The sequence below is a fragment of the Buttiauxella sp. A111 genome (genome assembly GCF_014189855.1).
GTDB classification, from domain to species: domain Bacteria; phylum Pseudomonadota; class Gammaproteobacteria; order Enterobacterales; family Enterobacteriaceae; genus Buttiauxella; species Buttiauxella selenatireducens.
This window is the reverse complement of the sequence record NZ_BJFN01000003.1, coordinates 1-57671: the sequence shown is the minus strand read 5'-3', so window position 1 is coordinate 57671 and position 57671 is coordinate 1. Positions and strand designations below refer to the sequence as shown.

General features: G+C 50.8%; 50 protein-coding genes and 1 pseudogene (1 of these 51 running past the window's edge). 28 read left to right on the top strand and 23 right to left on the bottom strand.

From position 1 onward, the window contains the following. From nfsA to rlmC, 12 genes are all read left to right on the top strand, one after another. On the top strand, positions 1-287 hold the end of the coding sequence (gene nfsA, locus BSPA111_RS09535) for an oxygen-insensitive NADPH nitroreductase (RefSeq protein WP_183270925.1). 436 nt of this gene lie to the left of the window's left edge; only the last 287 of its 723 coding nucleotides appear in the window; the start codon falls outside the window, past its left edge; the stop codon is at positions 285-287. Positions 288-442: 155 nt separating this feature from the next. Beyond that, positions 443-1276 (top strand): xanthosine phosphorylase, encoded by an 834-nt coding sequence (xapA, locus tag BSPA111_RS09530; protein WP_183270924.1) that lies wholly within the window; start codon positions 443-445, stop codon positions 1274-1276. A gap of 43 nt (positions 1277-1319) precedes the next feature. After that, on the top strand, positions 1320-2576 hold the full coding sequence (locus BSPA111_RS09525) for a nucleoside permease (protein WP_183271427.1): 1257 nt from the start codon (positions 1320-1322) through the stop codon (positions 2574-2576). 68 nt (positions 2577-2644) lie between these two features. Beyond that, on the top strand, positions 2645-3562 hold the full coding sequence (locus BSPA111_RS09520; RefSeq protein ID WP_183270923.1) for a LysR family transcriptional regulator: 918 nt from the start codon (positions 2645-2647) through the stop codon (positions 3560-3562). A 64-nt stretch (positions 3563-3626) separates the two neighbouring features. Beyond that, on the top strand, positions 3627-4529 hold the full coding sequence (rimK, locus tag BSPA111_RS09515) for a 30S ribosomal protein S6--L-glutamate ligase (RefSeq protein ID WP_183270922.1): 903 nt from the start codon (positions 3627-3629) through the stop codon (positions 4527-4529). 117 nt (positions 4530-4646) lie between these two features. Next, the gene (locus BSPA111_RS09510) at positions 4647-5129 is read left to right on the top strand and encodes a YbjN domain-containing protein (RefSeq protein ID WP_183270920.1); all 483 of its coding nucleotides are present in this window, start codon (positions 4647-4649) and stop codon (positions 5127-5129) included. A 391-nt stretch (positions 5130-5520) separates the two neighbouring features. Then, entirely contained in the window at positions 5521-6633 is a 1113-nt protein-coding gene (potF, locus tag BSPA111_RS09505) for a spermidine/putrescine ABC transporter substrate-binding protein PotF (RefSeq protein ID WP_183270919.1), read from the top strand. Between the two features lie 172 nt (positions 6634-6805). Next, complete coding sequence (gene potG / locus BSPA111_RS09500) at positions 6806-7939, top strand: putrescine ABC transporter ATP-binding subunit PotG (protein ID WP_183270918.1); 1134 nt, start codon at positions 6806-6808, stop codon at positions 7937-7939. Positions 7940-7948: 9 nt separating this feature from the next. Further along, positions 7949-8902, top strand: a complete 954-nt coding sequence (potH, locus tag BSPA111_RS09495) for a putrescine ABC transporter permease PotH (protein WP_183270917.1) — start codon at positions 7949-7951, stop codon at positions 8900-8902. Then, a complete protein-coding gene (gene potI, locus BSPA111_RS09490) occupies positions 8899-9744 on the top strand; it encodes a putrescine ABC transporter permease PotI (RefSeq protein ID WP_183270916.1) in 846 nt (281 codons plus the stop codon). Before potH ends, potI begins: the two co-directional genes overlap by 4 nt. 111 nt (positions 9745-9855) lie before the next feature. Next, positions 9856-10290, top strand: a complete 435-nt coding sequence (locus tag BSPA111_RS09485; protein WP_255459255.1) for a YbjO family protein — start codon at positions 9856-9858, stop codon at positions 10288-10290. Between the two features lie 45 nt (positions 10291-10335). Beyond that, positions 10336-11463 (top strand): 23S rRNA (uracil(747)-C(5))-methyltransferase RlmC, encoded by a 1128-nt coding sequence (gene rlmC, locus BSPA111_RS09480; protein WP_183270915.1) that lies wholly within the window; start codon positions 10336-10338, stop codon positions 11461-11463. 240 nt (positions 11464-11703) lie between these two features. Here rlmC and artJ (BSPA111_RS09475) read toward each other — a convergent pair whose 3' ends face one another. The 6 genes from artJ (BSPA111_RS09475) to BSPA111_RS09450 all read right to left on the bottom strand — a co-directional run bounded on the left by artJ (BSPA111_RS09475) (position 11704) and on the right by BSPA111_RS09450 (position 16207). Further along, positions 11704-12435 carry an arginine ABC transporter substrate-binding protein ArtJ gene (artJ, locus tag BSPA111_RS09475; protein ID WP_183270914.1) on the bottom strand — a complete coding sequence of 244 codons (732 nt, stop codon included), beginning with the start codon at positions 12433-12435 and terminating at the stop codon, positions 11704-11706. A 162-nt stretch (positions 12436-12597) separates the two neighbouring features. Then, a complete protein-coding gene (artM, locus tag BSPA111_RS09470; RefSeq protein WP_183270913.1) occupies positions 12598-13266 on the bottom strand; it encodes an arginine ABC transporter permease ArtM in 669 nt (222 codons plus the stop codon). Beyond that, positions 13266-13982 carry an arginine ABC transporter permease ArtQ gene (artQ, locus tag BSPA111_RS09465; RefSeq protein WP_183270912.1) on the bottom strand — a complete coding sequence of 239 codons (717 nt, stop codon included), beginning with the start codon at positions 13980-13982 and terminating at the stop codon, positions 13266-13268. The genes artM and artQ overlap by 1 nt, the downstream gene beginning before the upstream one ends. A gap of 5 nt (positions 13983-13987) precedes the next feature. After that, the gene (gene artJ, locus BSPA111_RS09460; protein ID WP_064557457.1) at positions 13988-14719 is read right to left on the bottom strand and encodes an arginine ABC transporter substrate-binding protein; all 732 of its coding nucleotides are present in this window, start codon (positions 14717-14719) and stop codon (positions 13988-13990) included. 19 nt (positions 14720-14738) lie between these two features. Then, complete coding sequence (gene artP / locus BSPA111_RS09455; protein WP_064557670.1) at positions 14739-15467, bottom strand: arginine ABC transporter ATP-binding protein ArtP; 729 nt, start codon at positions 15465-15467, stop codon at positions 14739-14741. 212 nt (positions 15468-15679) lie between these two features. Beyond that, positions 15680-16207: a lipoprotein gene (locus BSPA111_RS09450; RefSeq protein WP_183270911.1), complete on the bottom strand. Its 528-nt coding sequence runs from the start codon at positions 16205-16207 to the stop codon at positions 15680-15682. A 107-nt stretch (positions 16208-16314) separates the two neighbouring features. On the opposite strand from BSPA111_RS09450, the gene BSPA111_RS09445 reads away from it, so the two are divergent. Further along, complete coding sequence (locus tag BSPA111_RS09445; protein ID WP_183270910.1) at positions 16315-16638, top strand: heavy metal-binding domain-containing protein; 324 nt, start codon at positions 16315-16317, stop codon at positions 16636-16638. Further along, the gene (locus BSPA111_RS09440) at positions 16635-17480 is read left to right on the top strand and encodes an N-acetylmuramoyl-L-alanine amidase (protein WP_183270909.1); all 846 of its coding nucleotides are present in this window, start codon (positions 16635-16637) and stop codon (positions 17478-17480) included. The genes BSPA111_RS09445 and BSPA111_RS09440 overlap by 4 nt, the downstream gene beginning before the upstream one ends. A 66-nt stretch (positions 17481-17546) precedes the next feature. Here the strand turns inward: BSPA111_RS09440 and BSPA111_RS09435 are convergent, their stop codons facing one another. The 8 genes from BSPA111_RS09435 to aqpZ all read right to left on the bottom strand — a co-directional run bounded on the left by BSPA111_RS09435 (position 17547) and on the right by aqpZ (position 27587). After that, entirely contained in the window at positions 17547-18557 is a 1011-nt protein-coding gene (locus BSPA111_RS09435; protein WP_183270908.1) for an NAD(P)-dependent oxidoreductase, read from the bottom strand. Between the two features lie 92 nt (positions 18558-18649). Beyond that, positions 18650-20098: an SDR family oxidoreductase gene (locus tag BSPA111_RS09430; RefSeq protein WP_183270907.1), complete on the bottom strand. Its 1449-nt coding sequence runs from the start codon at positions 20096-20098 to the stop codon at positions 18650-18652. A 17-nt stretch (positions 20099-20115) separates the two neighbouring features. Further along, positions 20116-21117 carry a low-specificity L-threonine aldolase gene (gene ltaE, locus BSPA111_RS09425; RefSeq protein WP_183270906.1) on the bottom strand — a complete coding sequence of 334 codons (1002 nt, stop codon included), beginning with the start codon at positions 21115-21117 and terminating at the stop codon, positions 20116-20118. 117 nt (positions 21118-21234) lie between these two features. Then, positions 21235-22956: a ubiquinone-dependent pyruvate dehydrogenase gene (gene poxB, locus BSPA111_RS09420; protein WP_183270905.1), complete on the bottom strand. Its 1722-nt coding sequence runs from the start codon at positions 22954-22956 to the stop codon at positions 21235-21237. A 102-nt stretch (positions 22957-23058) separates the two neighbouring features. Further along, positions 23059-24027 carry an NADH oxidoreductase gene (gene hcr / locus BSPA111_RS09415; protein ID WP_183270904.1) on the bottom strand — a complete coding sequence of 323 codons (969 nt, stop codon included), beginning with the start codon at positions 24025-24027 and terminating at the stop codon, positions 23059-23061. A 9-nt stretch (positions 24028-24036) separates the two neighbouring features. Continuing rightward, complete coding sequence (hcp, locus tag BSPA111_RS09410; protein ID WP_183270903.1) at positions 24037-25689, bottom strand: hydroxylamine reductase; 1653 nt, start codon at positions 25687-25689, stop codon at positions 24037-24039. A 143-nt stretch (positions 25690-25832) separates the two neighbouring features. Beyond that, entirely contained in the window at positions 25833-26732 is a 900-nt protein-coding gene (locus BSPA111_RS09405) for a lysine exporter LysO family protein (RefSeq protein WP_183270902.1), read from the bottom strand. Positions 26733-26891: 159 nt separating this feature from the next. Continuing rightward, entirely contained in the window at positions 26892-27587 is a 696-nt protein-coding gene (gene aqpZ / locus BSPA111_RS09400) for an aquaporin Z (protein ID WP_183270901.1), read from the bottom strand. A gap of 669 nt (positions 27588-28256) precedes the next feature. Here aqpZ and BSPA111_RS09395 point away from each other — a divergent pair. After that, positions 28257-29912: an ATP-dependent endonuclease gene (locus BSPA111_RS09395; RefSeq protein WP_183270900.1), complete on the top strand. Its 1656-nt coding sequence runs from the start codon at positions 28257-28259 to the stop codon at positions 29910-29912. 13 nt (positions 29913-29925) lie between these two features. Here BSPA111_RS09395 and BSPA111_RS09390 read toward each other — a convergent pair whose 3' ends face one another. Continuing rightward, positions 29926-30873 (bottom strand): VirK/YbjX family protein, encoded by a 948-nt coding sequence (locus BSPA111_RS09390; protein ID WP_183270899.1) that lies wholly within the window; start codon positions 30871-30873, stop codon positions 29926-29928. A gap of 140 nt (positions 30874-31013) precedes the next feature. Here BSPA111_RS09390 and macA point away from each other — a divergent pair, with 140 nt between their 5' ends. Both macA and macB read left to right on the top strand, forming a co-directional pair. Beyond that, positions 31014-32129 (top strand): macrolide transporter subunit MacA, encoded by a 1116-nt coding sequence (gene macA / locus BSPA111_RS09385; RefSeq protein ID WP_183270898.1) that lies wholly within the window; start codon positions 31014-31016, stop codon positions 32127-32129. Then, a complete protein-coding gene (gene macB / locus BSPA111_RS09380; protein ID WP_183270897.1) occupies positions 32126-34072 on the top strand; it encodes a macrolide ABC transporter ATP-binding protein/permease MacB in 1947 nt (648 codons plus the stop codon). The genes macA and macB overlap by 4 nt, the downstream gene beginning before the upstream one ends. A 90-nt stretch (positions 34073-34162) precedes the next feature. Here the strand turns inward: macB and cspD are convergent, their stop codons facing one another. Further along, positions 34163-34390 carry a cold shock-like protein CspD gene (cspD, locus tag BSPA111_RS09375; RefSeq protein WP_183270896.1) on the bottom strand — a complete coding sequence of 76 codons (228 nt, stop codon included), beginning with the start codon at positions 34388-34390 and terminating at the stop codon, positions 34163-34165. 324 nt (positions 34391-34714) lie between these two features. On the opposite strand from cspD, the gene clpS reads away from it, so the two are divergent. Both clpS and clpA read left to right on the top strand, forming a co-directional pair. Beyond that, positions 34715-35035, top strand: coding sequence for an ATP-dependent Clp protease adapter ClpS (clpS, locus tag BSPA111_RS09370; protein WP_034456405.1), 321 nt, complete (start codon positions 34715-34717; stop codon positions 35033-35035). 27 nt (positions 35036-35062) lie between these two features. Continuing rightward, complete coding sequence (gene clpA, locus BSPA111_RS09365; RefSeq protein ID WP_183270895.1) at positions 35063-37336, top strand: ATP-dependent Clp protease ATP-binding subunit ClpA; 2274 nt, start codon at positions 35063-35065, stop codon at positions 37334-37336. Between the two features lie 99 nt (positions 37337-37435). Here clpA and infA read toward each other — a convergent pair whose 3' ends face one another. The 6 genes and pseudogenes from infA to trxB all read right to left on the bottom strand — a co-directional run bounded on the left by infA (position 37436) and on the right by trxB (position 43405). After that, entirely contained in the window at positions 37436-37654 is a 219-nt protein-coding gene (gene infA / locus BSPA111_RS09360; protein ID WP_002211347.1) for a translation initiation factor IF-1, read from the bottom strand. Then, a pseudogene (locus BSPA111_RS22655) lies at positions 37612-37705 on the bottom strand (hypothetical protein); the annotation flags it as partial. The pseudogene BSPA111_RS22655 and the gene infA, both read right to left, overlap by 43 nt. Positions 37706-37945: 240 nt before the next feature. Beyond that, on the bottom strand, positions 37946-38638 hold the full coding sequence (aat, locus tag BSPA111_RS09350) for a leucyl/phenylalanyl-tRNA--protein transferase (RefSeq protein ID WP_183270894.1): 693 nt from the start codon (positions 38636-38638) through the stop codon (positions 37946-37948). Between the two features lie 57 nt (positions 38639-38695). Continuing rightward, positions 38696-40417, bottom strand: coding sequence for a cysteine/glutathione ABC transporter ATP-binding protein/permease CydC (cydC, locus tag BSPA111_RS09345; protein ID WP_183270893.1), 1722 nt, complete (start codon positions 40415-40417; stop codon positions 38696-38698). Further along, positions 40417-42183 (bottom strand): cysteine/glutathione ABC transporter permease/ATP-binding protein CydD, encoded by a 1767-nt coding sequence (gene cydD / locus BSPA111_RS09340; RefSeq protein WP_183270892.1) that lies wholly within the window; start codon positions 42181-42183, stop codon positions 40417-40419. The genes cydC and cydD overlap by 1 nt, the downstream gene beginning before the upstream one ends. 253 nt (positions 42184-42436) lie before the next feature. Further along, positions 42437-43405, bottom strand: coding sequence for a thioredoxin-disulfide reductase (gene trxB, locus BSPA111_RS09335; protein ID WP_183270891.1), 969 nt, complete (start codon positions 43403-43405; stop codon positions 42437-42439). Positions 43406-43906: 501 nt separating this feature from the next. Between trxB and lrp the strand changes: the two genes are divergently transcribed. The 9 genes from lrp (at position 43907) to BSPA111_RS09290 (ending at position 57521) form a co-directional block, all read left to right on the top strand. Continuing rightward, positions 43907-44401 carry a leucine-responsive transcriptional regulator Lrp gene (gene lrp / locus BSPA111_RS09330; RefSeq protein ID WP_000228469.1) on the top strand — a complete coding sequence of 165 codons (495 nt, stop codon included), beginning with the start codon at positions 43907-43909 and terminating at the stop codon, positions 44399-44401. A gap of 121 nt (positions 44402-44522) precedes the next feature. After that, positions 44523-48278, top strand: a complete 3756-nt coding sequence (locus BSPA111_RS09325; RefSeq protein ID WP_183270890.1) for a DNA translocase FtsK 4TM domain-containing protein — start codon at positions 44523-44525, stop codon at positions 48276-48278. Between the two features lie 163 nt (positions 48279-48441). Then, positions 48442-49053, top strand: a complete 612-nt coding sequence (lolA, locus tag BSPA111_RS09320) for an outer membrane lipoprotein chaperone LolA (protein WP_183270889.1) — start codon at positions 48442-48444, stop codon at positions 49051-49053. An 8-nt stretch (positions 49054-49061) separates the two neighbouring features. Further along, a complete protein-coding gene (locus tag BSPA111_RS09315; RefSeq protein ID WP_183270888.1) occupies positions 49062-50405 on the top strand; it encodes a replication-associated recombination protein A in 1344 nt (447 codons plus the stop codon). A 92-nt stretch (positions 50406-50497) separates the two neighbouring features. Further along, positions 50498-51790: a serine--tRNA ligase gene (gene serS, locus BSPA111_RS09310; RefSeq protein ID WP_183270887.1), complete on the top strand. Its 1293-nt coding sequence runs from the start codon at positions 50498-50500 to the stop codon at positions 51788-51790. 356 nt (positions 51791-52146) lie between these two features. Further along, positions 52147-54591 carry a dimethylsulfoxide reductase subunit A gene (gene dmsA / locus BSPA111_RS09305; protein ID WP_183270886.1) on the top strand — a complete coding sequence of 815 codons (2445 nt, stop codon included), beginning with the start codon at positions 52147-52149 and terminating at the stop codon, positions 54589-54591. A 10-nt stretch (positions 54592-54601) separates the two neighbouring features. After that, the gene (locus BSPA111_RS09300; protein WP_034494312.1) at positions 54602-55219 is read left to right on the top strand and encodes a DMSO/selenate family reductase complex B subunit; all 618 of its coding nucleotides are present in this window, start codon (positions 54602-54604) and stop codon (positions 55217-55219) included. Position 55220: 1 nt separating this feature from the next. Then, entirely contained in the window at positions 55221-56081 is an 861-nt protein-coding gene (locus tag BSPA111_RS09295; RefSeq protein WP_183270885.1) for a dimethyl sulfoxide reductase anchor subunit family protein, read from the top strand. 291 nt (positions 56082-56372) lie between these two features. Next, the gene (locus BSPA111_RS09290; protein WP_183270884.1) at positions 56373-57521 is read left to right on the top strand and encodes an MFS transporter; all 1149 of its coding nucleotides are present in this window, start codon (positions 56373-56375) and stop codon (positions 57519-57521) included. 33 nt (positions 57522-57554) lie between these two features. Here the strand turns inward: BSPA111_RS09290 and BSPA111_RS22650 are convergent. Continuing rightward, a partial coding sequence (locus BSPA111_RS22650) for a hypothetical protein (protein ID WP_255459265.1) occupies positions 57555-57671 on the bottom strand: 117 nt, incomplete at its 5' end.

The following is a 57671-nucleotide window of genomic DNA, read 5'->3' as shown; positions in this document are numbered from 1 at the left end:
CAAAACACGTTCTGCCATTATTTGGTTTGTGCCTGGGTTGGCCAGATGAAGACCATGACATCAAACCACGCATGCCAGCGGCGATGGTGATGCATGAGAATAGCTATAAGCCCGTTGATGCAGATGTATTGGCACAGTATGACGAAGAGATGGCGCAGTATTATCTCTCTCGCCGCAGCAATGCTCGTCGTGACACATGGAGTGACCATATTCGTCGCACCATCATTAAAGAAAACCGTCCTTTCATTCTCGATTATTTGCATAAGCAAGGCTGGGCAACCCGCTAGCCTGGTGTGGCGGTGGCTGCTGTCATCGCCAATCAATACATTTTTACTATCAATCACCCGCCCAAACGGTATTGGTGGTGCACAGTCGCAAGTCGGTATAACAGAGTGAGCAACACTTCTTCTGATTATTTCGACACCAAGACAAGGAGCACCCGATGCCGATGACTACACTTGATAACTCCCCGTTTTACGCCGCAGATATTATCCGTTCACGCATTAATGGCCTGGTTCCGCGCGTGGCTTTCATTCTGGGTTCAGGGCTTGGCGAACTGGCTGAGAAAATCGAGCAGCCCGTCGTTTTCCCCTATGATGAGTTGCCTGGATTCCCGGTTAGCACGGTTCATGGTCATGCAGGCGAGCTGGTGGTTGGGACTCTCGCCGGTGTTCCCGTCGCGTGTATGAAAGGGCGAGGCCATTTTTATGAAGGACGCGGCATGTCTGTTATGACTAATGCCATTCGCACCTTCAAATTACTGGGATGCGAAATCCTGTTCTCGACTAACGCGGCGGGTTCACTGCGTCCTGAAGTTGGCCCTGGGAGCCTCGTTGCGCTTAACGATCACATTAATACGATGCCGGGTACGCCGACCGTTGGCCCTAACGATGAGCGTTTCGGTGAGCGTTTCTTCTCTCTGGCGAATGCTTATGATGCCGACTACCGTGGCATTTTGCAGAATGTAGCGAAAGAGCAAGGCTTCCCGCTCACGGAAGGTGTGTTTGTCTCCTATCCAGGGCCAAACTTTGAAACCGCAGCAGAAATTCGCATGATGCAAATCATTGGTGGCGATGTTGTGGGTATGTCTGTGGTGCCTGAAGTGATCAGCGCTCGCCATTGCGGTCTTAAAGTGGTTGCTGTTTCTGCGATTACAAACCTGGCCGAAGGCCTGGGCAGCGTGCAGCTTTCCCACGCACAAACCCTGGCGGCTGCGGCACTTTCGCGTCAGAACTTTATCAATCTGATCTGCGGTTTCCTGGGCAAGCTCGCCTGAGACACTACCAACACACCGGGTAAAACACATGGCGATTAACTCCATAGCGATTAAATCACGCTTGAAAATCATGTTGTTTTTGCAGTATTTCATTTGGGGGGCCTGGCTGGTCACGCTGGGCTCATACATGATTAATACCCTCGGGTTCCGAGGGGCTGACGTGGGCATGGTCTATAGCACCAAAGGCATTGCTGCGTTATTAATGCCGGGGATCGTCGGTATTATTGCCGACAAATGGCTGCCTGCGAATCGTGTTTATGCGCTGTGTCACCTGGTGTGTGCGGCAATGCTTACCTGGGCTGCGAGCATCAACCAGCCGGGGTTGATGTTTTGGGTCATGCTGGGTAATGCGATGGCGTTTATGCCAACGATTGCGCTGTCGAATACCATCTCTTATGCCAGTCTCGAAAAAGCGGGTCTGGATACCGTCAGCCATTTTCCTCCGATCCGCGTGTTTGGCACCATCGGTTTTATTGCCGCGATGTGGACTGTCAGCCTGATGCGTTTCGAACTCAGTAATCTTCAATTGTACATTGCGGCGGGGGCTTCTCTGGGATTGGCGCTCTATTCACTCACCTTGCCGACTATTGCGGTGATTAAAGGTGGTGTGTCCCGTAGCTGGGTGAGTCGCCTGGGATTGGATGCATTTGTATTGTTCAAAAATCCTCGCATGGCAATTTTCTTCTTATTCGCCATGTTGCTGGGTGCGGTCTTGCAGATAACCAATACGTTCGGTAACCCGTTCCTGCATGATTTTGCACGTAATCCTGAGTTTGCAGACAGCTTCGTGGTGCAATATCCCTCAATTTTGCTGTCGGTTTCTCAAATGTCCGAAGTGGCGTTTATCCTCACCATCCCATTCTTTTTGCGCCGCTTTGGCATCAAACAAGTGATGTTGATGAGTATGGTGGCGTGGGTGTTGCGCTTTGCTTTGTTTGCCTGGGGTGACCCATCAGCATTTGGCTTTGTGTTACTGCTGCTTTCTATGGTGGTCTACGGCTGTGCCTTTGATTTCTTTAATATTTCCGGTTCAGTCTTTGTAGAACAAGAAGTCGACTCGCGTATTCGGGCCAGTGCTCAAGGGCTATTCATGACCATGGTTAATGGGATTGGTGCGTATGTTGGTGCAATCCTTAGCGGCTATGTTGTGGATTACTTCAGTGTTGACGGCGTAAAAGACTGGACGACCATTTGGTTAGTCTTCGCTGGATATGCGTTGGTGTTGGCGATTATTTTCCACTTCAGTTTCCAGTATCGTCACACGCCATCACTTAAAGCTTCGGCACCGGTCGCACATTAATCGTCGCCTGGATTACAGCGAGCGACAGGAGTGATAACTTATGGGGCTGCCAGAGCATAGGGAGCCTCATGAGTCATTCACAGCGAACTTACCGTACCGATTTAAAACTACTGCGCTATTTTCAAGCCGTAGCGGAAGAGCTGCATTTTGGTAAAGCCGCAGCGCGGCTCAACATGTCGCAACCGCCGCTGAGCTTCCACATCAAAGAGTTAGAATCCCAGCTCGGCACGGTGCTGTTTATTCGTCATTCCCGTAGCGTCGCCCTGACTTATGCGGGTGAAGTCTTACTGGAAGAAACCCGCCTGCTGCTGGATAGCGCGAACCAGGCATTGGCGCGCGTTGAGCAAATAGGGCGCGGGGAAGGTGGGCGAATTCATCTGGGAATTGTCGGTACGGCAATTTGGGGTGGGTTGCGTCTGGGGTTGCAGCGGTTTATCGCGGATAACCCTGCCATTGATATCTTGTTCCGTGAGAAATCTCCGGGTGATCAGCTTGCTTTACTTGATCGTCACGACATTGATGCCGGAATCTGGCGCATGGAAACCAATCCACCGCCGGGCTTGCGTAGTGAAAAACTTCATGATGCTACATTTTTAGTCGCGTTGCCGGAAAAGCACCCGCTAACAAAACAAACCGCCATCAATATTGAACAGTTACGTCATGAAGCCTTTGTCACGATGACCGCCGTGCATTCTGACTGGACTTTTTTGCAAGGTGTTTGCCGGGAAGCTGGGTTTTCGCCGCGAGTGGTAAGAGAGGCGGTTGAGCCGCAGACTGTACTGGCGCTGGTCAGTATTGGAATGGGGTTGACGATCATGGCAGACAGCTATGCGCAAATGAACTGGCCAGGGGTGACTTTCCGCCCGCTGACTAAAGCGATCCCAGCCGATCTTTATGTCGTGTACGACCCGCATCATTTGTCTTCTACCACGCGTCATTTAATTGACGTGTTAAAACAGTCGCCAGACACATTGCCCGTTCGTTGAAACACAATGGCGGTGCTATGATAACCGCGCTGTTATTATCGGACTGGAAACGCTGAGGTGCAGGGTGAAAATCGCCATTTTATCCCGGGATGGAACGCTTTATTCTTGTAAACGGCTTCGTGAAGCGGCATCTCGCCGTGGCCACGTAGTCGAAATCATCGATCCCCTATCTTGCTATATGAATATCAATCCGGCGGCCCCGTCAGTGCACTATAAAGGCCGCCAGCTTCCTCATTATGACGCGGTGATTCCGCGTATCGGATCCGCGATTACTTTCTACGGCACCGCCGTTCTACGCCAGTTCGAAATGTTAGGGAGCTATCCGCTTAACGAATCCGTAGCCATCACCCGTGCTCGCGACAAACTGCGGTCATTGCAGCTAATGGCGCGCCAGGGCATTGATTTACCTGTGACCGGTTTTGCTCACTCGCCTGATGACACCAGTGATTTAATTGACATGGTCGGTGGTGCGCCGCTGGTGGTGAAATTGGTCGAAGGGACACAAGGGATCGGCGTGGTGTTAGCGGAAACGCGCCAGGCTGCAGAAAGCGTGATTGACGCATTCCGCGGTCTGAATGCTCACATACTGGTACAAGAATATATAAAAGAAGCGCAGGGCAGAGATATTCGTTGTTTGGTGGTAGGGGATAAAGTGGTGGCGGCTATCGAACGCCAGGCAAAACCAGGGGACTTCCGTTCCAACTTACATCGCGGAGGCGTGGCGAATCAGGTCGAAATTACTGAGCGTGAGCGCAAAATTGCCCTTCATGCTGCCGAAACGTTGGGGCTGGATGTCGCAGGTGTCGATATTTTACGCGCTAAGCGTGGCCCGCTGGTAATGGAGGTTAATGCGTCACCGGGTCTGGAAGGCATTGAAAAGACGAGCGGTGTCGATATTGCGACCTTAATGATCAAGTGGATTGAGCAACAGGCCCATCCTGGTTATTGCCTGAAAACGGGCGGCTAAATTCGAGCATCGGCACCATTGGACGCATAATAATAGTATGAAGCGCTATTTTTGCGTAAGCTATGGCGCGACTTAGATAGGCTATTAATCACCCCTTTAAAAGAGGCTACGGCATTTATGGATTCACTCGTTGTCCCTACTCTGGACATCTTACGCCGCTGGCTTGACGAAATCGGCGTGACCATTTTCGAGTGCGATACCTGCCAGGCGCTCCATCTGCCCCATATGCAGAATTTTGATGGTGTCTACGATGCGAAAATCGATCTTGTCGATAATATCGTCTTGTTTTCAGCCCTGGCCGAGGTAAAGCCCTCCGCATTGTTGCCCCTGGCATCCGATCTCTCGTCTATTAATGCCAGTTCACTGACGGTGAAAGCGTTTTTAGATATCCAGGACGACAATTTACCTAAACTCGTGGTTTGCCAGTCGCTACAAGCGGCGGTTGGAATTACGCGCGAACAATTTGCTCATTTTGTAAAACAGAGCGAAGAGCAGATCTCGATGGTGATTCTGGAAGCGTGCGCGAATCAATTGCTCTACATCTCTGACGGGGAAGAAGAGCAAGACAGCACCCTGGTTCAAACCCACTTTTTACACTAACTTCTGCACCGATCGTTTCTTTTCTGAACGCAGCGGCTGTCATGTCCGCTGCGGCCCACATTTTTTATCCTGCCTTACCCGCTATTCCTAAGCATTATTCTCGCCATTGTTGCCAGTATCACGCGACGGTGTAGGCATTTTTTTGTTAAAAAATTGATATAAGGCGCTTTTTTAGTCGCGCTATAGTCACTAACCCTGGCTACAGTTATTCTTGCGTGACACTTAAAATATGCAACGTCTGTGGGAAGGCGCCAGCTTTGTTCACCGTAGTTTGAATAGAGATGCATGGTTCTTGCATGTTCCCAAAGCATTAACTAAATGCATAAAAGTTTGATTGAGTAAATTCTGCTCGTGAAAGCGAGATTTACCCTTTATTCAGAAGGAATGACATATGTTCGCCCAACGTAAAAAATTGTTGTCGGGGATGGTGACGGGTTTGTTGATGGCAGTCTCTGCCACGACATTTGCCGCTGAACAAAAGACGCTGCACGTTTATAACTGGTCTGATTATATTGCTCCAGATACGTTGGCAAACTTTACGAAAGAAACCGGCATTAAAGTGGTGTACGACGTCTTCGACTCCAACGAAGTTCTGGAAGGGAAGTTAATGGCCGGCAGTACGGGTTATGACCTCGTCGTGCCTTCTTCGCAATTCCTGGAGCGCCAGGCTCAGGCCGGTATTTTCCAGCCTCTTGATAAGAGCAAATTGCCGAACTACAAAAATCTCGATCCGGAAATGCTTAAGCTGGTCGCCCATAATGACCATGACAATAAATACGGCATTCCGTACATGATGGTTACAACAGGAATTGGCTACAACGTCGATAAAGTCAAAGCGGTATTGGGCAAAGATGCGCCGGTGGACAGCTGGGATCTCATCCTGAAACCAGAAAATCTTGAGAAGCTGAAAAGCTGTGGCGTTTCGTTCCTTGATGCGCCGAGCGAGGTTTACGCAAGCGTATTGCACTACCTGGGCAAAGATCCTAACAGCACCAATCCGAGTGATTACACCGGTGCGGCGAACGATCTGTTGCTGAAATTGCGTCCGTCTATCCGTTATTTCCACTCTTCCCAATACATCAACGATTTGGCTAACGGCGACATCTGCGTGGCGATCGGTTGGTCTGGCGATATTCTCCAGGCGGCAAACCGCGCTAAAGAAGCCAAAAATGGCGTGAATATTGCTTATACCATTCCTAAAGAAGGGGCGATGGTTTACTTCGATATGTTCGCAATAACCAATGATGCGAAAAATAAAGATGAAGCCTATCAGTTCCTTAACTATCTGATGCGACCGGATGTCGTCGCGAATATCAGTAATCACGTTTATTACGCCAATGCGAATAAAGAGTCGACTCCGCTGTTAAATGCTGAGATTCGTGATAATCCGGGGATTTATCCACCGGCTGATGTTCGCAGCAAACTGTTCACTCAAGGTGTGCAATCACCAAAAGTTGACCGTGTCATTACGCGTGCCTGGACTAAAGTTAAAACAGGGAAATAGTTAGATATCTTAGTTGGTTATAACTTTTAGATTTCAAGTTGCAGGTAGGCGGCAAGAGAGAGAATCCCCAGGAGCTTACATAAGTAAGTGACTGGGGTGAACGAAAGCAGCCAACACCCCTGCGATTTGAAAGATGAAAGGTAGAATTTCGCTTTTGCCGGAGAGCACACAATTGACTGACGTAATCCCTCGTCCGCACGCGAAAACTCGCAAGGCGCTTACGCCGCTGCTTGAAGTTCGCAACCTCACTAAGTCCTTTGACGGGCAACATGCCGTTGATGATGTCAATCTGACCATTTATAAAGGCGAAATTTTTGCGCTGCTCGGGCCATCCGGCTGTGGTAAATCAACGCTGTTACGCATGCTGGCGGGTTTTGAACAACCCAGTGCCGGGCAAATCATGCTGGATGGTGTGGATTTGTCACACGTCCCGCCTTATCAGCGGCCAATCAATATGATGTTCCAGTCCTATGCACTTTTCCCGCATATGACGGTCGAGCAAAATATCGCGTTTGGACTCAAGCAAGACAAGCTGCCGAAAAATGAAATTACTCAGCGTGTGCAGGAGATGCTGACGCTGGTTCATATGCAAGAGTACGCCAAACGCAAACCGCACCAGCTTTCAGGTGGGCAGCGTCAGCGTGTCGCGCTGGCACGAAGCCTCGCGAAACGGCCAAAATTATTGCTGCTCGATGAGCCGATGGGCGCGCTGGATAAGAAATTGCGTGACCGTATGCAGCTCGAAGTGGTGGATATTCTCGAGCGTGTGGGTGCCACCTGCGTAATGGTGACGCACGACCAGGAAGAAGCGATGACCATGGCGGGACGTATCGCCATTATGAATCGTGGCAAGTTCGAGCAAATTGGCGAGCCGGAAGAGGTCTACGAATATCCGGCTACGCGCTACAGCGCGGAATTTATCGGTTCGGTGAACGTCTTTGAAGGGCTGCTGAAAGAGCGCCGGGAAGATGGACTGATCATTGAAAGCCCTGGGCTGATTCATTCGCTTAAAGTTGATCCGGATGTTTCGGTGGTTGACGGTGTGCCGGTGTACGTCGCACTGCGTCCAGAAAAAGTCATGCTTTGCGAAGAACCCCCAGAAGACCGTTACAACTTCGCGGTCGGTGAAGTGGTGCATATTGCCTATCTTGGCGACCTGTCGATTTATCACGTGCGTCTGGTGAGTGGGCAGATGATCAGCGCGCAGTTGCAAAATGAGAACCGGAACCGCAAGGGGATGCCAACCTGGGGCGACGAAGTTCGTCTGTGTTGGGATGCCGAGAGTTGTGTGGTCTTGACCGTTTAAGGGGGCGAAATGAGCACGATTACCGAACGCCCGGCCGAGCCACCGGCCAGCAGTTTTAAAATGTGGCTGGCAAAAATGCAAATGCTCCATGGCCGTAAGGTTGTGATTGCATTTCCGTACTTGTGGTTGGTTTTGCTGTTTATGCTGCCGTTCTTGATTGTCTTCAAGATAAGTTTTGCTGAAATAGCCCGATCCATTCCGCCTTATACCGATCTCATCACCTGGGCTGACGATCAGATTTCACTGGCGCTGAATCTGGCGAACTATCTCCAGCTCACTGACGATCCGTTATACGCAGATGCCTATTTACAGTCGCTGCAAGTCGCTGGGGTATCCACAATATGCTGCTTGCTGCTGGGTTATCCGCTGGCGTGGGCGGTGGCACACAGTAAATCATCAACGCGTAACATTCTGTTGTTACTGGTGATTTTACCTTCATGGACCTCCTTCTTGATCCGCGTTTATGCATGGATGGGAATACTGAAAAATAACGGTGTACTGAACAACGTATTGATGTGGCTGGGGGTTATTGATCAACCATTGGTGATTCTGCACACCAATCTTGCGGTCTATATCGGTATTGTTTATGCCTATTTGCCGTTTATGGTATTGCCGATTTATACCGCGCTGACGCGACTCGATTACTCGTTAGTGGAAGCGTCGTTAGATTTGGGGGCTCGCCCGCTGAAAACATTCTTCAGCGTGATCGTGCCACTGACCAAAGGCGGCATTATCGCGGGCTCCATGCTGGTGTTTATTCCGGCGGTGGGGGAGTTTGTTATACCGGAACTCCTTGGCGGGCCAGATAGCATCATGATTGGTCGTGTTCTGTGGCAGGAGTTCTTCAATAACCGGGATTGGCCAGTTGCGTCAGCGGTAGCGATAACCATGCTTGTCCTGTTGATAGTGCCGATCATGTGGTTCCACAAATATCAAAACAAAGCTGCGGAGGACCACGCATGAACAATTTACCGGTAGTGCGTTCACCGTGGCGCATTGTGATTTTAGCCATTGGATTCACCTTCCTCTACGCACCGATGCTGATGCTGGTTATCTATTCATTTAACAGCTCAAAACTGGTGACCGTCTGGGCGGGGTGGTCGACACGCTGGTATGTCGAATTGTTCCAGGACTCCGCGATGATGAACGCCGTGGGGTTAAGTTTAACTATCGCGGCGGCAGCGGCGACGGCAGCGGTGATCCTTGGGACTATTGCTGCCGTCGTTATGGTGCGTTTTGGTAAATTCCGTGGCTCCACGGGGTTTGCCTTCATGCTCACCGCACCGCTGGTTATGCCTGATGTCATCACCGGTCTGTCACTGCTGTTGCTGTTTGTCGCGTTAGGACACGCTATCGGCTGGCCAAGTGACCGTGGCATGCTGACGATTTGGCTGGCTCATGTGACATTTTGTACCGCGTACGTTTCTGTGGTCATCAGCTCGCGCTTGCGGGAGTTGGATCACTCAATCGAAGAAGCGGCGATGGACTTGGGCGCAACCCCGTTGAAGGTCTTCTTCGTCATTACCGTCCCGATGATTGCGCCGGCGATTGTCTCCGGTTGGCTGCTGGCGTTCACCCTCTCGCTTGATGATCTCGTCATTGCCAGCTTTGTCTCAGGGCCGGGTGCGACAACGTTACCGATGCTGGTATTCTCAAGCGTCAGAATGGGGGTGAATCCTGAAATAAACGCATTGGCGTCTATAATTTTGGGCGTTGTTGGGATTATCGGATTGATTGCCTGGTGGTTTATGGCACGAGCAGAAAAGCAACGTCTGCGCGACATCCAACGTGCAAGGCATAGCTGAAAGGTTTAAAATCTGGTAAAACCCACAGTGCCGCGCTTGTCGCGGCACTGTGTCGTATGGAACACGAGGTTTGCGGAAATTTTCAGGAAACGAAGTCAAACACAAGCGAAATTGAACGCTCCCACATTAGTGCTGGTGGCGGCAATTGCTATTCTTACTACACGAATCCTCGATTTGATGTTGATTTTCAACATGCTCGGTGTGAGTGGAGTGCTTGATTTCATTCACCGTAGCGTGCAAACCTGGAGCCTGACGCTGATTTTCCTCGGTAGCCTGGTGATGCTGTGTATCGAATTACGCTGTGCGTTTGTCATCATGAAAGGGCGTAATTGGGGACGCTGGCTGTTTCTTGCCACGCAGGTGATTACCGTTAGCTATTTATGGGCCGCGTCACTCGGCTGGGGTTATCCTGAACTGTTCAGTATCCCTGGTGAGTCAAAACGAGAAATATTCCGTTCACTCATGACGCAGAAACTACCCGATTTGTTGGTGCTATTTTTGCTGTTTATCCCTTCTCGGAGTCGGCTTTTTTTTAAACTTCAATGAATGCGTAGTGCTACAATCTACGCCCCCCGGTTTCAGGATGTCATTATGCATTGCGCACTCTATCAGGCTAATCGCTGCCGCTCTTGTCAGTGGATTGAACAGTCGATTTCCGAACAACTCACCGCCAAGATGAAGGAACTTCAGCATTTGCTGGAGGGTATTGCGGTGCAAGAGTGGTGCGCGCCAGTCAGCGGCCCTGAGCAGGCATTCCGCAATAAAGCCAAAATGGTGGTCAGCGGCAGTGTGGAGAAACCACTGTTGGGGATGCTGCATCGCGATGGTACGCCTGAAGATTTAACCGAGTGTCCGCTGTATCCGGCTTCATTTCAGGCTGTGTTTACCGTACTGAAACCGTTTATCGCACGTGCGGGGCTTACGCCGTATAACGTGGCGCGTAAACGCGGTGAATTGAAATATCTGTTGTTAACGGAAAGTCAGTTAGACGGCGGCATGATGCTGCGTTTTGTCCTGCGATCAGAAGCAAAACTGGAACAACTCCGCGCTGCACTCCCCTGGTTGCAGCAACAGCTCCCACAGCTAAAAGTGATTTCTGCCAACATTCAGCCAGTGCATATGGCGATTATGGAAGGCGAGCAGGAAATCCCATTAACCGAACAGCAAGCGCTGGAAGAACAGTTTAACGGTGTGCCGCTGTATATTCGTCCGCAAAGCTTCTTCCAGACGAACCCAACCGTTGCGGCATCTTTGTACGCCACGGCTCGTGACTGGGTACGTGGTCTGCCCGTCAAACATATGTGGGATTTGTTCTGCGGGGTGGGTGGGTTTGGCCTGCACTGTGCAACGCCCGATATGAAACTGACCGGAATTGAAATTGCCCCTGAGGCGATTGCCTGTGCGCGCCAGTCAGCGGAAAAACTTGGATTAACGGATATTCACTTCCAGGCATTGGATTCAACGAAATTTGCCACTGAACAGCACGATGTTCCCGATCTGGTCTTAGTGAATCCTCCACGGCGTGGAATTGGCCAGGCACTCTGTTATTTTTTGAATAACATGGCACCGAAATACATTATCTATTCAAGCTGCAATGCGCAGACGATGGCGCGGGATATTGCGTCGTTGACGGAATATCGGGTAAAACGTGTGCAATTGTTCGATATGTTCCCGCATACCGCGCATTACGAAGTGTTGACGCTGTTGGTGCGAGCTTAGTTTTTCCCCTCACCCTAACCCTCTCCCAAAGGAGAGGGGATCTTCTTCTCTAGTTTTCTTTTCACCCTTTCTCAAAGGAGAGGGGATCTTCATTTCCACTCTTCTTTTCACCCTCTCCCAAAGGAGAGGGGATCTTCTTTTTCACTTTTCTTTTCACCCTTTCTCAAAGGAGGGGGGATCTTCATTTCCACTCTTCTTTTCACCCTCTCCTGTGGGAGAGGGGCGGGGTGAGGGCATCTTTTACTGAGGGAACCACTGGGCACTGATCTTCTGATATGTGCCGTCAGCTTTAATTGCCGCCAGCGCCGTATTCAATTTCGTTAACAGTGCCGGGTTATCCGGGCGCACTGCAATACCCAGCCCCGTTCCAAAATATTCTGCATCGGTAACGTGACTGCCAACCGTCCCTAATTGCGGGTTGGTCTTCAGCCACTCATTTACCACTGCCGTGTCACCAAATACTCCATCAATACGACCATTTTTCAGGTCGATAATCGCATTCTGGTAGCTATCGTAAGAAACCGTTTTAATTTCCGGATGCTTTTCCTGGAGATATTTCTGATGCGTGGTGCCATTTTCCATACCAATACGTTTGCCTTTCAGTTCATCAAAAGAGTTAAACGCACCTTTTTTGGCAATCACTACCGCCGAGTTGGCGTAGTACGGTGTGGTAAAGGAAACTTGCTTGCTACGTTCAGGCGTAATATCCATACCTGAAATTACCGCGTCATATTTGCGGAATTTAAGCGACGGGATCAAGCTGTCAAATGCGTGGTTTGTGAACGTGCACTCTGCCTGCATTTGTTTGCATAAAGCTTTAGCCAGGTCGATATCAAAACCGACGATCTGATTATTAGCATCAAGTGATTCAAATGGCGGATAAGTGGCAGAAGAACCAAAGTTGATTTTGTCGGCTGCGGCCACGTTGAATGCGGCTGTAGCGAACATGGCGGCCAAAATAAACTTCTTCATTTGTGTTGCTCCCGTCTGTCGTATTTTATTGTTTTCACCGTTTCTCGGCGTAAAAAAATCATGCCAGTAAATGAATTTATATGCAAATAAAATGTATAATTATATTCACTGGGATGCAAAAAAGGCGGGGAAGCCCCGCCTTTTTGAGTGATTAACGATGTCTTAATTACGGCGTTCGAACGCCAGCGCCCGGCGTTCTATCACTCGCATTAACAGCGTGAGTAATCCGTTAACGACCAGATAAACCAAACCTGCGGCACCGAATACCATCACATCGTAAGTACGACCGTACAGAAGCTGCCCGTGGCCCATGACTTCCATCAGCGTAATGGTGTACGCCAGAGAAGTACTTTTAAACACTAAAACCACTTCGTTCGAGTAAGAAGAAAGTGCGCGTTTAAATGCATACGGCAGCAAAATCGCGAGGGTATCTTTCTTGCTCATACCCAAAGCGCCACACGACTGCCACTGACCATCAGGAATAGCGCGAATAGCACCGTAAAACAGTTGCGTGGTGTAGGCTGCACTGTTTAAAGACAGCGCAATCAATGCGCACAGCCACGGTTCAGAAAGCAGGTGCCATAAAACAGGGTAGTTTTGAATCGACGGAAACTGACCAGGGCCGTAGTAAATCAGGAAGATTTGCACCAGCAGCGGAGTGCCGGTGAACAGCGTGATATAACCACGGACAATCCACACCAGCACCGGGGTTTTCAGCGTCAAAACGATGGTGAAAAACAGCGCTAAAATCAGTGCGACAACAATGGATGCCGCGGTGAGTGTCAGGCTGGTGTGCAGGCCTTTCAACAGTTCCGGTAAATACTCAAGCATCAGCCGGGTCTCCGTTCAAAACGTGTCGCTCGTTGGTCAATACGCTTAAGAACGTACTGGCTGATGAGGGTGATCACGAGGTAGATCGCGGCAGCAACCACATACCAGGTAAACGGCTCCTGAGTACGGGTGGCGATACTTTTAGTTTGTAACATCAAATCGTTGACGCTAATCAGCGAAACCAGCGCAGTATCTTTTAGCAATACCAGCCACTGATTACCTAATCCGGGTAGCGCATGACGCCACATTTGCGGCATCACCAGACGGAAGAAAATTGCGGCTTTCGACAAACCTAACGCCTGGCCGGACTCCCATTGCCCAATTGGCACGGCTTTGAGTGCGCCACGCAAAGTCTGCGAAGCATAAGCCGAGTAGAGCAGGGAAAGTGCGATCACGCCGCACAGGAACGGGCTGACATCGAAATTCTCAATCTGTAATTGGATAGGGATTTGCGCAAAACCGAGGTTGAGCACAAAACCATCTGAGAGGATCAGCAGCAACTGTGAGGAGCCGAAATAAATAAACAGCACCACCAGAATTTCAGGCAAGCCGCGCAGCACCGTTACCAAAGCTGAACCCAGCCAGGCAATCGGACGCCATTTTGCAGACTCCCACACGGCAAAAATCATCGCCAGAGCCAGGCCGATGATCAGCGCACAAACGGCAAGGCCGACGGTCATCCCGGCGGCGCTCGCTAAAGTAAACATTTCGTTCATTCAGATTACTTCTGGAACCATTTTTCGTAGATGGTTTTGTACGTCCCATCTTGCTTCACTTTTTCCAGCGCGGTGTTGAATTTCGCTTGCAGGTCAGTGTTGCCCTGACGAACAGCAATACCCAAACCGGTACCGAAGTAGTCTTTATCCGTGACTTTATCGCCAATAGCGGCCAGTTTAGGATCGGCTTTCAGCCATTCGGTGACAACAGCTGTGTCACCAAATACGGCGTCAATACGGCCGCTTTCCATATCCAGCTTGGCGTTCATGTAGCTGTCGTAAGGAACGGTGGTGATCTCTGGATGTTTATCCATGATGAATTTCTGATGCGTGGAGCCGTTCTGCATACCCACTTTCTTGCCTTTCAGCGCACTAATATCAGCAATTTTGCCTTTCTGGCCGACAAACAAAGCAGAGTTTTCATAATACGGGCTGCTGAACAGAACCTGTTTTTCACGCTCTGGAGTGATATCCATACCCGAGATAACCGCGTCGATACGGCGGAATTTCAGGCTTGGGATCAGGCTGTCAAAAGCCTGGTTGCTGAAAGTACAGGTTGCATCGATCTCTTTACACAGCGCGTTTGCCAAATCGACATCAAAACCAACGATCTTATTGCTGGCATCCATAGATTCAAACGGAGGGTAAGACGCTTCCATAGCGAAACGAATAGTTTGTGCAGCCGTCGCGGAAAGGCTCAGGCTGGCTAATAATGTGGCAAGCAGAACTTTTTTCATGGTTATTTTCCCGGATACATCAGTGTGACAGATAGAATTTAAACGCTTCGGTCTGTGGTTTTGCGAAGCAACTCGCATCACCTTGTTCAACGATGTGGCCATTTTCCATGTAAACCACGCGGCTTGCGGTTTTACGCGCAACTTCTACTTCGTGGGTAACGATGACCTGAGTGATGTTGGTTTCAGCCAACTCACGAATGATGCTGACGATTTGCGCGGTGATTTCTGGGTCCAGTGCTGCGGTCGGTTCATCAAACAGCAGGATCTGTGGTTCCATCATCAATGCACGGGCAATCGCGACACGCTGCTGCTGACCACCAGAAAGGTGGAGCGGATACCTGTCCATATAAGGTTTCAGGCGTAAACGCTCAAGCAGTTTATCGGCGCGAAGGCGTGCTTCATCTTTGCTGATCCCAAGGACGCGGCAAGGCGCTTCCATCAGGTTTTGCAGCACGGTGAGATGTGGCCAAAGATTATATTGCTGGAACACCATACCCACGTTGCGACGCAATTCACGGATAGCTTTGTCGCCAGGCGCTTTTGCAAAGTCGAAATGGTTGTCTGCAATGGTGAGTTGCCCGGAGCGCGGCATCTCAAGCAGATTGAGTACGCGCAGAAGCGAGCTTTTGCCTGCGCCGCTTGGACCAAGCAGCACCAGCGTTTCGCCCTGTGGGCAACTAAGAGTGATATCGAACAGCGCTTGATGTGCGCCGTAAAAACAATTAATGCCGTTTAGTTGAATACTCATGCGCATAAGTTGAATAGCAATTGAAGCCGCAAAGGGTACCTTTAACAGAATAGTTATGCAATCTTTGTGCGTTAAAACCTAAAAATAACTACTCGCGTGCATTAAAGGTAGCACAAAATAGCGAGGCGGGAGGGAGGTAAGAATAAATGTCGGAGTTATTGAAAAATTCCAGACTATTTACAAGGGTTACCTTCCCTCTCCCGCAGGGGAAATTACTCGGTTTCTATGGCCTGACGCAGGCTGCCAGAAGGCGCATGGCTGTTTACGCCAAGATAACGCACGTCATCGACTGCCCAACACTGGCCTTCACGAATCATCAGCACTTCATCTTGCCAGCTTTGACTGCCTTTAGTGAGGTTGACACGCAGCGGGATATTGCGCGCATCGGTGTTAGGAATGGTAGACGCGGAGGCTACTGCGGCACTGTCTGCGCCATCTGCGTTGCTGGTAAACATGTTGCTGCGCATAAATTCATTTTGCGCATTAGGCGACGTGCTGGCTTTTTGCATTTGCTGCGCCAGCGCATCACTCATATACGGACGCAAGCCGGTAATCGCGCTGCTGCCCTGAGTTTTATGGCTTATTTGATAATCGTAAAATTTCTGCGCCACGCTATCCGGGCCGCCGTCAATGCAAGGGCCGCTGTGGGTGCCAATGTCTTTAAAAGCGGGCGTTACGGGGGTAGTACAGGCCGTGAGTAACATCGCGCACGGAAGAAGAACCAAAACTGAGCTGCGCATTTTTATTTCCTTATCTTCTCAGGAGGACTAACTTAGCATAGCGTATCGTTGTCAAAATGCGTGGCAGGTAATGCGCTAAGATGTTGATACAAAGAGAGGAGAAGCTTATGCAATTTACAACTACCCCAACGCTCGAGGGGCAGAGCATTACAGAATATTGTGGCGTGGTGACTGGCGAGGCGATTCTGGGCGCCAATATTTTTCGCGACTTTTTTGCTGGAGTGCGCGATATCGTCGGTGGCCGTTCCGGTGCATACGAAAAAGAGTTACGTAAAGCGCGTGAGATAGCCTTCAGGGAATTGCAGGAACAAGCTGAAGGTTTGGGTGCCAATGCGGTAGTCGGTATCGATATTGATTACGAAACCGTGGGCAAAGAGGGAAGTATGCTGATGGTGAGCGTCACCGGTACTGCGGTTAAAACGCGCCGATGAAAGCTCGCCTGGTCACGCTTTTCATTGTGGCTCTGCTGGCGGGGTGTTCCAGTAAGCCTGAGGTTAGCGATAAAAATGTCGTCGATAAGGGCGATTTTAAAGTCGACACGAGCCACAGTGCGCAGGCTGCGTATCCGCGCGTGAAAGTGTTAGTTATTCACTACACCGCCGATGATTTCACCGGTTCGTTATCCACTTTAACTGACAAAAATGTCAGTTCTCATTACCTGATACCCGATACGCCACCGATGTCTGGCGGCAAGCCGGTAATCTGGCAACTGGTGCCTGAAAGTGAATTGGCGTGGCATGCAGGGGTGAGTTTCTGGCGCGGTGCAACGCGAATCAATGACACTTCGATTGGCATTGAGCTGGAAAATAAAGGTTTTACGCGGCAGGGTAGGGTAAATCAATTTTACCCGTTCAACGCGGCGCAAATTTCGGTACTGGAAAAACTGGCGAAAGTGATTATCGCTCGTTATCAAATCCAACCGCAAAACGTGGTCGCCCATGCAGATATTGCCCCGCAACGTAAAGTTGACCCCGGCCCATTATTTCCATGGCAGCAACTGGCACAACAGGGCATCGGTGCCTGGCCGGATGCTAACAGAGTTGCCTTTTATCTGAATGGCCGTGGGCCTTACCAACCCGTGGACAGGCGAAGCTTGCTCGATGTGTTATCGCGATATGGTTATCAAGTGACGCCTGAAATGACGTGGGAGCAACAAAAGAGAGTGATTCAGGCGTTCCAGATGCATTTCCGTCCAACAAAATATTCCGGTGACGCGGATGCTCAAACTCAAGCGATTGCAGAAGCGTTACTCGAAAAGTACGGTCAGAGCTAATACCCATTAGAATTTGAGTTGCAGCCAACACCCCTGCAGCTCGAAGGATAATGGGTATAATCAGAGCTAGCGAATCAACGTACCGTGATCACGCAACCAGAGCGCGGTACGGCGTATACCTTCATCCAACGTCACAATCGGTTGATAACCTAATTCCGTTTCGGCTCGCGTCGTATCCAGGGTGAGATCAAAATTAAGTTTCGATACCCCATAATGCGTCAGCACAGGTTCTTTGGCCGATTTATTGCCAAAACGCTCCATGCTGCGGGCAATCATATCCAACATCGGATAAGGAACGGAGCGAATGCGGCATTTAATCTCTAAGTCATCAATCAGCTTTTGCACGATCACGCGCAGCGGGCGAGCTTCCATATTAGTGATGTTATATGCGCGCCCTGATGGCAACGTTTCGCAACGCTCTGTTGCGAGCCACATCGCATGCACCGCATTCTCGATATAAGTCATATCTACCATCGCATCGCCACCGCGTGGCAACAAAACGCTGCCGTAGTGGCGCATCATCTGTACCAGGCGCGGGAAAAAGACTTTGTCATGCGGGCCAAACAGACTTTGCGGACGCAGAATGGTGAAGCGCGTGTGCGGGTTTGATTGCGCGAGCAGTTGAATCACTTCTTCGCTGGCGGCTTTGCTGCGGGCAAATTCATTGGCAAAGCGGACAGGGCGAAAATCTTCGCTGATATTGCGATGGTGGTGATAATCAAAGTAGAGCGAAGGTGAGGAAATGTGCACGAAGTTACGTACGCCCCAGGCAACGGCCCATTCACCTAAGCGACGGGTGGCTCGGACGTTTGCAAGATCGAACGCTTCTTGAGTCCCCCACGGCGAAGTAAAGCTTGAGCAATGCCAGAGTGTATCGACATCGGCCAGCATCACCTTGGCCTGCGAGGAAACCAATTCGGTAAGGTCAGCGCGAATAAACTCCGCACCCATTTTTTCCAGCAGTTTTCCCATGGCCTCGTTGCGCCCGGTTGCCCGAACACTGATGCCTTTTGCGCGAAGAAATTCGACCGCGTTTCGGCCTAAACCGCTGGTTGCGCCCGTTACCAGTACCTTCATTTAGACCAACTCATGGTAATTGAGATTTACGCTGCGCATTTTTCCGTGAAATGGCAGCGCTTGCAATGGGGAAGACCAAAGATTAGGAGAACTTAACGGACTTTATGTGACAATTGTTCGGAAAGTTGGCAAATCCGTCGGGCCATGCCTCGGAAAATAAACAAATGCGCGGGGATCATCACCAGCCAGTAGAATAAACCTGCGGTTCCATGTGGATGCCACCATGCGCGAACATCAAGCGAGCGATGCTTACCATTATCACGTATCGTGAATGAAAGCCGGCCAAGTCCTGGCGCTTTCATACCAAATAACAGCGTTAACTCTTTTTGCGGTTCGACAATAATCACTTTCCAGCTATCGACCTGATCCCCCACCTCGAGCATTTCGCGTCCCGGACGGCCTTTAGCCAGTTTATGACCGACGAGCAGATCCATTAAGCCACGGGTTTTCCACAGAATATTGCCAAAGAAATAGCCTTCTTTGCCACCGATCTGATTGACCACCTGCCATAAATCTTCCCGTTCAGCAGAAGTATTGAGCGTACAACCCGCTTGTTTTGGGAAATAGCCATACTCCGGACGCCAACGGGCAAACGCCTGAGCGTCATAACCCCAGTCTTGCGAGTTCGCGAGTTTGTTCTCGTCTTCAAGCGTCGCGCGTACTGCATCATCAAAGTTCAGGAGTTGCTGAGGGATCAACGCGCGTAATGCCCGATCGTCAGCCAGAAGATCGTGTTTCAACCCCTGGATCAGCGCTTTGGCAATGGTTGGCGGCACGGACGTTATCATGTTGAGAAACCATACCGAGATCCAACGGGTTGGCAGCGGAATGGGGATGAGTGGGCGATGCTTGCCACTGACCGCCATAAAACGCTCGAATTGTTGTTGATAGCTCAGCACTTCCGGCCCGGCGGCCTCAAAAAGTCGGTTTTCTTGTGAGGGATGGTTGAGCAATTCGATTAAATAATGCAGCAAATTTTCTAGTGCAATGGGCGTGGTGCGCGAACGAACCCAGCGTGGTGGCGTAAGCACCGGCAGGTTGTAAACCATATCGCGCATCACTTCGAAAGCGGCGGAACCGGCACCGACGATAATACCGGCGCGGATCTCCGTCACCGGCACGCCTGAATCACGCAAAATATCGGCCGTAAGCTGGCGTGCGCGCAGATGCTCTGAGTCACCGTCACCTTCTGCGGCTTGTAGCGAACTGAGAAAGATCAGCTGTTTGACCGGATGCGCGCGCAGCGCATCGCGTAAATTGAGTGCGGTCTGACGTTCATGGGCCACGAAATCTGCCCCGTCGCCCATGCTGTGCACCAGATAATAAAGCGTATCGACATTTTCCAGCAGTGCCGGAAGGGTTTCCGGCCACTGTAAATCGACATGGCGGCAAACGACGTCAGGCCAGGGTTGTTTTTCCAGCCACTCAACTCGCCTTGCGGCAGCCGTAACGTGATGCCCGGCCGCGGCAAGTTGCGGCACCAAATGTTGGCCTATATAGCCGCTTGCGCCGAGCACCAGAATATTTTGTGGCTGTGTCATCGTCCCTGATCCTCAGCTTAGCGCTGTAAAAAAGCCTGCCAATGGGAAACCACTTCGGCTAACTGCTGGCGATTCACATCAAGGTGCATCACCAGGCGTGTGATTGGCCCTGCACTCATTAAAATGCCGCGTTCTTTCATGAATTTGCCGAGGCTTTCAGCTTGCTCTACCGGGACGCGGACAAACACCATATTGGTGTCCTGGCGGGTCACATCAACGCCGATTTCGCGTAATTCACCCGCAAGCCAATGTGCGTTGTCGTGGTCGGTTTGCAAGCGTTGCACGTTGTTTTCAAGTGCGTACAAACCTGCTGCTGCCAGAATACCGGCCTGACGCATACCGCCGCCGACCATTTTACGCCAGCGTGTCGCACGCTTAATGTATTCACGGCTGCCGACTAACAGCGAGCCAACCGGCGTTCCCAGGCCTTTAGAGAGGCAAATAGTAAAGGTATCGCAGTAGCGCACCACTTCTTCAAGCGTGCAGCCGTATGCCACCACCGCGTTGAAGATACGCGCGCCATCAACGTGCAGCGCCAGATTGTGGTTGCGGCTAAAGTCCCAGGCTTGTTGAAGATACTCGCGCGGCAGAACTTTGCCGTTATGGGTATTTTCAAGGCTGAGCAGTTTGGTGCGCGCAAAGTGGATATCGTCAGGTTTGATTTTCGCGGCAACTTTGTCGAGCGGCAATGAACCGTCAGGATTGGCGTCGATGGGCTGAGGTTGAATACTGCCTAATACCGCGGCGCCACCGGCTTCATACAAATAATTGTGGGCTAATTGCCCAACAATATACTCTTCACCGCGTTCGCAGTGGCTAAGCAGCGCAACCAGGTTTGCCTGAGTGCCAGTTGGCAGAAATAACGCCGCTTCTTTACCACTGATTTTAGCGGCGTAATCTTGTAGTTCATTGACGGTAGGATCATCACCGTAGACGTCATCACCGGTCGGTGCGGCCATCATACGTTGGAGCATTTCATCACTCGGGCGGGTTACGGTATCGCTGCGCAAATCAATCACGGTGGGTCCTTATTATCCAGAATTGTTCCCCCAAAATAATTCAAGTTGCATCGCGGCGGCAAGAGAGCGCAGCCAACAAAGATGCAACTTGAAGTATGAAGGGGATAAACCTCCGTTTTACCGGAACCAGTTGGTTTTCGCCAGTTCGATCACTTCATCACCACGGCCACTGATAATGGCTCGCAACATATAGAGGCTGAATCCTTTGGCTTGTTCCAGTTTGATTTGCGGTGGAATGGCTAATTCTTCTTTCGCCACCACCACGTCCACCAGCACTGGGCCGTCAATGCTGAAAGCACGTTGCAATGCGCTATCCAACTCATCAGCTTTTTCAACACGAATACCGGTGATGCCGCAGGCGGTGGCGATATTCGCGAAGTTGGTGTCGTGCAGATCTGTGCCGTCAGTCAGGTACCCGCCGGCTTTCATTTCCATCGCTACAAAACCCAATACGCTGTTGTTAAACACCACAATCTTGATCGGCAATTTCATTTGTACTACCGAAAGAAAATCGCCCATCAACATACTGAAACCGCCATCGCCGCACATGGCAACAACCTGCCGATTCGGCTCGGTTGCTTTTGCGCCCAGTGCTTGCGGCATGGCGTTGGCCATTGAACCGTGAGTGAACGAACCTAAAAGGCGACGTTTCCCGTTCATTTTCAAATATCGCGCGGCCCACACGGTCGGTGTGCCAACATCGCAGGTAAAAATGGCGTCATCATCGGCGAAATGGCTGATTTGCTGTGCGACATATTGCGGATGGATAACGTTGCCATCGCCTGGCTGTGCCAGCTCATCAAGGCTTTCACGCGCTTCACGATAATTATCCAGCGCTTTATCAAGGAAACTGCGGTCAGTTTTTTCTTCCAGAAGCGGAATAATGGCCGCAAGCGTGGATTTAATATCCCCGACCAGCGCCATATCAACTTTGCTGTGTGCGCCGATGCTGCCCGGATTGATATCAATTTGAATGATTTTCGCATCGGTCGGGTAGAAGGCGCGATACGGAAATTGGGTGCCGAGCAGAATTAACGTGTCGGCATTCATCATGGTGTGGAACCCGGACGAAAAGCCAATCAGCCCGGTCATGCCGACATCGTAAGGATTATCATATTCGACATGCTCCTTCCCACGCAGAGCGTGAACAATTGGCGCTTTCAGGGTCGCGGCAAATTGCACCAGTTCCTCATGCGCTCCTGCACAACCGCTACCGCACATCAGGGCGATGTTGTCGTTATAGCGCAGTAGCTGGGCAAGCTTTTTAAGCTCTTCATGTGCGGGAACAATGATGGGCTGTGGGGCGGGATACCAGTGCGTGCTGGCCGTTTCAGGAGCGGGTTTCAGCGCCACGTCACCAGGCAAAACAACGACTGACACGCCACGATTAAGCACCGCTTTGCGCATAGCAATCGCCAAAATTTGTGGAATTTGTTCCGGGGATGACACCAGTTCACAATAATGGCTGCATTCGCGGAATAACTCTTCGGGATGGGTTTCCTGGAAATAACCACTGCCAATTTCGCTGGAGGGAATATGTGCGGCGATCGCCAGCACCGGCACGCGGTTGCGATGGCAGTCAAATAGCCCATTGATTAAATGCAGATTACCCGGCCCGCATGAGCCCGCGCAAACAGCCAGTTCACCTGAAAGATGGGCTTCGGCACCAGCTGCAAAAGCGGCAACTTCTTCATGACGCGTGGGCATCCATTGAATCGTACCCATGCGGTTCAGGCTGTCGCTCAGTCCATTGAGGGAATCGCCAGTGACGCCCCAGATGCGTTTGACACCTGCATTTTCGAGAGTTTTTGCCAGATAAGCGGCTACAGTCTGTTTCATTACTTCTCCTTGTCACGATTCAGTTAACGTAAACAAGCTTAGTCAAGGAAACAGAAGAGGCGGGGCAGAAAGTGCCACTCAGGTTGAGTGGCACGAGAGAGGTTAAGCGAGAACTAAATCACCTTGCGGATGGCAACAACAGGCCAGTACATAGCCGTTAGCTATTTCTGCTGCGGTCAGTGTCATGGTGCTGCTGACCGTGTAGTCACCAGAGTCGACTTTGGTTTTGCAACTGCCACAAACCCCGGCACGGCAGGCCGCGTTCACCGGAACATTGTTGCTTTCCATCGCAGCCAGCAAGGTGCTGCCCACAGGTGCGTAGAACTCACGCAGCGGTTTTAGGGTAGTGAATTTCAAACCGCTATTTACGGGGGCCGCAACGGGGGTGAAGAATTTTTCACAGTAAAAATCCGTCACGCCCAGTGCTTTGACTTCTTTTTCAACCATTTCCATGTAAGGCGCGGGCCCGCAGGTCATGACGGTGCGTGAAGCAATATCCGGAACGGTAGCAAGAATGTCACGTGTCAAACGCCCGGCGATGAAGCCATGCGTTGCGTTATTTTCGGCAACCAGTGCAACGGGATAGTTACGCCATTCCTCTGCAAAGATGACATCTTCTGGCGAACGGACGTTATAAATAACCTGCACGTCAGCCTGCGGACGATGTTTCGCTAACCAGCGGCGCATCGCCATAATGGGCGTCACACCGCAACCAGCAGCCAATAACAGAAAACGTTCGGAAGCTAAATCCTGGCACGTAAATTCCCCCAGGCCTTCTGAAAGCCACAGGTAATCGCCGACTTTCACCTCTTGCGTCAGCCATTGAGAGCCAACGCCATTCTCGATACCACGGACGGTCAGCGTAATGAATGGGCTGAGTCCGGGTGTCGAAGAGATCGTGTAAGCGCGTAGTGTTTCGTCACTATTACGAATACTCACCAGTGCGTATTGCCCAGCCTTGTAAGGATAAAAGTCGTGATTAATCAGCGACAGCGTCCAGACGTCCGGCGTTTCCTGGTGAATATGATGCACCTGCATGCGATGCGGGCACAGTGGCGTTGGCATAGTCATGGCGGCTCCTTATGCGCTCATCAGCTGTTTGATGTCTTCTTCAACGGTAGAGATGGCACGTAGGCCAAATTTCTCGTTCAGAACAGCCAGCAGATTTGGCGTCAGGAAGCCTGGCGCAGTAGGGCCAGTGACGATATTTGTCACGCCCAGCGACAGCAGGGTAAGCAGGATAACAATCGCTTTTTGCTCAAACCAGGAAAGTACCAGGCTCAGCGGCAGATCGTTTACACCACAACCTAATTTTTCAGCAAGAGTTACAGCAAGGATGATGGCAGAGTAAGCGTCGTTACACTGACCGGCATCCACCAGGCGCGGAAGACCTTCGATGTCACCGAAGTCCAGTTTGTTGAAACGATATTTACCGCAAGCCAAGGTCAGGATCAGGCAATCTTTCGGTACGCTGGTCGCGAAGTCGGTGAAGTAGCTACGTTCGCCACGTTCGCCATCACAGCCGCCCACCAGGAAGATGTGGCGCAGTTTTTCACGGCTCACCAGGTCAATCAGGGTATCGGCAGCACCCAACAGAGTCTGACGGCCAAAACCTACGGTGATCAGATGTTCGATCTCGCTGTACGGGAAGCCCGCCATTTGCTGCGCCTGAGTAATCACAAGTGCAAAATCATCGCCTTCGAGGTGACTCACACCCGGCCAGCCGACGATGCTGCGTGTCCAGATGCGGTCGGTGTAAGAACCCACTTCCGGGTTAATGATACAGTTCGACGTCATGACAATAGGGCCAGGGAAGCGGGCAAATTCGGTCTGTTGGTTCTGCCAGCCACTGCCATAGTTGCCGACCAGATGTTTGAATTTACGCAGTTCCGGGTAGCCGTGTGCTGGCAACATTTCGCCGTGGGTATAGACGTTTACGCCAGTCCCTTCGGTTTGTTCCAGCAAGTTATAAAGATCTTTCAGGTCGTGACCGGAAATCAAAATACATTTGCCCGCAACCGGGCGGACGTTAACTTGAGTTGGCGTTGGATGGCCGTATTTCTCGGTTTCGCCATGATCCAGAATGCTCATCACTTTGAAGTTCATCTGGCCGATTTCCATCGAGCATTCCAGCAACGCGCCCATGTCTGCAGGCCAGGTGCCGAGCCAGGCCATAATTTTATGGTATTGGGCATAAATGTCGTTGTCGTACTGGCCGAGCACGTGAGCGTGTTCCATGTACGCCGCCGCGCCTTTCAGGCCGTAAAGGCATAACAGGCGCAGGCCAAGAATATCTTCACCAATTTCTGCTTTATCGCGGTTTGGTGCGAACTCCGCCGCCTGGCGTTGCAGGTCGCCCAAATCGTTGCTGACCAGTTGAAGTTCAGCCATCGGGTTGGCGACGGTCAGTTCTGGTTTAATCGCAAGACTGCGTGCTTTCAGGCTGTCACGCAGCGCGATAGCGTCTTGCGCATAACCGACAATGCGTGGCGAGTCGAAGTTAACGTTAGTGAGGGTAGAGAAGAAAGCGCGAGGAGCAAAATTGTCGATTTCATGGTCGATAATGCCGACTTCACGTGCGGCAATGGCCCATGCAGACAGCCCCTGTAATGCGGCAATCAACAGATCCTGGAGGTCAGATGTTTCTGCTGTTTTGCCACACATACCCTGAGCGTAAGAGCAGCCGTTACCCGCAGGGGTGCGGATTGTTTGTTCACATTGCACACAAAACATAATCGTACCTTTTAAAGTTATATTTGATATACATCTTTAAGATTATGCTCAGTGCTTCATGGGGAAAAGGTATTTCTTATGCAAGTTAAATGGAGATTGATTTAGCGCAATTTTGGCGGCAGAAACCTACCGCCAACGAGGTATCAGGAGGCGAAAAATGCCATTAACAGCGGAGTCAACAAGCTAAGGATAAAACCGTGAACAATCGCCGCGGGGACAATTTCCAGGCCTCCGCTGCGCTGAAGTACCGGGAGCGTGAAATCCATTGATGTTGCGCCAGACAACCCGAGAGCCGTTGAGCGGCTACGGCGTACCAGGCCAGGAATCAACATAATTGCAATCAGTTCCCGGGCCAGATCGTTGAAGAATGCGGCACTGCCAATCACTGGGCCGTAAGATTCCGTCATCAAAATTCCGGAAAGTGAGTACCAACCGAAACCTGATGCCATGGCTAAACCGGTTTTAATCGGCAGGTCGAGTATAAAGGCGTTGATAACGCCACCCGCCAGGGAGCTGAGTGCCACGACCACCGCGACAATCATGCCGCGCCGATTTAATACGATCTGCTTTAATGTCATGCCGCTATTACGCAACTGGATGCCCACCAGCAATAGCAGGAAGATGAGCGTGTATTCGCTGGCTGCGGTGGCGTGGTGAAAGATCGGCCATCCGGTTAGCCCGAGCGCAAATCCTGCCACGACCACCCCGCACAGTTTTAGCGATTCCAGCGCCATTGCAATACGTGATGGGAGTTGTTCTTGCTGGTGACTGTGCCGCCACGGCATGGAGCGCTCCAGCCAAAGCAGCGCCGCTGCATTACAGAGCAGTAATACAACGACGCTAACCGCTGCATATTGAAAAATCGCCAGCAGATTACTGGCCAGGTTATCGAGAAATGCGAGGCTGATGCCCATGAAAAATAAAATGACGTAAACAATCCAGCTCAGCAGGCGATTAATAAGCTTGAGCAGGCTGGTTTGTTTTAAAGGAATGAGATAACCGACGATCAGCGGTACTAAGATAATTAACAATCCCGAAAACATGGCGCGGACAATCCTTGCAAAAAAAGTAACGGCATATGTCACACTACCCAAAGAAAGGGAATGAGTAAAGCTACGAGAAAAGAGGATTTTTATGCAGGATACACTTGGCGGGATAAGGTTATTTGCGCAGGGTAGAGGGATCCACCCTGCGCGAGTCTATTAGTTACGTTTTTCCAGCAAAGTGCGGTAAATAACGCCACCGAGGATACCGCCAACGATTGGCATGACCCAGAATAACCACAATTGTTCTAAGGCCCAACCGCCCTGGAAGATCGCCACAGCAGTGCTGCGCGCCGGGTTCACAGAGGTGTTGGTGACTGGAATACTGATCAGGTGAATCAACGTCAGTGCCAGGCCGATTGCAATCGGAGCAAAACCGGCTGGGGCAAATTTGTCTGTTGCACCATGAATAACAATCAAGAAGCCGCAGGTTAATACGATTTCAATAATAATTGCTGACATCATGGAATAATGGTCTGGCGAATGCTCACCGTAGCCATTTGAAGCAAAGCCACTGACCGCCGCATCAAAACCGCTTTTACCACTGGCAATTAAATAGAGAATACCTGCCGCAACGATACCGCCAATAACCTGCGCAACAATATAGCCAATGACTTCTTTTGCCGGGAAGCGACCACCTGCCCATAAACCCAACGTGACGGCAGGGTTAAAATGGCCACCGGAAATATGACCGACTGCATAAGCCATGGTTAATACGGTTAAACCAAAGGCTAATGCAACACCTACAAAACCGATCCCTAATTCCGGATAAGCCGCCGCGAGCACTGCGCTCCCACACCCGCCAAATACCAACCAAAATGTACCAAAAAACTCTGCTGCTAATTTCCTAAACATAACCACCTCAGCTTTCAAAAAAAACAAGTATCGGGCAAGTAATATCCTTCGACCTTCAAGGTGCTGATGCGTTGACTAAAACCATTCGCCTGAGTCACATAGATAACGCTGTGAGCGGGGGATTATGGGCTGGTCGCGCGACTGCAACTCACGTTATTTTGGATATTTGTAATACTTGCCTGATTATTTTTATTACAACCGTCAAAGAAATAAGGCTATAAATAAAAGAGCCGCAATATTAATGATTTCAGCAGAAAATAACCAGTCGATTAAATCCGCATAAATTGATTTGAGGCAATGAGATGCCCTTGTTTACAAGGGTGTACGCACTTTTATGCAGAGAGGTTTTCTTAATAATTAAGAATCTTCTTGTATTGATCGCATTTTATGTTAACCACAAAAAATAATTGAGAATTAATAAAGGTTGAGTCATTTTTTATTATTCGTGTACTTAGAATGGAAGTGCGCACTAACTCCCGCTTTACCCGTCATACTTCACGTTGTTGTTGAGTTGGCGGCATTTGCTCACCCGAATCACTTACTACAGTAAGTGATTCGGGACTCACTCTCTTGCCGCCTTCCCACAACGCGAATTATTTTGGGTATATACTCGAGTGATGTAGTCAGGTGCGGGTAGATAAAGGAAAGCATCACCAATCTGGAGGGATTATGTTTCTTGAACAGGTGGAAATTGTCGGATTCAGAGGGATTAACCGTCTTTCGCTAATGCTTGAGCAAAACAACGTGCTGATTGGTGAAAACGCATGGGGTAAATCCAGTCTGTTAGATGCATTGACGCTATTGTTGTCACCACACCAAATGCTCTATCACTTTCAGCGAGATGATTTCTATTTCCCGCCAGGTGACGTTCAGGGCCGGGAGCATCATTTACATATTGTCCTGACCTTTCGGGAAACGGCACCAGGCCATCATCTTGGGCGACGTTATCGCTCGCTTGCGCCGGTCTGGATTGAAGGTGAGGGCGGTTTTCATCGCATCATGTATCGCCTGGTCGGCGAGCTCGCGCAAGATGGTTCTATTCTGACGCTGCGTAGCTTCCTCGATGAAAAAGGTCGTGTTATCGAACTGGATGACATCGACAATTTAGCGCAGCAAATCATCCGCCTTAATCCCGTGTTACGTTTGCGCGATGCGCGTTTTATGCGCCGCTTGCGTAACGACCCCGTTCCCACTATGCCAGAAACCGAAATGACCGCTCGCCAGCTCGATTTCCTGGCGCGTGAACTTGTCTCGCGCCCGCAAAATCTCACCGATGCGCAATTGCGGCAAGGTTTGTCGGCTATGGTGCAACTGCTTGAGCACTATTTTTCTGAGCAAGGGGCCCCTGCGCATCAACGTTTGTTGCGTCGTCGCTCGCACGATGAACAACGAAGCTGGCGCTACCTGGATATCATTAACCGCATGATAGACAAACCCAACAGTCGTGCCCATCGCATGATTTTGTTGGGGATGTTCTCTACGCTATTGCAGGCAAAAGGCAGCGTAGCTCTGGACAAAGACGCCCGTCCGCTTTTGCTGGTGGAAGACCCGGAAACACGTCTGCACCCGATCATGTTATCGGTGGCCTGGCATTTGCTAAACCTGCTGCCGCTGCAAAAAATCACCACGACCAATTCTGGCGAGCTGCTATCGCTTACGCCCGTTGAGAACGTTTGCCGGCTGGTGCGTGAGTCGTCAAGGGTTGCGGCCTGGCGTCTTGGCCCCAGTGGGATGAATGCAGAAGATAGCCGCCGTATCGCATTTCATATCCGATTTAATCGATCTTCGTCGTTGTTTGCCCGCTGCTGGTTATTAGTGGAAGGTGAAACGGAAGTGTGGGTTATGAACGAGCTGGCGCAACAGTGTGGGCACCATTTCGACGCCGAAGGGGTGAAAGTTATTGAATTTGCACAATCGGGCCTGCGCCCATTGATCAAGTTTGCTCGGCGAATGGGGATTGAATGGCATGTGCTGGTGGATGGTGATGAAGCCGGGAAGAAATATGCCTCCGTCGTGCGTGGCATTCTGGAAAACGACCGAGATCAGGAACGCGAACATCTCACAGCATTGCCCGCGATGGACATGGAACATTTTATGTATCGCCAGGGGTTTTCGGATGTTTTCCATCGGGTGGCTCAAATCCCCGAAAACGTGCCGATGAATATGCGCCGGGTTATTGTGAAAGCCATCCATCGCTCATCCAAACCTGATTTAGCCATTGAAGTGGCCATGGAGGCCGGAAGGCGGGGAGTAGATGCCATACCGTCGTTGCTGCGAAAAATGTTTTCGCGGGTGTTATGGCTGGCGCGTGGCCGGGCGGATTAGCCCGGCTGTTAGCTTAAAGATGGCTCTCAATTTGTTCCATCATCTCATCTAATAAACTATAGCGGCGGCGATACTCAGCGCGTTTTTTGCTGGCGATCTCTTCGATAGGTTTACGAGCTATGCCCAGTGGCAGTTCATAGTAACCTTCAGGCATTAATTCGCCGCTCATCGACTCCCAGAAACTATCGTAATCGGCATGGATTTTGTCTTTTTTCTTTTTGGCATAACGCCACGAGCGATAGATATGTGCGCTGTTACTCACTGCCAGAATTTGGCTCACCCCGAAATGACGAGCCAACAGGCAGGTCGCTTCCAGCACCAAACGTTTTGGGAATAATCCGTGGCATGCCTTGGTGGCACACTGAATCGCCTCATGAGGCACCCATGATTTTGCTCCTTGCAACCCCCCAATAAACAAGGTGGATTTGCTCTGCAACTGGCACAGCGTGAAGGTTAATTCTGCGAGGACTTTTTCTTCATGGTCGGTAAATATGACAGTCGCTTCGCCTTCTTTATCAAGATTGGCAATCGAGCATAAATCAAGATGGTAGAAGTTCTCATCTTTACCCGTTATTGTTGCCAAACGTGCGCCTTCAGGTGAGTAATGTTGTACTAACAAGCGCTCCGGTAGTGCGTGTGTCAGGGCGTAATAGTGGAAAGACAATGCATCAACCGCTGCCTTACCGCTAAAGTTTGCCGTTAAATAGGGGCGATGAACCCGGCAAGGTAAGCCTGGTTGCGCCGTTAGCAGCTTTTCTAACAGCGGCTGATGCGATAATTCGCTCAATAAGCGTGCGGTGGAAAGCGGGTTAGCCAGTGACCGTAGGACAAATTTCCGGCGGTATGTCGGGTTCCGCCATGCGCTTCCTGGCACCCATTGTCCCTTTGCTAAAGAAAGAAACAACTGCCAGCCATTGAGTTGAGGTGTTGATCTGAATTCGTTTTCGGCAATTGATGTCATGATTGAAACCAGGTTGAGAAACAGTGGGTTAATTTCACCATGTGTTCATTCAACAAACGTTCAATCGCGGCCAGGCTGAAAAGGGTTTGCGACTTTTGTTGATACTTTATTTAAATAGTCCGTCTGCTTGCAGGATACTTATGAGATTCAAGGGAAAAATAAAAAAACGTTACTGGCTTCTGGGCCTGCTGGTCGTGCTGTTGGTCGCCTGGCTATGGAAATTTCTGAACACGCCAGCGCCGGTTTATCAGACCATGATTGTGCGCAAAGGTGAGTTGCAGCAAAGCGTGCTGGCGACAGGGAAGCTGGATGCGCTGCGTAAAGTGGATGTCGGCGCGCAGGTCAGTGGGCAGTTGAAAACGCTGTCGGTGAATATCGGCGATAAAGTGAAAAAAGACCAACTGTTGGGAGTTATCGATCCCGAACAGGCGCAAAACCAAATCAAAGAAGTTGAAGCGACGTTAATGGAGCTGCGCGCCCAGCGTCGCCAGGCCGTGGCGCAGGCTAAACTCGCGCAAGTGACGTTAAATCGCCAACGTGCGCTGGCAAAAACCCAGGCCGTATCGCAACAAGACCTCGACACTGCGGTGACCGATCTTGAAGTCCGACAGGCACAAATCGGCACTATTGATGCGCAAATTAAACGCAATCAGGCCTCTTTAGATACCGCCAAAACCAACCTCGATTACACGCAGATTGTTGCGCCAATGGCGGGGGAAGTCACCGAAATCACGACCAAACAAGGCCAGACGGTGATTGCCGCACAGCAAGCGCCAAACATTCTGACACTTGCCGATCTCGGTACGATGCTGGTGAAGGCGCAGGTTTCTGAAGCGGATGTGATTCATCTTAAACCCGGACAAAAAGCATGGTTCACGGTTTTGGGTGACCCTTTAACGCGTTATGAAGGTTTATTAATCGATATTTTGCCCACGCCGGTAAAAGTGAACGATGCGATTTTCTATAACGCACGTTTTGAGGTCCCGAATCCACAAGGGGTGTTGCGACTGGAAATGACCGCGCAAGTTCATATCCAGTTGGGTGGTGTGAAAGATGTGCTGACTATTCCACTGGCAGCACTGGGCGAGCCGGTTGGCGATAACCGTTACAAAGTGTCAGTCTTACGCAACGGCGAATCCCGCGACCGTGAAATTACCATCGGTATGCGTAACGACACCCAGGTGCAAATTGCGACGGGTCTTACCGAAGGTGAAGAAGTGGTTATCGGCAAGACTACCGCCGGGAGCGCACCATGACAGCACTCCTTGAGCTACGGGATATTCGCCGTAGCTATCCGTCGGGAGACGAACAAGTTGAGGTGCTAAAAGGCATTAACATCACCATTGAAAGCGGCGAAATGGTGGCGATTGTCGGAGCTTCAGGCTCGGGTAAATCAACGCTGATGAATATTCTCGGTTGTCTCGATAAACCGAGTAGCGGTAGCTATAAAGTCGACGGACAAGATGTGGCGTTGCTCGACAGCGATGCGCTTGCCACTTTGCGCCGCGAACATTTTGGTTTTATCTTCCAGCGCTATCACTTGCTTTCGCATCTGAATGCGACGCAAAACGTGGAAGTGCCTGCGGTGTATGCCGGAACGGCGCGCGTTTACCGTCAACAGCGTGCGCGTGCTTTGCTGATGCGTCTGGGGCTTGCAGAACGCGTCGATTATCTGCCTTCACAACTTTCCGGTGGCCAGCAACAGCGAGTGAGTATTGCTCGTGCTCTGATGAACGGCGGGCAGGTGATTCTTGCCGATGAACCGACCGGTGCGCTGGATAGCCATTCAGGTGAAGAGGTGATGGCGACGCTTAAGCAACTGTGCGAGCAGGGCCATACGGTCATCATTGTGACGCACGATCCTTCTATTGCCGCGCAGGCACAGCGCGTGATTGAAATTCGTGACGGCGAAATAATCAGTAATCCTCCGTCGGTGCTTCAACCACTCACATCGCGCAAAGAGCTGAAAACTCAGCCGGTGAGTTCGCCCTTTCAGCAAACCCTTAGCAGTTTCCGTGAAGCGCTAACGATGGCCTGGCTTGCCCTGGCGGCGAATAAAATGCGTACGCTATTGACGATGCTTGGGATCATTATTGGTATCGCGTCGGTGGTATCGATCGTGATTGTCGGGGATGCGGCAAAGCAGATGGTATTGCAGGACATCCGCTCAATTGGTACCAACACTATTGATGTCTATCCCGGTAAAGATTTTGGCGACGACGATCCACAGTATCAGCAGGCGCTGAAATACGACGATCTGTTGGCAATCAGCCAGCAACCGTGGGTCAGTTCAGCAACCCCCTCGCTCTCAAGCAATTTACGTGTGCGTTATGGCAACGTAGATGCTGCCGCGAGTGTAAATGGGGTCAGCAGCCAGTATTTCAACGTCTACGGTATGACTTTCAGCGAAGGCAATACCTTTAACAACGAACAACTGGCTGGCCGCGCGCAGGTTGTGGTGCTGGACAGCAATACCAAACGTCAACTGTTCCCTGATAAAGCCAACGTAGTCGGTGAAATTGTGTTGGTCGGTAATATGCCTGCAACGGTGATTGGCGTGGCGCAAGAGAAGCAGTCGATGTTTGGTAGCAGTAAGATCCTGCGGGTCTGGTTGCCGTATAACACGATGGCTGGCCGGGTGATGGGGCAAAGCTGGCTGAACTCCATCACGGTGCGTGTTAACGAGGGCTATAACAGCCATGAAGCCGAGTTGCAGCTCAATCGTTTGTTGCAGCTACGTCACGGTAAGAAAGATTTCTTCACCTACAATATGGATGGCCTGTTGAAAACGGCGGAAAAGACCACACGTACTCTTCAGATGTTCCTGACATTGGTGGCGGTCATCTCGTTACTGGTCGGCGGTATTGGCGTGATGAATATCATGCTGGTGTCGGTCACGGAGCGCACCAAGGAGATCGGTATCCGCATGGCGGTTGGTGCAAGAGCCAGTGATGTCCTGCAACAGTTTTTGATAGAGGCGGTATTGGTTTGTTTGGTAGGAGGCGCGTTAGGGATTTCGCTATCTCTGTTGATTGCCTTCACTTTACAATTGGTATTGCCCGGTTGGGAAATTGGTTTTTCACCCATGGCGTTGCTTACGGCATTTGCTTGTTCGACCGCGACGGGCATTATTTTTGGTTGGCTACCAGCGAGAAATGCCGCGAGACTGAACCCTATTGATGCGCTAGCGCGTGAATAATTTTCATCTGAGGTATTCCGTTTGGTTATAAAAATGCCAGCCGATGGGCTGGCATTTTGACCTTGGGATGTACACAATGAAACAAAAGGGTCAGGCGACCGCTGCTGCTTCGAGTTCCAGAGGCACAATCAAACTAGCGTGATTACCTTTTGGCCCCTGATGTACATCAAACCTGACAATTTGTCCGGCTTTTAGCGTTCTGTAACCATCCATCTGAATGGTGGAGTAATGTGCGAATATATCTTCGCCGCCGCCTTCAGGGCAGATAAAACCGAACCCTTTGGCGTTATTGAACCATTTAACTGTACCCGTCTCCATGCTTCTACATCCTTCGTAAATCTTATAAGTGAGATGGAATGAACCGGTGGGATGAGGGGGGGCTGTTCAAAACCTCACCAACTCACGCTTGTACAATGTAGATAATTTAACCATGTCGTCAAGCGTTGCACGGGGGGGCGCAAGCGAAAATGAATCAAAAATTTGAAGCAGTTAACGCTATTGTGATTAATGTGACAGAACTCTCGATTGCGAATAGCTGTCCCTTTTGAACACGATGAGTCACGTTAACTGAAAGCGTATTACACTCAACCTATGGGCTTCGCCTTAATGACAATGGGCGATTAAACATGATGACGATTTGCAATGGGTAAGACGAACGATTGGTTGGATTTCGACCAGCTGGTGGGTGACAAACTGCGCGAAGCGCTGAAACCACCCTCGATGTATAAAGTTATGTTAATGAACGATGACTACACGCCGATGGAATTTGTTATTGACGTGCTGCAAAAGTTCTTTTCTTATGATGTAGAACGTGCAACGCAATTGATGCTCACTGTGCACTATCAGGGTAAAGCTATCTGTGGCATTTTTACTGCAGAAGTAGCGGAAACCAAAGTCGCGTTAGTGAACCAGTATGCAAGGGAGCATGAGCATCCGTTGCTGTGTACGCTAGAAAAAGCCTGAAGAAGGCAAAATTTGGGGGAGGTGCCTATGCTCAATCAAGAACTGGAACTCAGTTTAAACATGGCTTTCGCCAGAGCGCGCGAGCACCGACATGAGTTTATGACTGTCGAGCACCTGTTGCTAGCTTTGCTCAGCAACCCGTCAGCTCGCGAAGCGCTGGAAGCGTGTAGCGTAGATCTGGTGGCGCTACGACAGGAACTCGAGGCCTTCATCGAACAAACCACACCGGTTCTGCCAGCCAGTGAAGAAGAGCGTGACACTCAACCTACGCTCAGCTTCCAGCGTGTGCTGCAACGTGCGGTGTTCCACGTCCAGTCTTCTGGTCGCAGCGAAGTGACGGGCGCCAATGTTCTGGTGGCTATTTTCAGCGAGCAGGAGTCCCAGGCTGCGTACCTGCTGCGTAAACATGAAGTCAGCCGACTTGATGTGGTCAACTTCATCTCTCACGGTACACGTAAAGACGAACCTAACCAGGCACCGGGTGCAGAAAATCCGGTCAATGAAGAGCAAGCAGGCGGGGAGGAACGTATGGAAAACTTCACCACCAATCTCAACCAGCTTGCACGTGTGGGAGGGATAGATCCGCTGATTGGCCGCGAGAAAGAGCTTGAGCGCGCCATTCAGGTTCTGTGCCGTCGCCGTAAAAACAACCCGCTGTTAGTGGGTGAATCGGGTGTAGGTAAAACGGCTATTGCTGAAGGGCTGGCCTGGCGTATTGTGCAGGGCGATGTTCCTGAAGTGATTGCTGATTGCACCATTTACTCGCTGGATATCGGTTCGTTGCTGGCGGGCACGAAATACCGTGGTGACTTTGAAAAACGTTTCAAAGCGCTGCTCAAACAACTCGAACAGGATCAAAATAGCATCCTGTTTATTGATGAAATTCATACCATTATTGGTGCCGGTGCGGCTTCTGGTGGCCAGGTTGATGCCGCAAACTTGATTAAACCGCTGCTGTCGAGTGGCAAGATCCGCGTGATCGGTTCAACGACGTACCAGGAATTCAGCAATATCTTCGAAAAAGATCGTGCTCTGGCACGTCGCTTCCAGAAGATTGATATTACTGAGCCAAGCGTTGAAGAGACCGTTCAGATTATTAACGGCCTGAAACCGAAATACGAAGCGCACCATGACGTGCGGTATACCGCGAAAGCGATTCGTGCGGCGGTAGAACTGGCGGTGAAATACATCAACGATCGTCATCTGCCAGATAAAGCGATTGATGTTATCGACGAAGCGGGTGCGCGTAGCCGTCTGATGCCGGTGAGCAAACGTAAGAAAACGGTCAATGTCTCTGATATTGAAACTGTCGTCGCACGTATTGCGCGCATCCCAGAAAAAAGCGTTTCAGCAAGCGATCGCGATACGCTGAGAAGCCTTGATGATCGTCTGAAAATGCTGGTGTTTGGTCAGGATAAAGCCATTGAGGCGTTAACCGAAGCCATCAAGATGAGCCGTGCTGGATTGGGGCATGATCACAAGCCTGTGGGTTCATTCTTGTTTGCCGGGCCAACGGGTGTCGGTAAAACAGAAGTCACCGTGCAACTGGCAAAATCGCTGGGCATTGAGCTGTTGCGTTTTGATATGTCGGAATACATGGAACGCCATACGGTGAGCCGTTTGATTGGTGCACCTCCGGGTTACGTTGGTTTTGACCAGGGCGGCCTGTTGACGGATGCAGTGATTAAACATCCTCACTCCGTGTTGCTGCTTGATGAAATCGAAAAAGCGCACCCGGATGTCTTTAACCTGTTGTTGCAGGTGATGGACAACGGCACGCTGACCGATAACAACGGACGCAAGGCTGATTTCCGTAACGTGATTCTGGTGATGACCACCAACGCCGGTGTGCGTGAAACTGAGCGCAAGTCTATTGGCCTGATTCGTCAGGACAACAGCACTGATGCGATGGAAGAGATCAAGAAGATTTTTACCCCAGAATTCCGCAACCGTCTGGACAACATCATTTGGTTCAACCATCTGTCTACAGATGTGATCCACCAGGTGGTCGACAAGTTTATTGTCGAGCTTCAGGTGCAGTTGGATCAGAAAGGTGTGTCACTTGAAGTGAGCCAGGAAGCCCGCGATTGGCTGGCAGAAAAAGGCTATGACCGTGCAATGGGCGCGCGTCCAATGACACGTGTTATTCAGGATAACCTGAAGAAACCGCTCGCTAACGAACTGTTATTTGGTTCATTGGTGGATGGTGGACAAGTGACGGTAGCGCTGGATAAAGAAAATCAGAAACTGATTTATAACTTCCATGGCGCTCAGAAACATAAACCGGAAACGGCACATTAATTCATTCGTGTTGCCATAAAAAAAGGCCAGGTTAATAACCTGGCCTTTTATTTTATAAGGCTTTTCATCGCAGCCCGAGAGCTGCGGAACTAAAAACTATTAACGACTACGGAAGACAATGCGGCCTTTGCTCAGGTCGTACGGGGTCAGCTCTACAGTGACTTTGTCACCCGTCAGGATGCGGATATAGTTTTTACGCATTTTACCGGAGATATGAGCGGTTACCACGTGCCCGTTTTCCAGCTCAACGCGGAACATGGTGTTAGGTAACGTATCTAGAACGGTACCCTGCATTTCAATATTGTCTTCTTTGGCCATCTAATCCTCGAGGGTATCACTACCATAGTTTTGAACCGGCAAGATAATGCCCAAGTTCACGTATCATGTAAAGAATTGTTGGTGAAATCACCAGCGAAAGTGCAATTTGCGCATTACCCAAGACCCACTCGAAATTCGCACAATTGGTGCTTACGATGAGAGCTGCGAAGAGATAAACGATGGGTTGTCCCTGTTAAAGCTAATCCCATACAACGGCGGGGTAATGAGCAGAGCTCACTCTGCGCGGCTAATTATAACACTCTTAACCGTAATGTGCCGTAAACATTATCGTCACGACAGGATTTGTGGTACCCAGCAATAGGATGCGAGCTGATGTGCGCGAAATTTAGACAGGTGCTCCAGGTATTCCCGACGAGGAATTTCTATTGCCCCCAGAGATGCGGTGTGGGCGTTAAGCACCTGGCAATCAATGAGCTTGCCGCTATAACTCAAAAAGTGTTGGCAGAATACCAGCAGGGCAGTTTTAGAGGCGTTTTCTCGGCGGCTAAACATGGATTCGCCGCAAAACAACGCGCCTTGCGCCACGCCGTACATTCCCCCAACCAGCTCATTATCTTCCCAAACTTCAACCGAATGGGCGTGTCCTAGTTCATGCAGCCGTTTATAGGCGTCAATGATATCAGGGGTAATCCAGGTGCCTTCATCGCGATCGTCAGCACATTCGCTAATAACACGTTCGAAAGTATGGTTTAGCGTCACCCGGTACGGGGAGTTCCGATGGAATCTCTTCATGCTGCGGCTTAGGTGAAAGCGCTCGGGATAAAGAACCGCACGCGGATCGGGCGACCACCATAAAATGGGGTCGCCAGGAGAGAACCACGGAAAGATGCCGCGCTGATAGGCCATCAACAAACGGGCGGGACTTAAATCACCCCCTAGCGCCAGTAACCCATTAGGCTCACGCAACGCACCTTCCGGTGAAGGGAAGGCAATTGAGTCACGAGAAAGCTGAATAAGGCGCATGACTTCTAAACTCCAGACAGCAGGCAATAATTATTGATAATAGTCTATCCGCAGACACTACAAACGCTGATGGAAATGATAATAACGTCCACCGCGCGCCATTAAATCGGCGTGAGTACCATGCTCAATAATTTGTCCATTGTCCATCACAATTATGCTGTTGAAATTAGCCAATCCGCGCAGGCGATGGGTAACCATCAATACCGTTTTCTCTTTGGTGACTTCAGTCAGTAAATCAAGAATCTGGCGCTCAGTTTCCGCATCTAAACCTTCGGTGGGCTCGTCCAGTAAGAACAGCGGGGCGTCATGCAGTAAAGCGCGTGCAATAGCTAAACGGCGCAGTTCCCCACCCGAAAGTTGGCGGCCACCTTCACCCAACCAGCTATTCAGCCCTGCATCGTCCAGTAACTTCTCAAGGCCAACACGTGTCAGGACGCGACTCAAATCTTCATCGCTGGCGTGTGGTGCGGCAAGCAGCAAGTTGTCGCGCAATGTGGCACTAAACAAATGTACGCGTTGCGATACCACACTGGTGGCGGAGCGTAACGACGTTTCATCAAACTGGCTTAGCGCTTCGCCATTGAGGCGGATCTCGCCTTGCTGGCATTCCCAGGCCCGAGTCAATAACTGAAGTAATGTCGATTTCCCACAGCCGGTACGTCCCAAAATAGCAACGTGTTGGCCCGCCTCAACCTTGAGTGAGATACCGCTTAGCGCCATTTGAGATTGCTCGGGATAGGCGAAGCTAAGATTGTTAATTTCCAGAGCCACGCTCTCAGGTACGGCATGAGGTTGCTGAGTGAAAATGACTTCTGGTTTTTGGCTGGTGATTTCAGTCACGCGCAGCGCGGAGGCGATAACCTGGCCAAGATGCTGAAAAGCTCCTGTGACCGGTGCTAGCGCTTCGAACGCGGCCAGCGCACAGAACACGAACAGCGCAATGAGCGCGCCCGGCGTGGTATTTCCACCTACGCTTGCGGCTGCCATCCATAACATCAATATGACGGCCATGCCGCTAATCAGCAGCATAATGGCTTGCGACAGAGCGGTGAGCTCGGCCTGGCGGCGCTGTCCTTCTTGCCAGTGATCTTCCGTTTTATCCAGTTGCTCACGATAACGTTGGGAGGCGCCGAAAATGGTGAGCTCTGCATGGCCTTGCAGCCAGGCGGTGAGTTGCTGACGATACTGCCCACGTTGAACAGTAATCGCCTCGCCGGTTGATTTTCCAGCGTAATAAAAAATGGGTGGAAGCAATACTAAAGTCGCCAGTAAAACGGCACCGAGTGTGAGAGCCAATCGCACATCCAGCCAGCTCAGACCCAATGTCACCACCACAATCACCACAAATGCGCCAACCATCGGTGAAATCACGCGCAGATAAAGGTGATCCAGAGTATCGACATCCGCAACCAGACGGTTGAGTAATTCACCCTGGCGAAAACGCGCCAGACCGGCAGGGGAGAGGGGGAGCAGTTTGCTAAATGTGGAAACACGTAAATGCTGAAGGACACGGAATGTCGCATCGTGGCTGACCAGACGCTCAAAATAACGTCCTGCAGTACGGGTAATTGCCCCGCCACGTACACCTGCTGCGGGCAGCATATAGTTGAAACTATAAATGCCAGCAACACCGACAACCGCCGAAGCCGAGAGGAACCAGCCAGATAAAGTCAGCAGCCCAATGCTGGCCAGAAGGGTGATAATCGCTAACACCACGCCAAGCATCAGTAGCCATTTATGACGGCAATAAAGCGCTAAATACGGGAGTAAAGCACGCATCAGATCTCCTCCTGGCGGTGAGCCAGTAACGTAGCAAACGGGCCTTCCTGTGCGGCAAGCGTGGCGAAATCCCCTTGTTGCACGATACGACCTTCGCGCATTACCCAAACCTCGTCCCAGTCGTTGATGTAATCCAACTGGTGGGTCACCATTAATGTCGTTTGCTGACGGGACGCGCTGCTCAGCGCATCCATGACACGCTGTTCACTGTGAGCGTCCAGACTTGCCGCGGGCTCGTCCAGCAGCAGCAATCCGCATGGCACCAACAACGCACGTGCAACGGCAACCCGTTGTGCCTGGCCGACAGACAAACGTGCAGCGGCTTCGCCCAGCGGTGTATCAACTCCTTGTGGTAACAACGGGAGGAACTCATTGACAGAGGCTTTGGCCAGCGCGGCATTCAGCTGGTCAGCACTGGCATCTGGTGCGGCTAGTAGCACATTTTCGCGTATTGTTGGGGCAGGGAGCTGCGGGTTTTGCCCAACCCAGCTCAACTGCTCACGCCACCATTTCGAATCCAGTGCTGAAAGCTCAACACCGTTGATCAGCACCTGACCTTGATACGGTAAAAAACCAGACAACACATTGAGTAGCGAACTTTTACCCGCCCCGCTTTGCCCGACAAGCACTACGCGTCTTCCGGCTGAAAGGGTGAAGTTCAGTGGTCCCGCAAGAATTTTATCTTCGGTTGAAAGAATGACCAAATCACGGGCTTCAATGCAGATTGGCTCGTTATTGTTGAACTTTGCTGTGCCTTGCGTACGTTGCTGCAATGGCGAATCAAGGAATGTCATCAGGCTATCGGCAGCACCTACCGCCTGCGCTTTTGCATGATAAAAGGTGCCCAGATCGCGCAGAGGTTGGAAAAATTCTGGTGCCAGAATCAGGGCCAGGAAACCGGCAAAAAGCGTTACGCCAGTGCTGTAGTGGCCAAAGTTTAGCTCGCCAAGATACGAGAAACCAAAGTAAACCGCGACCAGTGCGATAGATAAAGAGGCGAAGAACTCCAGCACGCCGGAAGACAGGAACGCAAGGCGTAGCACTTCCATCGTGCGCTGGCGGAAGTCCTGGGAAGCGGCTCGGATATTCTCCGTTTCAGCAGCGCCACGGTTAAACAAACGCAATGTTTCCATGCCACGAAGACGGTCAAGGAAATGCCCGCTCAGACGCGCAAGCGCCTGGAAGTTACGACGGTTAGCATCTGCCGCGCCCATTCCCACCATAGCCATAAACAGCGGGATCAGCGGTGCGGTGCAGAGCAAAATCAGGGCTGCAACCCAGTTAGACGGGAAAATAGCGATAAGAACTAGCACGGGTACGATTACCGCAAGCGACATTTGCGGTAGATAGCGAGCGTAGTAATCGTGCATATCCTCGATTTGTTCCAGCACAAGTGTTGCCCAACTGCCGACAGGTTTTCCCTGAATCCAGGCGGGGCCCGCTTGATGCACGCGATCGAGCACTTTTCGGCGAATCTCCTGACGAATGTGCAACCCCGCGTAAAAACCAACTTTTTCACGTAGCCACACGACCCACGCGCGCAAGACAAAAATCAGAATCAGGATAACGAAAAGTAATAGCAGGGCCTCACGGGGGATGTTATCCATGATCATGTGCTGCAACATTCTGGCTAACAGCCAGGCTTGAGCAACAATCAAAAGCCCACTGACGAGTCCCAAAACACGGGAAAGCCCTAACCAGCGGCGGGAGATAATGCTTTGTTGTTTTAGCCAGCGGCTAAGTTCTTGTTGACGGGTTTTATTCATGGGTTGCCAGTGCAGGTAGATATCCCCTTCATACTTCAAGCTGCAGACGCGTTGGCTTCACTCGTTCACACCAGTCACCTACTTGAGTAAGCTCCTGGTGATTCACTCATTTGCCGCCTTCCTGCAACTTGAATTATTTTGGGTATGAATTATCAGGCAAAATTTGCGGGCAATGTTACAACGCGGGCAAAAGAAAGGCGACCAATTCAGTCGCCTTTACGTATCTTCAAACTGCCGCTCAGGGCTGAGGAAGTTACTTATTCTGTTCGGCTAATCCATCCAGGTAGCGCTCAGCATCAAGTGCAGCCATACAGCCAGTGCCCGCAGAGGTGATTGCCTGACGATAGATATGGTCCATCACATCACCTGCAGCAAATACGCCAGGGATGCTGGTTTGCGTGGCATTACCGTGAATACCGGACTGTACTTTGATGTAGCCATTTTCCAGCTCAAGCTGATCGGCGAAGATTCCGGTATTTGGACTGTGGCCGATAGCCACGAACAGGCCTGCGACTTCCAGCTCTTCAGTGGTGTCCGTATTGTGTACATCGCGCAGACGTAGACCACTCACACCCATCTGATCGCCCGTGACTTCATCCAGAGTACGGTTGGTGTGCAGCACGATGTTGCCGTTCTTCACTTTATCCATCAAACGATTGATCAGAATTTTCTCGGCACGGAAGCTGTCGCGGCGGTGAATTAAATGCACTTCAGAGGCAATGTTTGCCAGATAAAGCGCTTCTTCAACTGCGGTATTACCGCCACCAATGACCGCGACCTTTTGATTGCGGTAGAAGAAACCATCACATGTTGCACAGGCAGAAACGCCACGGCCTTTAAACGCTTCTTCAGAAGGTAAACCCAGATAACGTGCTGAAGCCCCGGTCGCGATGATCAACGCATCACAAGTGTATTCGCCACTGTCGCCCGTCAGACGGAATGGACGGTTTTGTAGATCAACCTTCGAGATGTGGTCGAACAGAATTTCTGTTTCGAACTTGGTCGCGTGTTCGTGCATGCGCTCCATTAACGCAGGGCCAGTCAGGTCGTTAGGATCACCCGGCCAGTTCTCAACTTCGGTCGTAGTGGTCAACTGGCCACCTTTTTCCATCCCGGTAATCAAAACGGGCTTGAGGTTGGCGCGTGCCGCGTAGACTGCAGCGGTGTAGCCCGCAGGGCCGGAGCCAAGAATTAGCAATTTACTGTGTTTAGCGGTGCCCATGAGATCCTCATTGTTCGTTGGTAGACAATCGAGGGATTGTAGGGAATTTGGCGGGTTAAAAAAAGGGTACAGGGGCCCTGTTGGCGAATATGTTAACTATATGTGCAATAGCTGAGTTCAATCAGCCGCAGCGAGTACAGCGAAAGCGCATAAAAATCCATCCAAACAGTCTAAATACTCACCAGGCTAAAGTGATGAATAATCGTCAAGTAGCCAAGATATCCGGCACGTTCCACTAAATTTAGATGTTTTGCTTTGACAATCCGCTAAGCATTTGCGAAAACATTCGAGGAAGAAAAACATTTGGTGCGAGAATTGTAAAATAATCGCGCATACCTGATGCAATTTTACCGGGTTATTGAAATCTACTCATGGCGTGGACAGACGCCATAAGTGATGTCGTTAGCAGCCATTGGGCACCGGTCTTCTCACGTACACCCGGAACATTGACGTTGACCGGGTTATGGCAGGTGAAGGAAGGAACACAGAGAGACTATAATAATGGTAGATAGCAAGAAGCGCCCTGGCAAAGATCTCGACCGCATCGATCGTAACATCCTTAATGAACTACAGAAGGATGGGCGTATTTCCAACGTCGAGCTTTCAAAGCGAGTAGGGCTTTCACCGACTCCGTGCCTCGAGCGCGTGCGTCGTCTGGAACGACAGGGTTTCATCCAGGGCTACACCGCTCTGCTGAACCCGCATTATCTGGATGCATCACTTCTGGTTTTTGTTGAGATTACTCTGAATCGTGGCGCCCCGGATGTGTTTGAGCAATTTAATGCTGCAGTTCAAAAACTTGAAGAAATTCAAGAGTGTCATTTGGTATCCGGTGATTTCGACTATCTGTTGAAAACCCGTGTACCGGATATGTCAGCGTACCGCAAATTACTGGGCGAAACCTTGTTACGACTGCCGGGTGTGAACGATACCCGTACCTATGTGGTCATGGAAGAGGTCAAACAGAGTAATCGTCTGGTTATTAAGACCCGTTAACACGGGCCAGGTGCAAAATCTGCGTATTTTGGTTACACTCCTGGTAATTCATACAGCAACAGTGCCGGGAATGCCCGGCACTGTTGCTCTCCATATTTATTAAGGACCTGGAGAGTCTTACTTGAGCCAGGAATACACCGAAGAAAAAGAAGTTACATTGAGGAAACTCAGCAGCGGGCGTCGGGCATTAGAGGCGTTACTGCTTCTTGTTGCCATTTTTGCCGTCTATTTGATGGCGGCGTTGCTCAGTTTTAATCCTTCAGATCCCAGTTGGTCACAAACCGCATGGCACGAACCTATCCATAATTTGGGAGGGATGCCAGGTGCGTGGTTGGCCGACACGCTATTTTTCATCTTTGGCGTAATGGCCTACACCATTCCGGTGATTATTATCGGTGCGTGTTGGTTCACGTTCCGCAATCGGGATAGCGAAGAATTTGTCGATTATTTCGCCGTTTCTTTACGTCTTATTGGCGTGCTGGCAATGGTGCTGACGGCTTGCGGACTTGCGGCAATTAACGCAGATGACATCTGGTATTTCGCCTCGGGTGGCGTTATCGGCAGTCTGCTGAGCACGGCCATGATGCCTCTGCTTAACAGCAGCGGCGGTACAATCGCGTTGTTATGCGTATGGGCAGCAGGTTTGACCCTGTTTACGGGCTGGTCGTGGGTGAGTATTGCTGAAAAAATTGGTGGCGCGACCTTGAGCGTGCTCACTTTTGCCAGCAACCGTACTCGTCGTGATAACACCTGGCAGGATGATGATTACGACTACGAAGATGAAAAACATGACGAAGAGCACGCGCCAGAAGTAGAAAAACGCGAGTCTCGTCGTGCGCGCATTTTACGTGGCGCGTTAGCCCGTAAGCAGCGTATCTCCGAAAAATTTGCCAATCCCAACGCACGTAAAACAGACTCAGCGCTGTTTTCTGGTAAGCGTATGGATGACGACGAAGATGATGTTTTGTTCTCAAATAACAAAGCGGCGCCGCCAGAAGATGACGTACTGTTTTCTGGTAATAAAGCCACTTTGCCGGAAAGCGAAGAATACGATCCGCTTTTACACGGGCAGTCTATTGTCGCACCTGTAGCCGCTACAGCGGCCACTGCGATGGCAAATAATCCAGACTATGCCGCTCCGGTTATGCCAATGGCAACGGTGCCTCCTGTTACAGCCCCTGCTCCAGAAGTAGAACATACGCCTGCTATTGCCTGGGAACCTGCGCCTACCACTGTGACGCCAGACCCCGTGATTGCGCCTGCGCCTGAAAGTTTCCACGCGCCGTGCGAGGCTGAGCAATACATTCCGCAGCAGGTGACAAACCATAGGTCAGAACCGGTCGTTGAACAAGCGCCGCCTGAATCCGCTTACTATAAGCCTGCTCCCGTCGAGCCAACACCTCAACCTGAACCGGTTGAAGAAGTAAAACCGGCAGTTCGCCCACCGATCTACCATTTCGAAGAGGTCGAAGAGCGACGTGCACGTGAACGGGAGCAACTAGCGGCCTGGTATCAGCCGGTTAACGAGCCAAAACCTGATCCCTATGGCTATGATCAAAGCCCTGCATTTGCTCAAACGACTACGTCGACTTCCGCACCGCAGATTGAAACACCATCAATGCCGCAAGGTGTATTCGATACGACATCCGTGGTGCCAGCACCTGGTGCTACCATTCCACAGGATGTAAAAGACGCGGCAAAAGTCGTGGCAGTAGCGTCTGCCTTTAGCCCCGTGTTTAGTATTGCCAGTGATGCGCCACGTCCTCAGACCAAAGAGGGGATTGGCCCGCAGCTTCCACGCCCAAATCGTGTGCGGGTGCCGACTCGCCGTGAACTTGCTTCCTACGGGATTAAATTGCCTTCTCAGCGTATGGCTGAAGAAGAAGCTCGTCGTCAGAATGGTGTGGATATCGAAGATGAGTATGCTGACGACGCCGAAGACGTTCAGCAGCATGAGCTTGCTCGTCAGTTTGCTGCTCAACAACAGCAACGTTATGGCGAAGAGTATGAAGACGACGTTTCGCAGCAAGATGAAGATGAGGCTGAGCAGGCTGAATTAGCACGTCAATTTGCGGCACAACAGCAGCAGCGTTACACAGCGTCAGGATCGCAATCTAATCAGCAACAGCCAAATAATGTGCCGTTCTCGCTGGATGATTTTGATTTCTCGCCAATGAAAACGCTCGTCAACGATGGACCTGGCGAACCCTTGTTTACGCCGAGCCCTATTGAAGAGCCTGTACCGGTTAAGCCTGAGCAAAGCTGGCAAACTGCACAGCCGCAAAGGACGCCGCCACAGTCCAGTACACCAGTTACAGCGCCGCAAATGCAGGAAAGCCTGATCCATCCATTCCTGATGCGAAATGGTGATGATCGTCCGTTGCAGCGTCCTACCACGCCTTTACCGTCGCTGGATTTGCTGACGTCTCCGCCAGCAGAAGTTGAGCCAGTGGACACCTTTGCTTTGGAGCAAATGGCACGTCTGGTGGAGGCTCGCCTTGCGGATTACCGTATTAAAGCGGACGTTGTAGATTACTCTCCAGGCCCCGTCATCACTCGCTTTGAGCTTGACTTAGCGCCAGGCGTGAAAGCCGCGCGTATCTCCAACTTGTCTCGCGACCTTGCGCGTTCATTGTCGACGGTAGCGGTGCGTGTGGTCGAGGTTATTCCGGGTAAACCCTATGTTGGTCTGGAACTGCCGAACAAAAAACGTCAGACCGTATACCTCCGTGAAGTGCTGGATTGCGCCAAGTTCCGTGACAGTGCTTCACCGTTAACGGTGGTGCTGGGTAAAGATATCGGTGGTGAGCCGGTGATTGCCGATCTGGCGAAAATGCCGCACTTGCTGGTTGCAGGTACAACGGGCTCCGGTAAGTCGGTTGGTGTCAACGCCATGATCCTCAGCATGCTGTATAAAGCGACACCGGAAGAAGTCCGCTTTATCATGATCGACCCGAAAATGCTTGAGCTGTCAGTGTACGAAGGTATTCCGCATCTGTTGACCGAAGTCGTTACAGATATGAAAGACGCCGCAAACGCCTTGCGTTGGAGCGTTAACGAAATGGAACGTCGCTACAAACTGATGTCAGCATTAGGCGTGCGAAATCTGGCGGGCTACAACGAACGTGTGCTGGAAGCAGAACGCATGGGCCGTCCAATTCCAGATCCATTCTGGAAACCGGGTGACAGCATGGAAGTCTCTCATCCAATGCTTGAGAAATTGCCGTATATCGTTGTATTGGTGGACGAGTTTGCTGACCTGATGATGACGGTTGGCAAGAAAGTGGAAGAGTTGATTGCGCGTCTGGCGCAAAAAGCGCGTGCTGCGGGTATTCACCTTGTACTGGCCACTCAGCGCCCATCAGTTGATGTGATTACCGGCCTGATTAAGGCCAACATCCCGACGCGCGTTGCGTTTACCGTATCGAGTAAAATCGACTCTCGCACCATTCTTGATCAGGGTGGCGCTGAGTCACTGCTGGGGATGGGGGACATGCTTTATTCCGGGCCAAACTCGACGCTGCCAGTGCGTGTTCACGGTGCGTTTGTCCGTGATCAGGAAGTCCATGCTGTGGTTCAGGACTGGAAAGCGCGTGGTCGCCCACAATATATCACCGGCATTACCTCAGATAACGAGAGTGAAGGAGGGGCTGGTGGTGGTCTTGACGGAGATGAAGAACTTGATCCGTTATTTGATCAGGCTGTTGCTTTTGTGGTCGAAAAACGTAAAGCCTCTATTTCCGGTGTTCAGCGCCAGTTCCGTATCGGCTACAACCGTGCCGCTCGAATTGTTGAACAAATGGAAGCGCAGGGGATCGTGAGCCCGCAAGGACATAATGGTAACCGCGAAGTACTGGCTCCACCGCCATTCGAGTAATCTTGTGTGCAAGAGTCGCTGTTGCGGCTCTTGTGCAAAGAAGGGTAAATTACCGGAAAATCAGCTTTTTCTTCTGTTGCTCATGAATAGCACTCGACTAAAGTGGGCAACAGAAATGCCACAGCGCAGTCGCTTTGTGGCGCATGAATTTTAAGGGATCATAATGAAAAAAATCGCTATTACTTGTGCTTTGTTGACTGCTTTGACCGCAACCGCTGCCTGGGCTGATGCCGCTGGTGACTTGAAAGACCGTTTAGATAAAGTCAGCAGCTTCCACGCCAGCTTTACCCAGAAAGTGACGGACGGTAGTGGTGCCGCAGTGCAAGAAGGTCAGGGTGATTTGTGGGTTAAGCGTCCTAACCTGTTCAACTGGCATATGACTCAGCCCGATGAAAGCATTCTGGTTTCTGATGGTAAAACGCTGTGGTTCTATAACCCGTTTGTTGAGCAAGTTAGCGCAACATGGTTGAAAGATGCGACTGGCAATACGCCGTTTATGTTGATTGCACGTAACCAAAGCAGCGACTGGCAGCAGTACAACATCAAACAAAGCGGTGATGACTTCATACTGACGCCAAAAACCAGCGCAGGTAACCTTAAACAGTTCACCATCAATGTTGGGCGCGACGGGACTATTCATCAGTTCAGTGCCATCGAGCAAGACGATCAACGCAGCAGCTACGCGCTGAAAACCCAGCAAAATGGTGCTGTGGACATGAGCAAGTTTACGTTTACCCCGCCTAAAGGCGTGACGGTGGACGATCAACGTAAGTAGAGGTATGAGTGAGCAATCTGTCGCTCGATTTTTCTGAGAATACCTTCCAGCCTCTGGCCGCGCGTATGCGGCCGGAGAACCTCGCGCAGTATATCGGTCAACAACATCTGCTCGCCCCAGGCAAACCGCTTCCTAAGGCTATCGAAGCGGGGCATCTCCATTCGATGATTTTATGGGGGCCACCGGGTACGGGTAAAACCACGCTGGCGGAAGTGATTGCGCACTATGCTGACTCGGATGTTGAACGTATCTCAGCGGTGACTTCCGGTGTCAAAGAGATCCGCGAAGCCATAGAGCGAGCACGTCAGAATCGCAACGCCGGGCGTCGCACTATTCTGTTTGTCGACGAAGTCCATCGTTTCAACAAAAGCCAACAAGACGCTTTTTTACCTCATATTGAAGACGGCACAATTACGTTTATCGGTGCCACAACCGAAAATCCCTCTTTCGAACTAAATTCTGCACTGCTATCACGCGCACGCGTTTACTTGCTCAAATCGCTTACCACGGAAGATATCGAAAAAGTACTCGACCAGGCGATGAGTGATGCTGCACGTGGTTATGGCGGGCAGAATATTGTCCTGCCAAATGAGACTCGCCGTGCGATAGCGGAACTGGTTAATGGCGATGCTCGTCGTGCCCTGAATACCCTGGAAATGATGGCTGATATGGCCGAAACCAATGCCAGTGGTCATCGAGAATTGCATATTGCTTTGCTGACAGAAATTGCAGGTGAACGCAGCGCGCGCTTTGATAATAAAGGCGACCGTTTCTACGATTTGATATCAGCATTGCATAAATCGGTGCGTGGCTCATCCCCTGATGCTGCACTGTATTGGTATGCACGCATTATCACGGCTGGTGGTGATCCGTTGTATGTTGCCCGCCGTTTGCTGGCTATTGCATCCGAAGATGTGGGAAATGCCGATCCGCGTGGTATGCAGGTCGCTCTTGCGGCGTGGGACTGTTTTACACGCGTGGGCCCTGCGGAAGGTGAGCGTGCAATTGCTCAGGCTATCGTTTATCTTGCATGTGCTCCAAAAAGTAATGCGGTCTATACGGCTTTTAAAGCGGCAATGGCCGATGCCCGCGAGCGCCCCGATTACGATGTTCCCGTCCATTTACGCAATGCGCCAACTAAACTGATGAAAGAAATGGGGTATGGTCAGGAGTATCGCTATGCTCATGATGAACCCAACGCTTACGCATCCGGTGAGGTCTACTTCCCGCAGGAAATGGCACAAACACGCTATTATCAGCCAACAAACAGAGGTCTTGAGGGCAAGATTGGTGAAAAGCTCGCCTGGCTTGCTGAACAGGATCAAAATAGCCCGACAAAACGCTACCGCTAATGCAGACGTTGCGGTAAGGTTAGCAAGAATATCAATGCGGTTGCAGGCTGTGACCGTATCCCCTCCATTAATTCGATAAGCACAGGATAAGCATGCTCGATCCCAATCTGCTGCGTACAGAGCCAGACGCAGTCGCTGAAAAACTGGCACGCCGAGGCTTTAAGCTGGATGTAGAAACGCTGCGCTCTTTAGAAGAGCGTCGTAAAGTATTGCAGGTCAAAACTGAAAATCTGCAGGCTGAACGTAACTCGCGATCGAAATCCATAGGCCAGGCGAAAGCGCGCGGGGAAGACATCGAGCCACTGCGTCTGCAGGTTAACCAGCTGGGTGAAGACCTGGATGCAGCGAAAACCGAGCTTGACGCCCTGCTGGCAGAAATCCGCGACATCTCGCTGACCCTGCCGAACATTCCGGACGATTGCGTGCCGATGGGTAAAGACGACAGCGAAAACGTTGAAGTCAGCCGTTGGGGTGAGCCGCGTAAATTCGATTTTGAAGTGCGTGACCACGTGACGCTGGGCGAAATGGCTAAAGGCCTGGATTTTGCCTCCGCAGTTAAAGTGACCGGTTCTCGCTTTGTTGTGATGCAAGGGCAAATCGCTCGTATGCATCGTGCTCTGAGCCAGTTCATGCTTGATCTGCACACCGAACAACACGGCTACATTGAAAACTATGTTCCGTATCTGGTGAACCACGACACGTTGTACGGTACAGGGCAGTTGCCTAAATTTGCAGGGGATCTGTTCCATACGCGCCCACTGGAAGAAGAAGCCGGTGCCAGCAACTATGCGTTGATCCCTACGGCTGAAGTTCCGTTGACCAACCTGGTGCGTGACGAAATCCTGGATGATGAATCTCTGCCACTGAAAATGACTGCTCATACCCCATGCTTCCGTTCTGAAGCGGGTTCTTATGGCCGTGATACCCGTGGTCTGATTCGTATGCACCAGTTTGATAAAGTCGAAATGGTTCAGATAGTGCCTCCTGAGAATTCTATGGATGCTCTGGAAGAACTGACTGGCCATGCTGAGAAAGTACTGCAATTGCTGAATCTGCCGTACCGTAAAGTACTGCTGTGTTCCGGTGATATGGGTTTTGGTGCGGTAAAAACTTACGATCTGGAAGTGTGGCTGCCAGCGCAGGACACTTACCGTGAGATCTCCTCTTGTTCTAACTGTGGGGATTTCCAGGCTCGTCGTATGCAAGCTCGTTGCCGCAGTAAATCAGACAAGAAAACCCGTCTGGTACATACACTGAACGGTTCTGGTTTGGCTGTAGGCCGTACTCTGGTGGCTGTACTGGAAAACTACCAGCAAGCAGACGGTCGTATCGAAGTGCCTGAAGTATTGCGTCCTTACATGAAAGGGCTTGAGTACATCGGCTAATGTAATGTGTTAGTTCGATTTAATTCTATAAAGCGCCTACGGGCGCTTTTTTTTTGCCGTAAATATTCTCATTCCCAGAGTCAATCTGACTTTATTGACGCCAAACAATACCAAATACCCCCAAATGAGTATTATCGGCTCCAGAAAGCGAGTGATGATTACTACAACAACTCATTCAGTATTCTTATCATTTGGTGGCCAGAGGTTAAATGACTTAACCGGGTCGTCAGTCGTGATACTGGCAAAGATTATGACACTCCTTTCTCTTTTTGGCTGAGCAACGGAAACGCAGGCCGTAACTACCTGAATAACCATTGCCGGCTTGTTTAAATGTGAGCACGAAACAAGTGGGTCCTATGAAAGAGAAAACTTCTAATGCGGTTCTGACCGCCCAGGTGAGCCGCCGTAAGCTGGTGAAAACCACGGCTATTGGTGGGCTTGCTGCTGCGAGTGGTGCATTAACACTTCCCTTTAGCCGCCTGGCTTTAGCGCAAAACGTGACTGAAGCCGTCAACACACCCGAAAAAGTTATCTGGAGTGCCTGTACCGTCAACTGTGGTAGCCGTTGCCCACTGCGCATGCATGTTGTGGACGGTGAAATCAAATACGTTGAGACAGACAATACCGGTAACGATGATTACGAAGGACTACATCAGGTTCGTGCTTGTTTACGTGGCCGTTCGATGCGCCGCCGTGTCTACAATGCCGATCGCCTGAAATATCCAATGAAGCGTGTTGGTGCGCGTGGCGAAGGCAAGTTCGAGCGTATCAGCTGGGACGAAGCCTTCGATACCATCGCTAATAGCATGAAAGACATCATCAAAGAGCATGGCAACGAAGCAATCTATCTGAACTATGGCACCGGTACGCTGGGTGGCACGATGACTCGTTCGTGGCCACCGGGTTCAACATTGATCGCCCGTCTCATGAATTGTTGCGGGGGTTACTTGAACCACTATGGTGACTATTCAACCGCTCAGATTGCCGCTGGCCTGAATTACACCTACGGTGGTTGGGCGGATGGCAACAGCCCTTCAGACATTGAAAATAGCAAACTTGTGGTGTTGTTTGGCAATAACCCTGGCGAAACACGTATGAGTGGCGGCGGGGTGACTTATTACCTTGAGCAAGCGCGCGAAAAATCTAACGCTCGCATGATTATCATTGACCCGCGTTATACCGATACGGGTGCAGGACGTGAAGATGAATGGATTCCGATTCGTCCTGGGACTGACACCGCGCTTATCTCTGCATTAGCGTGGGTCATGATCACAGAAAACCTCGTTGATCAGCCTTTCCTCGACAAATATTGCGTCGGTTACGACGAAAAAACGCTGCCAAAAACTGCGCCAGCTAACGGTCACTATAAAGCCTATATTCTAGGGAATGGTGCGGATGGCGTGGCGAAAACGCCGCAATGGGCAGCGAAAATCACCAGTATTCCTGCGGAACGCATCACGCAACTGGCCCGCGAAATCGCTACAGCAAAACCAGCATTTATCAGCCAGGGTTGGGGGCCACAGCGTCACTCAAACGGTGAGTTGGTTTCTCGCGCTATCGCGATGCTGTCGATCCTGACGGGTAACGTGGGTATTCACGGCGGTAACAGCGGCGCACGCGAAGGCTCTTACGATTTACCTTTCGTTCGTATGCCTACGTTAGAAAACCCAGTACAGACCAGCATTTCTATGTTCCTGTGGACTGATGCTATTGAGCGTGGCCCGGAAATGACGGCAACTCGTGATGGTGTGCGTGGCAAAGATAAACTTGATGTGCCGATCAAAATGGTTTGGAACTACGCCAGTAACTGTCTGATTAACCAGCATTCAGAAATCAATCGTACCCACGACATTCTGCAAGACGACAAGAAATGCGAAATGATTGTGGTCATCGATAACCACATGACGTCTTCCGCTAAATACGCAGATATTCTGCTGCCAGACTGCACCGCCTCTGAACAGATGGACTTCTGTCTCGATGCGTCGTGCGGCAACATGTCGTATGTGATTTTTGCAGATCAGGCGATCAAACCGCGCTTCGAGTGCAAAACTATCTATGAGATGACCAGTGAACTGGCAAAACGTATGGGCGTTGAGGATAAGTTTACTGAAGGCCGCACACAAGAAGGCTGGATGCGTCACTTGTATCAACAGTCTCAGGAAGCAATTCCAGAATTACCAAGCTTCGATGAGTTCCGCAAGCAAGGCATCTTCAAGCAGCGCGATCCAGAAGGGCATCACGTGGCGTATAAAGCCTTCCGTGAAGATCCCGCTGCTAACCCGCTGACGACGCCGTCCGGGAAAATTGAAATCTATTCTGAGCAATTGGCAGAGATTGCCGCGACGTGGCAACTCAACGAAGGGGATGTCATCGATCCTCTGCCGGTATACAGCGCCGGCTTTGAAAACTATGGCGATCCGCTCGCAGAGAAATGGCCATTGCAGATGACCGGTTTCCATTACAAAGCGCGTACGCACTCAACTTACGGCAACGTGGAAGTACTTAAGGCTGCTTGTCGTCAGGAAATGTGGATCAACCCAATCGATGCACAGCATCGTGGGATTAAAAACGGCGATATAGTGCGCGTTTTCAACGGACGTGGCGAAGTCAATATCAACGCTAAAGTCACGCCGCGCATTATTCCTGGTGTTGTCGCGATGGGGGAAGGGGCATGGTACAGCCCGGATGCCAACAAAGTGGATCACGCTGGCTGCATTAACGTGTTAACCACCCAACGCCCGTCGCCTCTGGCGAAAGGTAACCCATCCCACAGTAACCTCGTCCAGGTCGAGAAGGCGTAAGGAATAGCTGATGACAACTCAATACGGATTTTATATCGATTCCAGCCGCTGCACAGGGTGTAAGACCTGCGAGCTGGCTTGTAAAGACTACAAAAACTTAGGGCCGGATGTCAGCTTCCGCCGCATCTATGAATATGCTGGCGGTGACTGGCAAGAAGACAACGGTGTCTGGCAGCAAAATGTGTTTGCCTACTATTTATCAATTGCCTGTAACCATTGCGAAGACCCTGCTTGTACCAAGGTTTGCCCAAGCGGTGCGATGCATAAACGTGAAGACGGTTTTGTAGTCGTAAACGAAGACGTGTGTATCGGCTGCCGCTATTGCCATATGGCTTGCCCATATGGTGCACCACAGTACAACGCAGAAAAAGGACACATGACGAAGTGTGATGGCTGTTATTCGCGCATTGCTGAAGGTAAGAAACCAATTTGTGTGGAATCTTGCCCATTGCGTGCTCTGGATATGGCGCCAATAGCGGAACTGCGTGAAAAGTATGGCGAGCAAGCAGCGATTGCTCCTCTACCATCAGCACATTTCACGAAGCCAAATATTGTCATTAAACCCAACGCCAACAGCCGTCCTTGTGGGGATAAAACCGGCTATCTGGCAAACCCAAAGGAGGTGTGAGATGGGAAACGGATGGCATGAATGGCCGTTAATGGTCTTTACGGTTTTGGGGCAGTGTGTCGCGGGTGGTTTTATCGTCATGGCACTGGCATTAATGACGGGCATTTCAGAATGCGCACAGCAAAAAAGAGTCCATTGGGCAATGATCGTACTGTGGGTACTCATGGGTATTGGTTTTATGGCCTCAGTTTTGCACTTAGGCTCCCCGTTGCGCGCGTTCAACTCACTCAATCGCATCGGTGATTCAGCGTTGAGTAATGAAATTGCCAGTGGTTCGGTGTTCTTCGCTGTCGGCGGTTTCTGGTGGCTGGTTACCGTGCTGGGCAAAATGCCTCAGGCGTTGGGAAAGATCTGGATGGTTTTGACAATGATTCTGGGCGTTTTCTTTGTCTGGATGATGTGCAAAGTTTACTTGATTGATACCGTTCCAACCTGGTATAGCGTTTATACGCCGCTGAGCTTCTTCCTGACGATGTTTATTGGCGGGCCGCTTTTAGGTTATCTGTTGCTGCGTGTCGCGGGCGTAACGGGTTGGGGAATGCGTATTCTTCCTGCAATTTCGCTGCTGGCGGTGCTGGTAAGTTGCATGGTTGTCATGCTGCAAGGCATGGAGTTAGCAACGATTCAAAGCTCTATTGCGCAGGCGTCAGCATTGGTGCCGCAATATGGCGCATTAATGTCGTGGCGACTGTTGGTGTTGGCTGCAGCTTTAGTGTGTTGGATTGTTCCACAGCTCAGAGGTAGGCAGGCGAGTCCAGCAGTGCTGGCCCTGGCTTTTGTGTTGGTTATTGCTGGTGAACTGATTGGGCGTGGTGTGTTCTACGGCCTGCATATGACAGTCGGCATGGCGATTGCTAGCTAACAAACCATCAAAATGAAATGCGCCTTCGGGCGCATTTTTTTATCTTCGCATAAGAAAATATCATCCAATTCTCCATGAAATATTTCATCCATTCCGCTTCGGTTCGCAATCTCTGATCTCATCAAAAACAGAGAGATAGCATCGACGTCACGTGTTCCGATGACCCGTTAGATTAGTTTTTCAAATCGACACCCGATAAATTGTGGCAGGCCCCGTCAGCGCTGGATTGACAATCATTTTTCCAGTGGCATGATGCGCACAAATTTATTCTCTTCCTCTCGGTTTTTTTACATGTCCACCTATACAAAGCCAGTAATGCTTTTGCTCTGCGGTTTGATGCTGTTGACCCTGGCGATTGCGGTGCTAAACACGCTGGTTCCACTTTGGTTAGCTCACGAAAATCTTCCAACCTGGCAAGTCGGGATGGTGGGATCTTCGTACTTTACTGGAAACCTGGTGGGGACATTGATGACCGGGTGGCTGATTAAGCGCCAGGGGTTCAACCGTAGTTACTATCTTGCATCGTTGATCTTCGCGGCGGGCTGCGCAGGCCTGGGATTAATGACCGGTTTCTGGAGCTGGATGATGTGGCGATTCATCGCGGGTATTGGTTGCGCGATGATCTGGGTGGTCGTCGAGAGCGGGCTGATGTGCAGTGGTACGTCGCGTAACCGTGGACGCCTGCTGGCAGCATACATGATGGTTTATTACGTTGGCACGGTACTTGGCCAATTGATGATTAGCAAAATGCCGACGGATTTAGCCAGTGTTTTGCCGTGGGTCACCGTATTAACGCTGACCGCCATTCTCCCATTGCTGTTCACTCGTATTGTGAACGATCGCAGTGAAAACCAGGAGGCGACACCAGTATGGCCTATGCTGCGTCTGCGGCATGCGCGCCTGGGGGTGAACGGTTGCATAATTTCAGGGATTGTTCTCGGTTCCCTGTATGGATTAATGCCACTGTATTTAAACCATCAGGGCGTCAGCGATGCCGGAATTGGATTCTGGATGGCGGTGATGGTCAGTGCGGGAATTGTTGGACAGTGGCCGGTTGGGCGTTTGGCCGATAGATTTGGCCGCCTGTTAGTGCTACGTGTTCAGGTGTTTATTGTGATTCTGGGTTGTATGGCCATGTTGAGCCACGCAGCCATGGGGCCGACTTTATTTGTTCTGGGTGCTGCTGGTTTTACACTCTACCCGGTGGCGATGGCGTGGGCCTGCGAGAAAGTTGAACATCACCAATTGGTCGCGATGAACCAGGCGCTGCTGCTAAGTTACACCGTAGGCAGCTTGCTCGGGCCTACGTTTACATCGATGTTGATGCAAAGTTTCTCAGACAGTTTATTGTTTGTCATGATTGCTGGTGTGGCATTTGTTTACTTACTGATGCTCCTTCGCAAAGCAGGGCACCACACCACACCCGTCGCTCATGCCTGATAAATTAAAAGCCCCTCTTGCGAGTAATGCCAGTCAGTTAAGCAACTGACTGGCATTTTTGTTCCTGGCTTTACCATATTTATGTGGCCTTTCCTTCACCACCCTCGGGAAGGCTCTTTCTCTTCTTATCGGTAACTTCACCATCTGCGC

Excerpts from the sequence above, each read along its gene's own strand:
- dmsA (WP_183270886.1), top strand. The coding sequence starts at position 52,147 with ATGAAAGAGAAAACTTCTAATGCGGTTCTGACCGCCCAGGTGAGCCGC.
- BSPA111_RS09295 (WP_183270885.1), top strand. The coding sequence starts at position 55,221 with ATGGGAAACGGATGGCATGAATGGCCGTTAATGGTCTTTACGGTTTTG.
- lolA (WP_183270889.1), top strand. The coding sequence starts at position 48,442 with ATGAAAAAAATCGCTATTACTTGTGCTTTGTTGACTGCTTTGACCGCA.
- BSPA111_RS09290 (WP_183270884.1), top strand. The coding sequence starts at position 56,373 with ATGTCCACCTATACAAAGCCAGTAATGCTTTTGCTCTGCGGTTTGATG.
- cydC (WP_183270893.1), bottom strand. The coding sequence starts at position 40,417 with ATGCGTGCTTTACTCCCGTATTTAGCGCTTTATTGCCGTCATAAATGG.
- BSPA111_RS09510 (WP_183270920.1), top strand. The coding sequence starts at position 4,647 with ATGGATTCACTCGTTGTCCCTACTCTGGACATCTTACGCCGCTGGCTT.
- BSPA111_RS09440 (WP_183270909.1), top strand. The coding sequence starts at position 16,635 with ATGAAAGCTCGCCTGGTCACGCTTTTCATTGTGGCTCTGCTGGCGGGG.
- potH (WP_183270917.1), top strand. The coding sequence starts at position 7,949 with ATGAGCACGATTACCGAACGCCCGGCCGAGCCACCGGCCAGCAGTTTT.
- infA (WP_002211347.1), bottom strand. The coding sequence starts at position 37,654 with ATGGCCAAAGAAGACAATATTGAAATGCAGGGTACCGTTCTAGATACG.
- cspD (WP_183270896.1), bottom strand. The coding sequence starts at position 34,390 with ATGGAGACGGGTACAGTTAAATGGTTCAATAACGCCAAAGGGTTCGGT.
- BSPA111_RS09390 (WP_183270899.1), bottom strand. The coding sequence starts at position 30,873 with ATGACATCAATTGCCGAAAACGAATTCAGATCAACACCTCAACTCAAT.
- artQ (WP_183270912.1), bottom strand. The coding sequence starts at position 13,982 with ATGAACGAAATGTTTACTTTAGCGAGCGCCGCCGGGATGACCGTCGGC.
- rlmC (WP_183270915.1), top strand. The coding sequence starts at position 10,336 with ATGCATTGCGCACTCTATCAGGCTAATCGCTGCCGCTCTTGTCAGTGG.
- artJ (WP_183270914.1), bottom strand. The coding sequence starts at position 12,435 with ATGAAGAAGTTTATTTTGGCCGCCATGTTCGCTACAGCCGCATTCAAC.
- BSPA111_RS09445 (WP_183270910.1), top strand. The coding sequence starts at position 16,315 with ATGCAATTTACAACTACCCCAACGCTCGAGGGGCAGAGCATTACAGAA.
- aqpZ (WP_183270901.1), bottom strand. The coding sequence starts at position 27,587 with ATGTTTAGGAAATTAGCAGCAGAGTTTTTTGGTACATTTTGGTTGGTA.
- macA (WP_183270898.1), top strand. The coding sequence starts at position 31,014 with ATGAGATTCAAGGGAAAAATAAAAAAACGTTACTGGCTTCTGGGCCTG.
- hcr (WP_183270904.1), bottom strand. The coding sequence starts at position 24,027 with ATGACTATGCCAACGCCACTGTGCCCGCATCGCATGCAGGTGCATCAT.
- BSPA111_RS09430 (WP_183270907.1), bottom strand. The coding sequence starts at position 20,098 with ATGACACAGCCACAAAATATTCTGGTGCTCGGCGCAAGCGGCTATATA.
- potI (WP_183270916.1), top strand. The coding sequence starts at position 8,899 with ATGAACAATTTACCGGTAGTGCGTTCACCGTGGCGCATTGTGATTTTA.
- aat (WP_183270894.1), bottom strand. The coding sequence starts at position 38,638 with ATGCGCCTTATTCAGCTTTCTCGTGACTCAATTGCCTTCCCTTCACCG.
- serS (WP_183270887.1), top strand. The coding sequence starts at position 50,498 with ATGCTCGATCCCAATCTGCTGCGTACAGAGCCAGACGCAGTCGCTGAA.
- artM (WP_183270913.1), bottom strand. The coding sequence starts at position 13,266 with ATGCTTGAGTATTTACCGGAACTGTTGAAAGGCCTGCACACCAGCCTG.
- hcp (WP_183270903.1), bottom strand. The coding sequence starts at position 25,689 with ATGTTTTGTGTGCAATGTGAACAAACAATCCGCACCCCTGCGGGTAAC.
- potF (WP_183270919.1), top strand. The coding sequence starts at position 5,521 with ATGTTCGCCCAACGTAAAAAATTGTTGTCGGGGATGGTGACGGGTTTG.
- artJ (WP_064557457.1), bottom strand. The coding sequence starts at position 14,719 with ATGAAAAAAGTTCTGCTTGCCACATTATTAGCCAGCCTGAGCCTTTCC.
- cydD (WP_183270892.1), bottom strand. The coding sequence starts at position 42,183 with ATGAATAAAACCCGTCAACAAGAACTTAGCCGCTGGCTAAAACAACAA.
- BSPA111_RS09520 (WP_183270923.1), top strand. The coding sequence starts at position 2,645 with ATGAGTCATTCACAGCGAACTTACCGTACCGATTTAAAACTACTGCGC.
- lrp (WP_000228469.1), top strand. The coding sequence starts at position 43,907 with ATGGTAGATAGCAAGAAGCGCCCTGGCAAAGATCTCGACCGCATCGAT.
- BSPA111_RS09395 (WP_183270900.1), top strand. The coding sequence starts at position 28,257 with ATGTTTCTTGAACAGGTGGAAATTGTCGGATTCAGAGGGATTAACCGT.
- poxB (WP_183270905.1), bottom strand. The coding sequence starts at position 22,956 with ATGAAACAGACTGTAGCCGCTTATCTGGCAAAAACTCTCGAAAATGCA.
- trxB (WP_183270891.1), bottom strand. The coding sequence starts at position 43,405 with ATGGGCACCGCTAAACACAGTAAATTGCTAATTCTTGGCTCCGGCCCT.
- BSPA111_RS09405 (WP_183270902.1), bottom strand. The coding sequence starts at position 26,732 with ATGTTTTCGGGATTGTTAATTATCTTAGTACCGCTGATCGTCGGTTAT.
- BSPA111_RS09435 (WP_183270908.1), bottom strand. The coding sequence starts at position 18,557 with ATGAAGGTACTGGTAACGGGCGCAACCAGCGGTTTAGGCCGAAACGCG.
- macB (WP_183270897.1), top strand. The coding sequence starts at position 32,126 with ATGACAGCACTCCTTGAGCTACGGGATATTCGCCGTAGCTATCCGTCG.
- clpA (WP_183270895.1), top strand. The coding sequence starts at position 35,063 with ATGCTCAATCAAGAACTGGAACTCAGTTTAAACATGGCTTTCGCCAGA.
- BSPA111_RS09450 (WP_183270911.1), bottom strand. The coding sequence starts at position 16,207 with ATGCGCAGCTCAGTTTTGGTTCTTCTTCCGTGCGCGATGTTACTCACG.
- xapA (WP_183270924.1), top strand. The coding sequence starts at position 443 with ATGCCGATGACTACACTTGATAACTCCCCGTTTTACGCCGCAGATATT.
- BSPA111_RS09300 (WP_034494312.1), top strand. The coding sequence starts at position 54,602 with ATGACAACTCAATACGGATTTTATATCGATTCCAGCCGCTGCACAGGG.
- artP (WP_064557670.1), bottom strand. The coding sequence starts at position 15,467 with ATGAGTATTCAACTAAACGGCATTAATTGTTTTTACGGCGCACATCAA.
- clpS (WP_034456405.1), top strand. The coding sequence starts at position 34,715 with ATGGGTAAGACGAACGATTGGTTGGATTTCGACCAGCTGGTGGGTGAC.